Below are 56459 nucleotides of genomic sequence, written 5' to 3' on the forward strand. Positions count from 1 at the left end.
AGCCGTAACCGGAACGCTCGCCTGATATCTGCTCCCGGCGCTTCAGGCTGTATTGCTACAAACAACGTGACAGCGCCTGCGTTCGTGGTCTACGGGAGATCGCAGCACGACGTCGACCAGGCGGCTTCCCGCATCGAAAGCGACCTTCTCGCCATCGAAGACGATTTCTCAAGGCCACGGGCCGGACCGCAAGAGGTTATCGCGAGGGCACTGGAAATCGGCGCGAGAACGGGGCGGCCGGTGATCCTTGCGGACACGCAGGACAATCCCGGCGCCGGCGGCAGCTGCGATACAACCGGAATCCTGCGGGGGCTGATCGAGGCCCGCGCGAAGGCGATTGTCGCCCTGATCTGCGATCCGGCGGCGGCGCGTGCGGCTGCCGACGCAGGAGAAGGCGCCGACCTGGTCGTTGCGGTCGGCGGGAAATCACCATGGTCCGTGGAGGCGCCGGTCTTGGCCAACTGGCGCGTGGAGCGCGTATTTGCCGGCATCTTCGAAAACACCGGCCCCGTGTTCCACGGGATCGTCAATGACATCGGCCCTGTCGCCGTCCTGCGGACCGGCCAGGTACACGTCATCGTCGCCAGCCGGAGGTTCCAGACGATGGACAGGTCCCTGCTTCTGCATCTCGGCTTCGACCTCGACGCCGACTGGATCATTGCATTGAAGAGCTCGGTGCATTTCCGGGCCGATTTCTCCGATCTGACCGGCGATGTCGTGGTCTGCGTCTCGGCGGGCCACAATCCCGCCGATTTGCGAAAAGCCGGCTACCGAAACGTCCGGCCGGGCGTGCGCCTTTGACGCGTGGCGGGCGATACGCCCTCATCGTATTGCATTCCGGCGGGTTAGATGCATCCTGTCGTAATTCGGGAAAGCCCCATTTGCCGTTTGACGTCACCGGCATGGAAAACGTGGCAGGGCGCGTTGATGATCATCCGTCAGCTCCAGGCGTTTAGCGCGCTCATGAACGGCCACACCGTCACTCAGGCCGGTGAGCGGCTGGGCATTTCGCAACCGGCGATCAGCAAGCTGATCGCGGCCATGGAGCGGGAGTGCGGGTTTCCACTATTCTTGAGGAAGAGAGGGCGGCTGTCGCCGAGCCCCGAAGCAAAAATGCTGCACGCCGAAATTGAGCGGGTGTTTGTCGGAATCGATCGCATCGAACAGGCTGCGGCCGACATTCGGTTGCTGAAACGAGGCCAGCTCAGCATCTCCGCCCTGCCCGCCATGGCGCTGAGATTCCTGCCCGCGGTGATCGCCGAATTTTCGCACAGCCACCCCGACGTACGCATCGTGCTGCACAGCCACACATCGAGATCGGTGGTTGACCATGTCGCAAACCAGCAGGTCGACCTTGGCTTCGGGGCGCTCTCGGTCGACAATCCGGGGGTACGGTTCGAATATTTGTGCCGCACGCAGGCTGTCTGCGTCTTGCCGATCAAACACAGGCTAGCTGCCAGAAGTGTGGTTAGAGCGACAGATCTACGCAACGAGCCGTTCATTTCGTTGGCCAGCGAAGACCATCTAAGGAATACGATCGATCGTCTCTTCGACCAGTTGAACATCGCTCGGCAAATAGAGATCGAAACGCATATCGGCGCAACCGCTTGCGCCTTTGTCGCGAACGGAGCCGGCGTTACCATTGTCGACCCGTTCAGCGCCTCGCAATTTCGCCAGGACGAGGTAGCCGTACGGCCACTCGAACCCATCATACCGTTTGATACGTGGATTCTATATCCCGCCATGCGCGAACTGTCGCAAGTAGCGATCGCATTCGTCACGGCGCTTAGAAGGGCTGTCGAGTGCCTCGACTTGCCGTCCTGATTTTTTCGAAGCATCGAGATTGAACGGTTCTGTCGCAAACTTGGAAATGGGGTAGTGAACGGCCATTTCGGCCTGTCCGTCAGGCAGCGAGGATATCGAACTGCTCGGCGATCGACGGACTGGGATTGTAGGCATACCTCGCCTGTCGCTTGCGCATCATGTGGATCATCTCGATGCCGGACAGGATGGTGGCGGCGCTCGCCTGCGACTTGAAGCCGAGCATGGAGCGGATGCGGCGCTTGATGCGCCGGTGATCCTGCTCGATCCGGTTGTTGAGATACTGGCTCTTTCGGATGCGGATCGGCTTGAGCCGCCGCCGCGAGCGATCCCGCAGCCGACATTCCGCGTCACAGCAAACGATCGCCTCGCGATTGGTCTGGCTGCCGTCAATGACGATGCGCTCGGGGTGGCCATGATGCTGCAACGCCTTGCGCAGGAAGCGTTTGGCCGCCACCAGGTCACGGTGTTCGCTGAAGAAGAACTCGACCGTGTCGCCGACGCTGTCGATGGCACGGTAGAGATACATCCATTGCCCGCGAACCTTGATATAGGTCTCGTCCATATGCCACTTGCCGGCGACGGTCCGCTTGCGCCGGTTGAAGCGCTCCAGCAGTTGCGGCGAGAAGCGGACAACCCAGCGATGCACAGTGGAGTGATCGACGCACAGGCCGCGTTCGCCCATCATCTCCTCAAGATCACGCAGGCTGAGATTGTAGGCCAGGTACCAGCGTACGCACAGCAGGATCACCGACTGGTCGAAATGACGACCCTTGAACATAACAAGCTCCCGAGAAACTGAAGAGCCTTCATGCCCTCGATTCCATTACCGAAGAGTTTGCGACAGATCCTCGCCGAACGATGTCTGGCCGGATTACCCAGTAAAGTCAGCCGCCGATTTCAGCAAAAGCCATTTTCTTATCTGTACTCCTTGCGCACAATATTAGCTGCATTTTCAACGAATTCCTCGATGAGGAGCTCGCCGATGTCGCGCGTCGAATTGCGAGGTGATGACAAACAGCCGGATGCCGGAACCCAGTTCGGCCGCACCGGAAACACATCATAAGGCGGGAAGTCGGCTGGCGGCTCGTCGACAACCTTAGATTCGTCAACCAGTTCAGGGTGGCAGTACAGCATCATTGAGGTTTCGAGCAGCGCTGCATGCTCGAGGTCCAGGCCAGGAAACTCCTTGCCTCGATAGACGATGTTGATCGTCTCCGGCTTGATGCGCTCAGGGTAAAGGATCTTGACGATCGTGAAATCCTTCACCCCCCTAAGTTCAAGATCCTGCTGAGCCCGGTAGCAGGCCTCATCGAGAAGGAATCTGTTCTCGAAGTGAGCATCAATGACAGCGATCTTCCTCGCTCCATGCCGTGCGAGTTCCATCAGCACGTCATACACCATGTCGATCAGCGTCTCGGGGCGGAGATTGACGCCCCCCATCCTTTGGGGCCCGCCGCCGGTCCTGATTTGCGATCTCGCCGCATACATGATCGGGGGGGCCACGATGCCCTTCACCTGCTCGGCAACACGCCTTGCAATGTAGTTGCCCAGCATCCAATCGGTGCCAAGCGGTAGATGATATCCGTGCTGCTCGACCGCGCCCACGGCGAGCAGAACTACCGCGTCCTCCTCCCGCATGCGACGCTCGTACTCGCTCCAAGAGAGCTCCGACATCATAACAGAAACTGTCATTTCAAAGCCCTTGCTAAAACCGCTAGTGGATATCAGGCTGCAACCGATCGCCGGTCAGCCAGTTTGTTGACAGCTGCAGAATGGCTTTTCGCATCTTGAGCGAATGATCGGTGGACATCAAGGGCAATGGTTCTCATTCCCGGCTCCTTTCCAGGGTCAGCAACCATGGGAGCCGGCGGGCTACACGACAACTACGGATCCGCGCTCGCAGCGCAACCGGCAAGTCGAAAGGGGCGGCCAGATAACAACTCGAGCTCGCAGCTCGTCAGATACCTCGGCCTGCCCGCCATGCGTGCTCCCCGCACCCCAATCCCGGTAGGTGAGGTAGTTGATCCGTCCGTGCAGTGGAATGCGGATTGGCGCGTCGCGCCTATTCATGCCTGATAACAATCGTATCGAGCAGGACCATCGGCGGATCAAGCGACGCATACGACCAGTGCTCGGCTTCAAGTCGCCGGTTGCCGCTAAAGCCACGCTGTCCGGCATCGAAATGGTTCACATGATGCGCAAACGACAGGCGAGATTTGCCTTCAATCCCAATCCCTCCCTGGCCGAGCAGTTCGAAGCCCTCGCTGCCGCATGATCCCCAACCATCATCGCCGCTCTCTTCGTACCCCATGTAAGATTGCAACAGAACCGGCAGTTGCTTCCCGCTTCGCGGAATGATCTCAGCCACGTCCCGGCAGAGCCGGCTCGGTGCGTCCTGGAAGAACGCTATCGATGCTAGTCTGGTCGGTGATGTTCTCTGGGGTTGTCTGCATAAGGGCCACCGAAATGGGCAAGTTCCTGCAGCGACGGCCCGCAGCGCTGAAGAAAGCGTTGCCAATGGCGGCAGCCACTCCAGGTAGACCAATTTCACCCAATCCGCGCGCACCGATTTCATTGATCGCGTTATCGGGCTCGTCGATGAAGAGGACGTCTATCGGTGGGACATCTGCGTGGACCGGGACAGAGTAGTCGGCAAGATTATCGTTCAGAAGGTAGAGATCCTTTTCGCGCCTGCCGGCGTCCTCCATCAGTGCCATGCCGATGCCAAATATGACTCCTCCACGTATCTGGCTTTCTGCCAACTTGTGGTTGACGATACGACCACAATCCAGAGCGCTGACAATCCTTTTAACGCGAACGCGTCCGATCAGCTCATCAAGTTCGATTTCTACGAAATGCGCGCCAAAGGAATAGAAGCTGAGGGGGGTGGCCTTTGGCAGACCGGTACAACTGGCTTGAGCGACAATTTCATACAGTCCGCTCCGGCCGAGGCGCTCGAACGGGTCGGCAATGTTAGCGCCTTCACGGTTAATCGGATCGATGCGGTCGAGTTCGTGCAAAGCCAGTCTGCAGGCTTCAATTGCGGCCGGAAGGACACTTGCCGTCGACTTTGATCGACCTGCGGTCGGCGCGTTGGGCAATGATGAATCTCCCAAACTGACTACGATCCGGTCAGGGTCTATGCCGAGGCCACCGGCGACCGTCTGGACGAGGATAGTTCGCATTCCTGTCCCGATATCTGTTGCTGAGGTCTCGATGCGAAGTGGCGAGCTTGTGCGCAGCACGAGGCGCACGCTGGCCGGAAGCGCCGGTGCCGGATAGGCAGTGGCAGCCATGCCATAGCCCACTCTGAGACTGCCACGCGTCATCGAGCGCGGTTCGACGTAAGCGGAGGGCCAGCCAAATCGCTCGGCTCCCTGCCTGTAGCATTGCATAAGATTGTTCGCCGACCACGGGCGGCGGTGATAGTAGTCCAAATCGGCATAATTGCGGATGCGCAGTTCGATAGGGTCGAGCCGAAGGGCGTGGGCAAGTTCGTCGAGGGCAGTTTCAACCGCGAACGAACCGGGGGTCTCGCCAGGCGCCCGAAAAGGTGTCGGCGTGGCGATTGCCCGCCTTTGGACGCGGTGAGATACCGCGACCTTCCGAGCCTTGTAGAGCATGAGTGAGTTGAGCCCGCAGGGTTCGAAAAAGCCGCCACGTAACGAGGTTGGGACGGTGCTGAGATGGCTAAGCAGGGTGAGATGGCCCTGCGCATCGCTGGCGAGTTCGACCTCCTGGCGTGTTTCGCTACGATATCCGGACGCGACACCCATGTCGGGGCGCGTCAGCTGCATTCGGACCGGTCTCCCGAGAGCACGAGCAATGTGCGCCGACAGGGCCTGGTGGGGCCAGATCTGGTTCTTGGAGCCGAAGCCGCCGCCGACGAAGGGCGACAGGACCCGCACCTTGTCCGGCGTGATGCCCAGGCTTTTGGCGACATAGTCGCGGGTTGCCTGAACGCCTTGCGTCGAATCATACAAAGTAACGCAGTCGCCATCCCAGACCGCCGTCGTGGACGAGGGCTCCATCGGCTGATGCAATTGCGCGGGCGTCGAATAGACAGCCTTTATCCGCACAGTTTCGGGACCGGTTTCGACATCGTTGTGCCGGACATGCTGCATGTCCCCGGCAAAGAAGGGGCCGGGCAGAATATCTCGCGGCCGCTCAGGTTCGGCCGTGTCGATATCGACATTGATTGCTCTGAGGGCCGCACGGGCCTGTTCCAATTCCTCCGCGACAACAATCGCAATCCATTGCCCGCTGAAGAAAATTTCGTTGTCGATCAGCGGACGGTAAGCAGGTAGCGAAGAGGCTGGATCTCCCAATGCAGCGCGCCCCAAAGCCTCGGCTCCCAAAGCATCGACCTCCGGGCTGCTGTGCCAGTTGAGCATTGCCTTGTCTTCGTGTGTGAATATCGCCCGGACACCGGGCAATACGCGGGCTGTCGTAAGGCCGAAGCGCTTGATCCGGCCGCGCGCGACCGGACTGCGCAGTGCCAGAGCGAAGAGCATGCCAGCCGGTTTCCGATCGGCGGCGTACAGCGCCCTTCCGCTGACCTTGTCGATCGCATCGACCCGGGCAAGCGTGGAATGAATCGATTTCATGATCCTGCCAAAGTCCGAAGTACCCGGTGAATAGCTCCTCTGGACAGGGCAAGTTTGTGGGCCGTTTCCGCCCTGATCTCGGCACCGTCCAGCAGGGCGTCGCAGAAGCGGTCGACTGACCTATTGTCGAGCCTCTTACCAACAAGCAGGCTCTCTGCGCTTTTGCGTCGCCACGGCCTGTTGGCCACACCGCCCAGCGCCAGAGACAGTTTCTCAATCACACCTGATCGGCAAAGGACTGCCGCAGCCACGGAGACCGTCGCGAATTCGTAGGATGCACGCCCGCGCAGCTTAAGATAGCTGGAATGACGGGCGGCATCAGAGCGCGAAACCTCGACAGCTGTGATCAGCCCATCGGGCGGCAGCACCGTTACCTTTCCTGCAAGGCCACCGGCTTCTTGGTAGAAGTCGGCTATCGGAATTGTCGAAACCGTTTCGTGAGTCCGAGTATGGATGGTTGCGTCGAGCGCCGTGAGCGCGACAACCATGTCCGAAGGATGAACCGCGATACAATGCGTGTCGGTACCCAGTATGGCGTGAGCATGTGTCGGGGCACTCAAAGCCTCGCAGCCAGATCCGGGAGAGCGCTGGTTGCACGGCCAGTCGATCGCTCTGAAATAGGGGCAACGCGTGGCCTGGAGGATGTTGCCGCCGACGGATGCAGCGTTGCGGATCTGTTGCGACGCGCCTGAGAGAATCGCCTCGGAAATTACTGGAAAGGCCAGACGTATGCTCGGGGCGTTGGCCACGTTCGTGTTAGAGGCCAAGGCGCCGATCAACAAGGAGTGACGCGTCTCCACGATGTGGTCAAGCGGCAGGCGGCTGATATCGACAAATCGCTCGGGAAGCGGATGGCCGAGTTTCAGGAGATCGAGCACTGTGGTTCCGCCAGCGACTGCTCGGCTGCCACGCCTGGCCAGGGCCTCGAGCGCTTCCTCGACGGTCTTTGGCTGTAGCCAATCAACGGAGGTCATTTGCAACCTCTTGCACGGCCTTGACGATGTTCTCATAAGCGCCGCAACGACAGATGTTTCCACTCAGCAGTTCGCGCAATTGGCCGGCATGGCGCGGGCAGCCCTCCCGCAGCAAAGCCAACGCTGACATGATCTGGCCGGGTGTGCAGAAGCCGCATTGCATAGCGTCATGGCGGACGAATGCTTTTTGAAGAGGATGAAGTTCGCCTCCCGGGTCCGATATGCCCTCGATGGTGACAATCGAGCGTCCCTGCAGTTGTGCTGCGAACTGAAGGCATGACAGACGCCGTTCTCCTTCGATATGAACGGTACAAGCGCCACACTGGCCGTGGTCGCAGCCCTTCTTTGTCCCGGTGAGCCCGAGGTTCTCCCGCAACATGTCGAGCAAACTCCGACGCGGATCGACGGCGACAGTCACGTCGGCACCATTGACGGTCAGTCTGACGATCAACGAGGGGGTGGAATCATTCAGCAAGGTCAGAGCCCGTCATTCGATCAACAGATTCCTTAAGCTTAGCTGCTCCTTGACGGTCTTCAGATCACCTTCGTAATCCCATACCTGCACCGTGTTGTGAGGACAGGCGACAAAGAGGTGATCGTCGGTGAAGGACAGGATGCGGTCGAGCTTGATTACTTTTTCGACGAATTCGCTCTTCTTGAGATCCCTGGTGATGAGGTCTCCATTCTGGTCGTAACCGATATGGACGGTACGGGCTCGAATTCGGGCGGTGAAATACGTCATGTCTTCCTCGCTATGTTGGCAGTTGAAGAGAGTTCTCCGGCGCCTGTGTGGCTTTCGAATGAAAGGAAGATGTCGGCGATTTTTTTATCTGGACGTCCAATCTTACAGGAGCTCGAAGGCGACATCGCGGATACGACCGTCCGCGGCATTAACCGGTGCGATGTCGCAGGGGCAGCAGGACAGCGCGACCACCGCATCCATCAGCAACTCCACCACCACACGATCCCCCGGCCTGGCCACGCAGGGGTTTATGTTCATGCGCAGCGTCTCGTCGACTGTAACATTCGCGAACAGGTTTAGCGGGCCGGGCGTGTAAGGGAAGGTGACGCCGACGTCGGCCAGCGCTTCATGCAGATTCGCGGTACAATTGCGGTGACCATGAAAGCCGCTCTTTTCATACAAGCTGGCGTCGCAGGCCATGAGGAGAGTGTCATGGCCGCCGATAGAGCTGTCCTCGACGATGCGGAAGATTGGCTCACGACGGTTCGTGTAAAGCGTGTCGCCCAAACTCGGACGGAGTTTGCCGAGAATGACGCGGGAGCGCTCCATCGACAGGTTGTGGAAGAGGTCGTTGCTGTCGAAGGCCCATATGTCGACGCATTGCTCGCCTTCGGTATTTACAATCGTCAGCCTGCTGCCCTTAGCGGCTTTAAGGGCAGTGCCGTGTCCCGCTTTCAGCATTGTCATTCTGAATTCCTTCTTGATTACTCAGGCCGGCGTCCGGCATGGCATCAACCGGGTGGCCCATCAGCGCGGGCGAATACGTTCCTGGCATAGCTCGCGACAGTTTGTGCCAACCGGCTGAGATCAGCTGCCAGATTGGCGAAATTGGTGGATGGCTTGTTGGTCTTCTCATCAAGGAAGAGGCCCCGCCCGATTTCCATCTGGAGACTGTGCACGGACTGCGTTGGCCTGCCGTGCCGCCGGATAATCTCGACACCTTTGAATGGATCGTTTATCGCGACCGAATAGCCCATTTCGCGCAGCAGCCCGACGACGCAATCCAGGAACTCTGGGGCACTCGTTGTCCCGTCCCGATCGCCGATGCAGAAATCCGCTCTCTTGCGGCCAGGGTCAGGTGACATCGGTGAGCCGTAGGTGCCCATGCAATGGCAGTCCAGATGCAAGGCACCGCCATGGATGGCCTTGAAAGACGACAGGATGCGCTCGATCTCGCGGTGATAGGGCTCGTGATAGGTTTCGATCCTGTGACGGATCTCGGCGATTCTCAGCGGGTGGTCATAGATCTCCACGCCCGGCCGGGCCCATTTCTGGATCAGTCCGATGCCTATGGCGACCTTCGGTGATGGTTCAGCACCGGGCCATGTTTCGGCGAACATGCTCTGGTCGATGTCCGATGCGCTGCGGTTGGCGTTGATGTAGGTCATCGGAAACAGGGCCTGCAGAAGTGTGCAGCCTTGATTTATCACTCCGGCCAGCAGTTCCTCGACATAGGGCGAAATCAGGAAGTGCAGATCGCGGAACGAGGCCGGGGATGCAAACTCGTTCGGATAGATCGTACCGCTCTGCGGCAGTTCGAATAAAACCGGCGCCCCACCGTTTTCGGGCTCATGGCGGAAGAATATTCCGCCCTCGATCGCCAACTTTCCAGAACGATGAGACTCAATTGGCAAGGTGCGCGTCATGGTTAAACAATCTCCGCGTCGATATCACTGATCCGGCAATCGGCGCTATTGGTGGGCACCAGATCCATCGGACAGCAGGAAAGGACGATGATGGTATCCATTAGGGCTTGCAGCACGACATGGTCGCCTGGCCTGGCCAAGGAGGGCGCTAGCGTCATGTCGAGATTATTGGTCACCGGAACATTCATGAACAAGTTAAGCGGTCCCGGCGTGTAGGAAAGACTTTCACCAATCTCGGACAGGCTCTCATGCAGGTTGCCGGCGCAACTGCGATGGCCTTTTGCTCCGAGCTTCTCATAAGTGGCCGCGTCACAGGCTGCGATCAGCGTATCGTGGACGCCGTTGGAAGTGTCCTCGACCAGCTTTATGATTGGCACCCGATAGTTGGTATGCAGGACATCGCCGGTCGAAGGACGCAGCTTGTAGAGATAGCGGCGGGATATCTCCATCGACATGCGATGATGCAGATCCTTCGGGTCGAAGGCCCAAGTATCCACGACCTGGGCGCCACCCAGATTGACGACCTTCAGCTTTTGACCCTGCTCCAAGCGGAAAGCCTTACCATGCCCGGCGGGTATTCTCGCCATCGATTCCTCCGTCCTGTTCGAATTCAGCCAGCCGACCCGACTTTGCCGCGTACATAATCCGCGACGATGGCCACGAATTTGCCGAGGTCTGTTCTGACCCGATCGAAATTGGCCGACCGGGTGAAGTTGTCCTCCTCGAGATAGAGACCGCGTATCATCTCAATCTGGAGACTGTTCACGCCTTCGGCTGGACGACCGTGCATACGGATGGATTCGGCGCCCTTGAACGGATCGTTGACGGAGACGCCATAGCCAAGCGAGCGGAATGCGTTCACCACAACATCGAGAAACTCCGTGTCCGACGTCGTTCCGTCGCGGTCGCTGATGCAGAATTCAGCTCGGCGCTTGCCCTTGTCATGCGAATAGTCCGGACCGATCGTCGCCATGCAATGGCAGCTCAAATGCCAAGCCGAACCGTGAACTGCCACCCCTCGCGCGATGATGGACGAAAGTTCGCTGTGGTAGGGCTTGTAGTAGTTATCGATGCGGTGCTGGACTTCGGCCACCGTCAGCTTACGGTCGTAGAGCGGGATGTCACCCGCCGCGATGCGGTGGATGAGCCCGATGCCGAGCCGGTTGGACTTATCTCCCGGCCGTAGAGGTTCGGGCCATTCCCCGTCGATCAGATCCGCGTCTATGTCGAGCAGATTGCGGTTGGCATCGATATAAGCGTTCGCGAAAACGGCCGACAACAGTGTGGCGCCCCCTATGGGCGCATCGCCATAGAGTTCGTCGACGTGCTTGGAAACCCATTCGTGAATTGCCCGGAAGGGCGCGACAGGATCGAAGTCGTTCGGATAATGACACCCACTTCTTGGCACGTCGAAGACCAGAGGAACGGGACTGCCTTGCGGATCGCGACGGATAAGGACGCCAGGAATAATGTGCATGTCGGACATTCGTTCTTTCGGTTTTTCTGCTGTGAACTTGCGATGACTACGGTCGGCGAGCGGACTGTTCGATGCGTCGGCCGTTAGCATTGAGCAGGATGCAATCCTCGGGAAGGATGGAAAGCCAAACCTGGCAGCCCTCCTCGATCAGTTGTCCTCGCGCAGTATTGACCGTCTGTAGGCGTCGTTGATCGACCTCGACGAAATAGGACGCGTCATTGCCAAGAAAGCTGGCATCCTTGACGGTTGCGTCGATCCGGTTGATGCCGGAGTGCGAGGAGGACTCTTCCGTCTCTATCGCGATGCGATGCGCGCGGATGACTACATCGACCTGGCTGGCCTGTAACGGTTGACTAGGAGGGCTGACCTTCAGGTTTAATGTCTCGGAAATCTCGACGATTCCATAGCCGTCATGATTGCCTACGTAGCGGCCTGGGACGACATTCGCCTGACCGAGGAACTGGGCAACGAAGCGGGTGCTCGGATAGCGGTAGACCTGCTGGGGCGTGCCCACTTGCTGAATGGAGCCTTGATCGAGCACCACGATATCGTCGGACATCGATAGCGCTTCTTCCTGGTCGTGTGTCACGAAGATTGCCGTGATCCCGAGGTCACGCTGCAAGCGTCTGATCTCGGTCCGCATATTGGCGCGCAGTGAGGCGTCGAGCGCGGATAGAGGCTCGTCTAGCAGCAGCACGTCCGGCTCGATGACGATCGCTCTCGCTAGCGCGATGCGCTGCTGTTGTCCGCCGGAAAGTTGCGACGGCAAACGCTGCCCAACGTTTGGCAACCTGACGAGTTCGCAGGCCTGTTCGACCTTGGCGCGTATCTGGTCACGTGAGAAGTTGCGGTAACGCAAACCAAAAGCAACGTTGTCGAAGATCGTCTTGTGGGGGAACAGCGCATAGTTCTGAAAGACCAGACCGATGTTACGCTTGTGGACTGGCACGTCCGTTACCGTGCGACCCTTGACGAGGATGTCGCCACCGGACGGCGTCTCCAGTCCGGCGATCATCCGCAGGATCGTTGTCTTGCCGCAGCCCGAAGGGCCGAGCAGGCTGACGAACGCGCCGTCGGAGATGCGCAGGTCAACCTCCTTGACAGCCTCGAAGCTGCCGAAGCGTTTGCAAATTTTCTTAAGTTCGACAGCGGTCATCGACAGGGTGCTCAGGAATTGGAAAGTCGAGGGAGGGGCCCGCCGCGGCGGCGAGCCCCGAGGGGATCAGCCCCCACGCTGGATACGGTTCCAGGTTTTCTGCCATTCGGTCTGGTTATCGTTCCAGTATTTGGCGTCGGCGAACGTGATGTTTGTCAGCGTTCCGGTGGGGTCGAAGGTCGGGAACTTGGTCACGGCGTCGGGTAGCTTGAACTTGGTCGCGTCAAGTCCCGGCGGATAGAGCTGACCTTCGGAGACGGCGATTTGCGTGTCCGGCTCAAGCATGAAGTTGATCAGGATTTCGCAGGCCTCAACGGGAGAACCTTTGAGGACGAGGAAATCGATGATCCAGCCGAAAGCCTTCGGCGGGTCCATATAGGCGATCGGATAGCCTTGTTGCTGAAGGGCCGCTACGCGTCCTGAGAACGCGTCGGCTACATAGACTTCTTCTGATGCCAGGAGGTCCATGGATTCGGCGGCTGAATTCCAGTACTTCTTGACGTTATCGCGATGCTCGCGGACCTTGGCCCACACTGCGTCCATGTCTTTGATGTTGTTGGGGTCCTGGTCGCTCTGAAGAGCGCCGTACCAGACGCGTGTCTCCCAGTCGGCCCAGCCGGTGACTCTGCCTTGAAGTTCCTTTTTCAACAGCAGCTTCGCGCCCAGCGATTCCGCCTCTTCCTTGCTGACATACTTAGTGTTGTAGGCGACACCGGTGACACCGTAGTGGTAAGGCACACCCGAAAGAGCGTCCGGCGTGACGGCGCGAAACGGCGCCAAGAGGGCCGGCATCAAGGTGGAGACATTGGGGATGTTCGCCTCATTCAGCTTCTCGCAAAGGCCCGCATCCACCCAACGCTTGTACCATTCGACGCCGGCCGACTCGATGACGTTGTATTCGCCGCTGTTCGATGCCTTCACCTTGGTGAAGATTTCGTCCTCGCCGCCAAACGAGCCGTCGACGACCTTGACGCCCTTGGCTTTCTCGAAGGGCTGGAATGCCAGCTTCCTGAGGGCATCCTGCACCACGCCGCCCCATCCGTCGAAACGGACTTCCTTGACGTCGTCCGCCAGCGAGCGGCTGGTCATGCCGGCCAAAAAGCCGCCACTCAGACCGATCGAGGCCGCAGCGGCACCGACAAGCCCGAGGAACGTGCGCCGGTCAACGTCGCCCGACCGATAGCGGTCAAGAAGCCTGCGGTACCGGAATTCATCTTCCATCTTAGACATGCTCATTCTCCCATTTTGTTTTGGTTTAGGTCGGTATGTGCTCTTCCCCTCAGGATCAGCCCGCCGATCATCGGCAGAAGCAGGGTAAGGGCGATGATCACTGTCCCAAGTGCGTTGATCTCGGGACTGATCGAATTGCGCAACATCGCGAAAATTTCGGTGGGAACGGTCTGGACGCCGCCGGGGCGCCAGAACATGGAGGCGGTGATGTTGTCGAACGACACTGTGAAGGCGAACAGCGCCGCTGCAAAAAGGGCAGGCGCCAGCAGCGGCAAGGTCACTGTGCGCAGCACCTCGACCTGGCTGGCGCCCAGCGTGCGCGCGGCCTCCTCGTAGCTGCGTTTGATTGCGACCAGCCGTGCCTGAATCACCATGACGACGAACGGCAGAGTAAGAACCACATGGCCGATCAGCAGGAGCAGCAGGCTGCGCGGCTGGCTGAGCGCACGCATGAACAGCAACAGGCCGACGCCAAGCACCGTTTCGGGGATCAGCAGCGGCGCAGTGATGAGGACGACGACGAAGCCCTTGCCCAGGAATTCGTGGCGAACCAGCGCCAAGGCCGCCAGCACGCCGATCACCGTGGAAATGAACGCTACGAGTACGCCAAGTATGATGGAAGTCTTGGCAGCATCTAGGATCGCCTGGTTATCCAGCAGTGTCGCATACCAGTGGAAAGTGAAGTCGCGGAACGGGAAGCTGCCGAACTGCGAGGAGTTGAAGGACAGGACGATGACAACCAGAATGGGCGCAAACAGGAACAGGTAGACTGCCCAGGTTATCAGCAGAATGATGCGCGAACTCATCGGGCTACCTGAACGTATTGTAGAGCTGGTTCAGCCCGACGAACCGGTTGAATGTCCAGACGAAGAGTCCGAGGAAGACCAGCAACACGCAAGAGAGCGCGGCGCCAAGCGGCAGATTCAGCTCAGAGATTATAGTGTCGTAGATCAGGTTCCCGAACAGGAAGTCCTGAGGCCCGCCAAGGATAAGCGGCGTTATGAAGGCGCCCGTCACCAGGACAAAGCACAGCAACGTGCCTGTCGACAGACCGGGTAGCGACAAAGGCAAAGTGATCTTCAAGAAGGCGGACCATGGCGAGGCCCCGAGCGAACGCGCCGCCTCGACCAGATGTCGATCGATGCCCTCAAGGCTGACATAGATGTTGAGGACTACGTAGGGCAGGGTGAAATGCACCAGTCCCAAAATCACCGCCGTGGGCCCGTAGAGCATCTCGATCGGGCGGTCGATGATGCCGGCGCTTCGCAAGGCTGAGTTGATTGCGCCGTTCGATCCAAGGACATGGATCCATGACATCGTCCTGATGATGAAACTGATCCAGAACGGAACAACCAGGAGCAGCAAGAAGAGGCCGCGGAATCGGGACTTGGTATTGGCCAGGAAATAGGCTGGTACATAGCCGACGACGACACAGACGATTGTCGCCAGTACAGCGATTTTAACCGTCTTCCACAGGCCGATTAGATAGAATGGATCGGTGAAGACCTCTTTCCAGTTGTCGAGCACGAAGGCCGCCCGCTCCGCGCCGGCGCCCAAGAACTCGAAAAAGGAATAGGCAAGAATGATCGCCACCGGCACCAGGACGAACACAACCAGGGAACCTATGGCAGGTGCCAGCAACAGCCAGGGATAGAGTTTGGAGCTAGTCATTTACATCAGGCGTATCCGTGATATGCCAGACTTGCAAAGACGCTCCGGCGTGTCAAGACTTGCTTGTGCGAATATCAATCGTTAGGTGCGCGGGTCGGGTTTCCTGGAGGAGCCCTTGCCGGCACCGGGAGGATCTCGATATGTACTCAATCCCACTAACCGATACGACGTGACCCTTGCTTGATGCTGTCGACAATTCTGCGTCCTTGTCTGCGGATAGCAATTCCGAAAGAGCCTATGTCGCCATCGAGCGGCAACTGGTCACAGGGATCATCCAGCCGCGCTCACTCATCAATGAGGGTGAGCTCTGCAAGATGCTTGGCCTTGGGCGCACTCTGGTGCGCGTTGCTCTTCAGCGGCTGGCGAACCACGGGCTGGTCGAGATTGTACCCAGGCGTGGCATCTTCGCGACCAGCATGGATTTTCGAGGCCAGTTGCTGATCTTGGAGTTACGTCGTGAGCTTGACCCTCAACTTTTCTTTGCCGCAAGCCGGTTGGCCACTGAAGGGGATAGGCAGGCAATCCGCGATATGGGGGAGGAGGTTCGTCAAGCCAGTCGGGACCGAAATGCAGAAGCGCATATGGAAATCGATCTACGGTTCAAGCGGCTTTTGCTGGACATTGCGGCGAACCCGATTCTAACCAGGGCTATCATTCCTGTGCACGCCCTATCGCGTCGGTTCTATTTTATGAACACGACTGAGGCCGATCCGGGTGTCGATGAAGCGTTAGCCGATTTGATGGCGCAGATCGCAGATAGTCCGGACCGTTCGATCAGACTGGCCTCGGACAGACTGATTAATGAGCTTGACCGCTTTGCCAAAGAGACGATTTTGGCGAGGCTTGGTATCGCCATTGTCTAAATCAGCCTGGGAGATTGGCCTTTACCCTCCATTTCTTGTAGGAAGTGGAAGACCGTTGCGACAAAAATGTCGGCGTGTTGGTCGTAACAAGAAGCCGCGCCTGCGATATCAGACTCGACAACTCGTTCGATTACATTGGCAAAGGCGTCAGCGACCAACTGATCGCCCATCACATTACAGGCGATACGAATTCGCTGAATCAACGCCGACATGGGACTTAGGACGTCGACCAGGTAGGCGTTTCGGGACGCTAGCGAAAGCACTGCATCCGCTTGGGCATAGAGTTCAACCAAAGAAGTTTCGTCTGCAAGAGTTCTTAGGCGAGGGATCAGTCCACTCAATTGAATGCGCTCCTCCTTGGATGCACGCTCGCATGCCAACTTGACTAGAAGCTTTTTCAAAGGCCTGGCCACGTAAAAAATATTTGCCGTGCTCGTGTGATCCAATGGCGCAACAAGTGTGCCGCGGCGAGGCTCGATTTGCACCAGATGATTGTTTGACAGCTTCTGCAGAGCCTCCCGAACCGGGGTGCGGCCGATGCTGAATTGCTCGCTGATTGACCGTTCGGACAGCTCTTGGCCTGGAGCTAGTTCCCCTGTGACGATGCTGCTCTCCAGCATCCTGTAGAAACGAATGGCCTGTGTGTGAGCAGGAAAATCTTTGCTTTCTAACATCTCAAATGAGAGTTCCGCTGATTGATACGGGCATTCCAATTCTCCTTGTTTCGCCCATCTCGCCGCTCAACGCAACGTCGACTTTGCTGACGGTGTTCGATTGGCTGTTGCCGGGATGATTGATCAATCCTCTCGTTGCCAGTTGACGATGCCCCCCAGCGACCGCCTGCTTTGTACTGAACATCGAAGGATATCCCATTTCGCGCTGCGTCATAATAATGCCGGCCGAATTGGCGCGAGGCGAAATCCACTAGCAGGCTTCTCTGTGTCAAACGGCCCTTTAATTGCGGGTAGTTGTCAATCCGGATCTCGCACTGCCATCGCCGGGGTCATGGTCCTTTCCGAGGTCGAGTGCCTCATGATGATGTTCGGGTCGGGCGCCGCAACGTTTCCAACGAGATGCAGATGAACTGCTGTCAGCCGTTTGACCGAGGTCGCCGCAACCACCGTCCCGGCGGGGACATCACGAGCTCCGGAAACTGGCCCGCGATTGGGATCGAGTGCTGATCTGTTATGCCATCTTTTCGCAGCCCCACTCGAAGCTGGTGCCGTCAACCCAAATGCAATGAAGCAGAACCGCGATCTTCCGTGCGACCGCCACCTTTGCCTTCTTCAAGCCGATCCGCCTAGACAGACGCATCCCCCAGGCTTTCAGCGTAGACCATTTCTTCGTCCGGTGCAGGAGCACGCTGGCCGCCTCGTACAGGTAGGTTCGCAGCAGCCGATCGCCCCATCGTGAGACGCGGCCATTGATATCCGTTTCACCGGACTGCTTTCGTCGCGGCGTCAGGCCGAGATAGGCACCCACGTTTGCGGCCGAGCGAAAGCGCGAGGGATCGTCGATCGTGTGTCTGAACGTGAGCGCGGTCACCACGCCGATGCCGGGGACTGTCATCAGCCGGCGTGTGATTTCGTCTTCGCGAGCGAGATGCCGGACCTGCCGATCAAGCTTCTCTTGTTCACAGCAGACCTGCTCATGGACAGACAGAAGCGCCTGAACCAAAGGCCGAAGCGGATGCCCGTCAGCAACCAGGTCCCAAACCCTTCGCCGGAACTGTGACCCAATCGATCGACTGAACTGCAGCCCATATTCCTTCAGCATCGACCGTGTCTGATTTTCGAGATCGCGACGGATCTCGACAAGTCTTGACCGTGCGACGAGCATGGATCGGGTGGCCTGACTCTCTGCGCTCTTGACCTTCACTTCCCGATACCAGCCGACACGAACCAGTTCGGCCAGGCCGCGGGCATCGTTCTCATCGCTCTTGTTCATTCGGACTGAAAGCGCTGCCTTTGCATGCCGAGCATCAATGCAGACAACCGGCAACCCGACCCGTTTAAGCTCGTGCCAGAGCCAGCTGGACATGGCGCCGGTCTCAAATCCGATGCGCTCGACGTGAGGCGCACGTTTACGCAGCAGCTCCGTCAAGGCTCCTGGATCGGACTTCACTTTTCCTTGGAAGACAGACCTTCCAGCATCATCGACGACGCAAACGCTGGTTTCTCGCTGCGACACATCCAATCCGACATATTGCTTCACTGCGACCTCCTTGATCTCAATGGTCGGCGGCTTTTGCCGTCAGCCGAGTCTTCGTTCAAAGGAGCGACGGCAGCAATTACGTCATCGTTTCCAAAACTGACCCTCGATTGGAGTGAACCCCGCGGGCTGGGCCATGAGGACCTGAAAAACTGATACGCTCGATGGGCCTTGAACGGGGAAGGCTCATGAAGTCACGAGGTCCATATCGTCGGCATTCGACGCAATTCAAACTGCAGCTTTGTCAGGACATCCGGGGCGACGTCATCGGGCGCCGCGATGCCCAGCGCACGCACGGGGTCTCGGCAAACCTCATCCAGCTTTGGCTGACACAGTTCGACCGAGGCGAGTTGAATAACGAGGAAGCCGAGGCCGGCGTCATCGCTGAATATGAGGCGCGCATCGCGGCTCTCGAGCGCAAGGTCGGTCAACTCACGATGGAACTGGACCTTGCCAAAAAACACCGCGCCAGCCGACCGCCGGCGACAGCGAGAGATCCTTCATCGTCACCGGCCTGTTCCGTCAGACGGGGGTGTCAAGTGATCGATCTGCCGAGAAGCACTTTCTACTATCGCGCCACGACCAAAATGACCAACCTCTCGGACGCAGAACTCGTCACCCTCATCGAGGACATCCAGGACGAATTGCCCTGCTACGGCTATCGACGGGTAACCCACGAGCTCTGCTGCCGCGGGCATCTGGTCAACCATAAGCGCGTAGCCCGTGTGATGAGAGCGGCAGGCTTGGGAACCAAGCCGCGGAGGCGCTATGTGCGCACGACCGACAGCAGTCACGATTCCCCGATCTATCCGAACCTCTATCGTAATGTGACCCCGGATCGCCCCTACATGGTCTGGGTTAAGGATTTCACATACATCCGAATTGCTACCGGCTTCTGCTATCTGGCCGGCATTCTTGATGCTTACAGCCGCAAGGTCGTCGGCTACGCCTTGTCCCGACGGCTCGACACGCCTTTGGCGATCGCGGCCTTGCGCTCCGCTCTGGCAAGCAGGAGACCGCCGCCAGGCTGCATTCATCACACCGACCGCGGGTACCAATGAGCTACTCCCCGATCTTCGGACAGATTTCTGGGTGGTTTAAGCTACTCTCCGCGCCTGCTGATCGGTTTCGATGCTGTTGAAGTAGACCACGGCGGGCGGCTGTCCGCCATGGGCTGCGTGAGGCCGCTGGTAGTTGTAGAAGGTGATCCAGCGACCGACGCCTGCCTTGGCCTGCGACCCAGTCTCCCAGGCGTGCAGGTAGACGCATTCATACTTCAGCGACCGCCACAGGCGCTCGATGAAGATGTTATCGAGACAGCGTCCCTTGCCGTCCATGGAGATCCGGGTCCCGACCCGCTTCAGCCGGTCGGTCCAGGCGAAGGACGTGAACTGCGAGCCCTGATCGGTATTCATGATCTCGGGCGGGCCGAAGCGGTGGATTGCCTCGTTCAGGGCCTCGACGCAGAAGTCGGCCTCCAGCGTGTTCGAGATGCGCCAGGCCAGTACCTTGCGGGTGAACCAGTCCATGATCGCGACCAGATAGAGGAAGCCTCTGCGCATCGGCAGGTAAGTGATGTCGGCGCACCAGACCTGATTGGGCCGCTCGACCCGCAGCCCGCCCAGCAGATAGGGATAGGTCTTGTGTCCCTTCGCGGGCCTGCTGGTGTCCGGCTTCTGGAAGATCGGCATCAGGCACATAAGCCGCATCAACCGCCGGATGCGCTTGACGTTCACGGCATGGCCCTCATTCCGCAGGTGCTAGGTCATTTGCTGCACGCCGTAGAAGGGCGTCTCCAGGAACTGCTTGTCGATCAGCAGCATGAGGGCGAGGTTCATTTCTGCCTCACCCTGCGGCTCGTAATAGAACGAGGACCGCGAGATCGACAGCAGGCGGCACTGCGCGCCCACCGACAGCACGGGATGGTTCCGTTCGATCATCCCACGTCTCATTTCCCGCCCCAAGGCTTGAGCTTTCGTGACAAAAAATCGTTGGCGACGGCCAGCTCTCCGATCTTCGCATGCAAGGAACGCACAGTGTCCTCGTCGACCTCAGCGGTCTTCTTCGTGCCCCGCTCGAAGATGTCCGCCGCCCCGTCAAGCAGCGCCTTCTTCCACTGGTGGATCATCGTCGGATGCACGCCATAATCCGCGGCCAACTCCGACACGGTGCGCTCGCCCTTCACGGCCTCTAGCGCCACGCGAGCCTTGAAGCCCGCGTCATGATTCCTGCGTTTGCGCATATTCTGATCTCCTCGTCCTTGGAGATCAGCAGACGTCAGTTCGTAGCTTCCGTCACTGTCCGATTTTCGGGGAGGCGCTCACAATATGCATCCGAGACCTATCGGCGAGCGCTTGATGAAGCAGGTCTGCTCGGCTCGATGAGCGCGATCGGCAACCCCTACCACAATGTACAGGCCGAGAGCTTCATGAAGACCTTGAAGGTCGAGGACGTCTACATGGCTGGCTACGACAGCTTTGCCGATGTGGCCGAACGATTGCCGAGGTTCATCGAAGAGGTCACAACTCCAAGCGGCTGCACTCAGCCCTTGGCTATCGAACACCAGAGGAATTTGAAATCCTATTTGCCCAGAAGGCGGCTTAGTTCGGCAGGCTCTGGTGGTCCAGCCCGCGGGGTTCACTCCATTATGGGGTCAATTTTTTTGGCCGATACACACTCTCACGACGGACAGGCCCTCAACCGAGCAGATCCGGGCGCCCGTGCGTGCATCCCAGTTGTGCCAACATATTGGTATCCATTGCTGCCGCCCGTTCACGTCGGCAACACTAGGCCCGCGACAGGCTCGAACGGAGTGACATGCCTATTGCGCGGCTTGATGGCATCATAGGGCTCACGAGCAAGAAAACGGCCGTGGCCGACCTGTCCGACGATTTTGCCGTTGTCGCAGACTATTTTACCGCGAGACAGTGTCATGATTGGCCACCCCGTAACCTGATTCCCCTCATATATGGTGTAGTCGACGCCATGATGGAGGATGTCATTGCGAATGGTAACCTTCCGATCCGGATCCCAAATGGTCAAATCGGCATCCGCCCCGACAGCAATGGTTCCCTTCCGAGGATGCAGGCCGAAAAGCTTGGCGGGATTCGTTGCCGTAAGCGCCACGAACGTGTTGAGGTCGATCCGTCTTTTGTTCACGCCCTCCGAAAATAGGATAGGCAGGCGCGTTGTGAGGCCAGGAACCCCATTTGGGATGGCACTGAAGGGTGCATTTTCTCCGCCGGCTTTCTTGCCGTGGGGGTCATCGAAACGGCTGGGGGCATGATCGGAAGAAACGACGCCCAGAGTACCCGTTCTCAAATGTTCCCATAGCGCATCTTGATCGGCTTCGGTACGCGGCGGTGGACTGCACAGGAACTTTGCACCTTCGAAGTTTGGGCGGTCGAGATCCCGAGCGGTCAGCATGAGATATTGCGGACACGTCTCGCCAAAGACCTTCAGGCCGCGATTTTGGGCTCGCCGCAACTCCTCCGCCGCTTCGGCGCCTGATACATGGAAAATCTGGATGGGCACGTCGAGCAATTCGGCAAAGGCTATGACGCGGTGGCAGGCTTCTCGCTCTACCGCCATGGGTTTTGCCCAGGCATGATGCTTCGGGCTGGTGAGGCCCGCCTGTTCGAGTGCATTGGTGAGAAACATGGCCGCCGAATGGTTTTCGGCATGGACGGTGACCAAGGCTCCCGTCCGACGGGCCAGCGCCAGGACTCGCAAGGTCTGGTCGTCATCGAGGGCGAGATTGGAATACGTCATGAATATCTTGAGAGACCGGTGCCCCTCTTCAATCAAGGCGGGCAATTCCTCAAGAGCTGCCTCGCTAGGATCAGTTACTATGATGTGGAAGGTATAGTCGATAAGGGCCTGCCTTGCCTTGCGATGGTACTCGCGAAGGCTTTCCGTTATGGCGCTTCCTTTCACTTGGCCGGCGAAGGAGATGACCGTCGTTGTTCCCCCGGCGGCTGCGGCCGAAGTTGCAGAAATAAACGTATCGGCATTAATTACATTGCCAACTTGCGGTTCCTCGATATGACAATGGGAATCGACACCACCGGGCAGGACGAGGTGGCCGGCAGCCGATATTTCTCTGGCCCCCTCATCGAGGTTTTCCCCTAAAGCCACTATCCTGCCGCCTGTTACGCCGATGTCAGCCTTGAAGACGTCGCTTGCCGTCGCGACGGTTCCACCCCGGATAACGAGATCGTAATCCTTCATTGAACTCTCTCTTGTTTTGTTTGGGCGATCTGACCTGCGCTGCCCATGCCGTCAGCGAGCATTTCGTTCAGCATGGAGGGCGGCCGATATTCGAAGCCAAGTTGCCTCTGAAGGTGAAGGGCAAAACTGAGGAGTTGAGCGTCGGCGTTCGGCCTGGCGATCAATTGCAATCCCAAAGGTAAACCCGCTTCGGAAAAGCCACACGGAATCGAAATGGCAGGCAGCCCGGTCAGGGTAACCACGGCTGAAAGCATGAACCAGTCGATCATTGTCTCAAGCTTTTGCCCATTGATAGACTCCACCATCGTCTGGCCAATTGGGAACGGCAGAACGGGCGTCGAAACGGTGGCAAGGATGTCGTAGCGCTCGAACTGATCGACCATGTCGAGGTAAATGCTGCTTCGCGCGCGCTCGGCGGCGAAGTACTGCTCGGCGGTGATGCCTTCGCCAAGGGCGATGTTAAAGCGGATTGCCTCCGAGAATTTGTTGCCATGCTGTTCGACCAGTGGAGCGAATTGGTCACGAACCAGGGCTCCCCTAAGAATCTCGAACGGTGTGCGAATATCGCCAAGATGAAGCGAGGTTGCGCTGGTTCGCGCGCAGATGGACGAGACCTTTTCGATAGCCTCGATGAAATGGGCCTCTACCACGGTGTCAACCGGGCAGACCCCGAAGCTGGGGCTGTACCCTATCCTCACGTTCGGACCGCTGACATGGGACAATGAATTGTCCCATGTCGTCGTTTCCAGCGAAGTCGGATCCCTGTCGTCACGGCCTGCCGTCGCCGATAACAGCAAGCCGATGTCCTCGACGCAGCGAGCGAAATAGCCATGGGCGACGAAGGTTTGCCAAAGCGGCGTCTTGGGGAACACTGGGATGCGCCCGATCGAAGGACGGAAACCAACTACGCCGCAAAAGCTCGCAGGGTGCCTGACGGAGCCGGCGAAGTCGGTTCCGTGGGCCGCCGGCACCATGCCCAAGGCTACCGCCACGGCCGAGCCCCCGCTCGAGCCGGCACAGGTCAGAGAATGGTCGTAGGGGTTGGCCGTCGCTCCGACGAGTGAATTCTGTGTCACGCCCCCGAAACCAAACTCAGGCGTGCTCGCCTTGCCCAGGATGATCCCGCCGGCATTCCGAAGACGCGCAACCACCAGATCGTCCTTTTCCGGAATATGGTCGGCAAACAGCTTCGAACCATGCGTCGTGCGGATACCCTTGGTATCAATGGTATCCTTAATGACTAACGGAACACCAGAGAGAGCGCCTAGGCCGCTGCCGGCAGCCACGCGAGCGTCGGTGATTGCGGCTTGCGCCAGGGCGTTTTCGGCGGCAACCGTGATGAGAGCATTGTATCGGGGATTGAGCCTTGCAGTCCGTTCGAGACATGAAGATACGATCTCAACGGCCGAGAACTGACGATTTCTGATCCCAGCTGCGAGTTGCGTAATGTTCAGGTCGCAAAGGTCCATGCGGGACTCCTCTATTCATCGCCGCGCGGCGCATGAGTCGCGGACAGGTTGCCGTTAGCGGTCTCAACCTCATGGACAGCCGGTAACGGGGTCATTGCCGCTCGATCAACCGGGCGAGCGACTGCGACAGGCCGAGCGACGGCTTTGGGTCCGGCCGGCGATACGTTCCGCTCGTCGCTTTCTTCGGAGCCAGCGCAAAGAGAGTCTCTGCCTGCCGGATTGCCGCGGAAGTCCCATCGATCGATGGAACCGGAATCTGGTCTGCGATCTTGCGCCCAAGTCCCGCAAGCGGGCCGCCGCCGAAGATGATGACGTCGGCGCCATCCTCTTTGACGGCGGCGAGCGAAATTTCCAACAGGAGGTCCTGGTGCTCATCACGCAGGGAACCGGCATCGCCTAACGGCTTCGACAGCGTACGAACGCTGGCCAGCCGGCTGGCCAGCCCGTAGGAACTGACGGTATCCTGGATGAGCGGGATAAGACCCGTCGAGATGGATATGATCGAAAAGCGGCGGCCCAACATGCAGGCTGTCAGCATTGACGCCTCTGCTATGCCGATTACCGGCACGTCCAGCAGTTCGCGCGCGGCTCCTAAGCCGGGATCGCCGAACGCCGCAATCACCACTGAATCGAACGGGGCAGTGGCCTCGGCAATGGTGGCAAGCGTCGCATGCGCTGCGACCGCTAGTTCGACGCGCGTCTCTATGCAGGCCACGCCGAAGGGCGCCGTCACGACCTCGAATTGTGTCGTGGACGAAGCAACGCGACGCGCTTCCTCCGAGATTAGCTCTGTTACGCTTGTAGAGGTGTTCGGATTGACAATAAGGATTTTCATTTTAGGAATTTCCATTCGAGCCATTTCGCGCTTTGCAGCAATCGCGTGTCGCCTCCCGGGGGGCCAATCAATTGTGCACCGAGCGGCAAGCCGGACGACCCCTTCAGCATAGGCAGGCTGATTGCCGGAGCGCCGCACAAAGTCCATATCGTGCAGAAGATCGGATTTCCTGTCGGGTTGTAGCCGATCGGGGCCTCATCAAGCGCTGCCGGGGTGAGCACGCCACCGTAACCGCGAAGCAGATCGGACAAGGCTGCACTCATGGCTTGCGCCTTGACAACGGCCTCGCGGTAGCGAAGCTCAGTTACTTGCCTCCCTCGTTTGATGATCTCCAGCAGCGGCCCGCTCATGCAGGCGGCATGTATTTCGCAGTCCTTTGCCAAGCTCGCAGCGACATCCCGCGCCATGATGGTGGAATGGACAGCAATGGCGTCGTCGAACAGGGCGGGCAGCACCAGTTCTTCCGCGCCGGCGCGCGCCGCCAAATCCTGGATTGCTTGCTTGGCAGCCTCCGAGCCGCTATCCCAGACCGGCGTGCGCATGAAACCTATGCGCGATTCTTTCCGCTCAGACATGCATGTACTTCCGTACGGATCGGTCATCGCGATGTCCTGGCTCACGACAAGCACCGACGCTGCCAGGGCGGCATCATTGACCGTTCGCGCAAAAACGCCGGCTTGGTCTAACAGTTCGGACTGCTTAAGGGCACCGTCATTCGAGATCAGACCCAAAGACGGCTTGTAGCCGACAACGCCGCAAAAGGACGCCGGCCTAATGATCGACCCGTTTGACTGACTGCCGATTGCGAGGGGCACCATTCCCACTGCGACGGCTGCGGCCGACCCGCTCGAGGAACCGCCCGGAGTGCGTTTAAAATCGTGAGGGTTGACGGTCTTGCCGGCGCGGGCGATGGCAAGTTCAGTCGTTACGGTCTTGCCCATTATGATCGCACCGGCCGCACGCAGGGCCATGACAGCAGCCGCATCTTTGTGCGGCCGACGGCCTGCATGGATTGCCGTACCGTATTCGGTAGGAAAGTCGGCCGTGTCGAAGACGTCCTTGATGCCAATCGGCACTCCGTGGAGACGGCCAGGAGGCTCACCGGCCGCCAGCAATGCATCGGCGGCCGCGGCCTGCACCAGCGCATAGTCCGGGTCAAAGTGCGCCCACGCGCCGATCTTGGATTCAACTTCCAAGATGCGCTCCACGTGATCCCGCACCACCACCTCTGCGGTAGTGTCGCCCGATCGGATCGCCTGTGCGATCTCCGATGCAGACCGCCAGCACCAGGGCGACATCATCCCTGATCCCGGGAGACCATGACGCCAGGCGGATATTGAAAGCCGTTGCTCTTCATGTTCGGGAACTCGGATTGTAGAAGGGCACGAATTTTTGCTGATCCAGATAGCCGTCGTAGAACTTTCTGACGGTCGGCATGATCTTGTAGCCGAGATCGTGACGAGCCCTTTCCTGCGCAGTGAGGGATTTCTCGAGCGAAGCGGCCAACTGCGCCAGCGCATCGTCCTTGTTAAGGCGAGTGAACCGGCGATCCTGATAGATCGGTTCGCCCGCCACAAGCACCGTTTCGACGCCGGATGTCTTGGCTCGATAGAGCACGGCGTCCACTATGGACATGCCCGAGTCGAGATAGGGATAGGATATCTGGCGCCAATCCATCATGACCAAGTCGCAAGCTTTGCCAACCTCGAGCGTGCCTATCTGGTCGGCGAAAGAGGTCGTTTTGGCTCCGTCCTCGGTTGCCATGCGCAGCACCTGGTGCGAGGTGGGAACGTCGAGATCATCCATGCCGGGTACACGGTGTTGGCGGAGCACCATCCGCATCTCCTGGAGCATGTCCCGGTCGTCGTTGATGCCCGCCTCGTCCAGCCCGATGCAGACGCAAAGGCCGCGCTTCTCGAAGGCATTGAGCGGTGCCACGCCGCTACGCAGCCGCAGGTTGGAGCTGCAATTGTGGCAGATGCAGGTGCCCGTTTCCGCACACAGATCGATGTCCGCCTGGTTCAGCCAAGTGCCGTGACCAAGCGTCATTTCAGGCCCTAGCAGGTCAAACTCCTTGAGATAGGCAACCGCCGTCATGCCAGTGCGCCGACGCGCGTATTCCTTCTGGTATACAGTCTCCAGAATATGCATGTGCATTGGCGACTTGTAGCGGGTGGAGTAATCGCGCAACATCGTGAGGCATGGGTCAGAGCACCAATGAAGATTGGCTGGCCCCAGCTGGATTTTCACGCGATCCAGAGAATTATACTTACTGTGAAGGTCAGCGAAGATGCCGAAGCTTTCATCCAAGCTGATGGTGTGGTCCTTGAAGAAGTCGGCCATCTCTGCCGCCTGATCGGATGGCAGGCGTTTGAGGAAGTCGCCGTCCTGCTCGTAGATCATGCGCATCTGATCGCGCACGAAATAGGAGTAGGATACCCGCATACCCAGATCCTGATAGGCGCGGATGATCTCCCCGGACGCAAGCATCACGTTTTCCGGCTTGCCGGGTATGAAGCCGCGCAAATGCTGGACGGTCGTGATGCCGGACTCGACCATCTCGAAAGCCGAGTAGAGCGTATCGAGGTAGAAATCGACTGCGCGCGAGCCCATGCGCGAGGCGAACCAGAGCTCCAACGCGTAATCCATCGACCCAAGTTGGAAAGGGGTAAGACCCACATGATGGTGACCGTTAACGAAGCCCGGAGCCACGATGTGCTCTCCCGAGCCGATGACGGTCACGCTGGGATATTTCTTCGAGACCACATCGAATTGTCCAATCTCCTGGATGATGCCATCACGTTGATAGATGGCTCCGTTATCGACGATCTCCGTCTCCGTGCGGCTCTTGACCTTGCAAAGTACATGCTTTGCCCGAATTATTGACGATGACATCTTGGCTCCTTGCTGGTCTTGAACGATGAACAATAGGAATTCGCGGGCCTATTGCTTTGCATCATTAGAGTTCCCGACGGAATGCCGCCAACGGTTGAGCAATTGAGGGAAACCTTGTTGCGGTGGCATTTCTGCTCGCTTAACCAGCCGGTCGATAAATCGAGCGCAAGCCTCGATCTGTTCGAGGTCGATGAATTCGTTCGGTTTGTGCGCCTGCTCGATATTGCCTGGGCCGACTACCACAGTCGGAATGCCCGCCTCGGCGAACAGCCCTGCTTCTGTGCCGAAGCTGATGGTGGTCAACCGCTCGGTTTTGCCCAATGCCTTCGCAAGACCCACGATCGGATCGGATGGGTCTACGCTCAGCCCAGGGAAATTGGACATGCTGTGCCATGCGAGCGTCGGCGCGCGACCGTCCGCCAACGCATAGGGGACGCGTCTTTCTTCGGCGAATTTGCCGATCTCCGCTATTAAGGGAAGTGCACTTTCGCCCGGCAGCGTGCGGACCTCGAATTCGAATTGGCACAAAGCCGGTATGATGTTCGTTGCGACCCCCCCAGCAATGGTACCGACTTGGATGGTCGTGGTGGAAGGATCGAATCTGTTGTCGTGCGGGCCGTTCTCCCGGCAGCGCTGCCCCATTTGATGGAGCCGCACGATTAGTTCCGATGCCAGTTCAATTGCATTTATTCCCATATGTACGAGGCTCGAGTGCGCCTCAATGCCCCCAACGGTGCAGTTGGTTTCAGCCTTACCCTTATGCGCGATGGCAACGTTCATACTTGTGGGTTCGCCAACGATGCAGCCCATGGCACGGACGCCCTGCTGCGGCAGAGCGGCGATGAGATGCGGCACGCCGAGACAGCCGACCTCCTCGTCAAAGGAGAAGGCAAAGTGCAACGGCGTTTCGAGCCGCCGCCGCGCCATGTCCTTGCCGGCGGTCAACAGTACCGCCAGAAACGCCTTCATATCGCAGGCGCCCCGGCCGAACGCCCGTCCATCGGCAATGTGCAAAGAGAACGGGTCCGTAGCCCAATTCTGCCCGTCTACAGGAACAACGTCGGTATGACCGGAAAGCAACACCCCGGGATTGTCGGGATTGCCGATTGTCGCCAGCAGATTGGCTTTTCGGTTCGCCTCGTCAAAGGTCAGTGTGCTGGAAATGCCGGCGCTTTTCAGAACGTCTGCAATGAAGCCGACGATGTCGAGATTGGACGCGCTGCTGACGGTGCGGAACGCAACCAGACGCGCCAGAACATCCAATATTTCATCGAGCATTATCGACATCGAAGAAAGTTCCCCTGCACATGCGAGCCGACCAGGATCCGCTCTATCGCCCCGCGCTTTCTTGCTGCCGGAACGCCCGATCCACCTCATCCTTCAAAAGATCGGTCAGATGATCGCGCAGGGCGTGCGCGGCAGGGTCGCGCATATCGCGCGGGCGGGGCAGATCGACCGGAACGATGCTCTTGATCCGGCCCGGTTGTGCAGTAAACACCACGACGCGATCGCCTAGCGCGATGGCCTCGTCGATGGAGTGGGTGACGAAAAGCACCGACGCCTTGCTGTCGTTCCAGACCTCGATCAGGAAGTCCTGCAGTTTCGCACGGGTCTGCACGTCGAGGGCGGCGAACGGCTCGTCCATCATCAGCACGCTCGGCTCCATAGCCAACGCACGGACGACCGCCACTCGCTGGCGCATACCGCCCGACAGTTCGTCGGGGCGCTTGTCCATAAAGCCCCCAAGCCCGACCTTGCGCAGAATACGATCGGCAACCGCCCGGCGCGTCGCCTTGTCCACCCCTTTGAGCTTGAGGCCGAAGGTGACGTTGTCGGTGACGGACAACCATGGAAACAGGGAAGCCTCCTGGAAAATGAGGCTGCGATCGCTACTCGGTGCAGTTACCTTCTCGCCGTCGCACCAAATGGTGCCGGAGGTCGTCGCCTCCAGGGCTGCGATCATGTAGAGCAACGTGCTCTTGCCGCATCCGCTTGGACCGAGCAGGATGATGAATTCTCCTGGATGCACGTCGAGGTTTATGTTCTCCAGGGCGCGCACTGCCCTTTCGGTTCCCGCTCCCCACACCTTGTTGGCATCGACGCATTTGACAGCGCCGGAAGGTTGCCGCGAATTTCGTGCTGCTGCGCTCACTTCCATTGTTATTGTCCTTCCACTAAGGGCGCATTTTCAGCGCGGTAGCCAGTACAGGGCCTTGTTCTGCACCTCTCGCAGGAGCAGATCGAACACGTAACCAACTAGTCCGATAACAACCATTACGAAGAAGGTCAGACTGGCGTTGAAGGTGTTTCTCGCAAACATTACGACCTGGCCTAGGCCGTTTCCAACACCGATCGCCTCACCGATAAGCACGATCATCCAAGCGGCAAAGAGATTAAGCCGAAGGACTAAGAAAAGGCCCGGTAGGATGGCTGGAATGACGACGTATATAAGTTCCTGCCAGCGACTGGCGCCCATGACCTTGGCGACGTTGTGGTAGGCAGGCTTAACGCCGTCGATCTCGGTAATCGTAGCCAATGTCATGACGAAAAACACTGCTATAAACACCAGGAAGATGGCGGCGGGATTGCCAATACCGAAACCAAAAATCGCAACTGGCAGCCAAGCTACCGGTGAAATTGGAGCCAGCATTGTGATCAGCGGCAACATCAGGCGCCCGAAGACATAAAAGTACCGAATTGCCACGCCGACAGCCAGGCTGAACACAAAAGCCAATGCCAGTCCGGAAATAACACGTACAGTGGTTAAGCCAATATTCGAAATCATGGCGACAAATATGTCTTCATAAGACGCAGAACCAAATCTCGTATTATTGCTAAAATACTTACCTTGCTCCAAGAAATGATTAAGGAAAATATGCGGCGGAGGTAAAAGTAATGGGTTCGCCCATTTCGCATACCACGCGAACTCCCAGATGGTGCCGAACACCAAGAGCGAGAGGATCAGCCGACCAGCACTCTTGCCCCTCTGCGAGAGGAAGTTGAGCACACGGTATGGCCGTTCTATCTGGACTTCCATCGTCATGTCCTGCTCCAGGTATGAATCGTCGTCACCCAAGTTTTCGGATAGTATCGGGAACCCAGTACAGAACCCTGGACTGAACTTTGCGTAAGATAAAATCAGACAGAAACCCCAGCGCGCCGATCAGCGTCATGGTGAACATGACCAGCGTGAAATTGTATGTGTTGCGGGCGAGATTGATGATCTGACCAAGTCCGCTGCCGACACCGGCTGACTCCGCCACCAGAACTACCATCCAGGCGCCAAACAGGTTGAGCCTTAGTATTACGAACAATGCCGGCAGGATGGCTGGCAATATGACATGCCAGTATAACTGTCGCTTCGTCGCACCCATGATTTTAGCGGCGTTCTTCATGTTGATGTCGACCCGATCGATCTGGGACAGGGTCGACAGGGCGATCATGAAAAATATGGCAACGAACACCATGAAAATCGCAGGCGCGTTGCCAACGCCAAAGATAAAAATGGAAACCGGCAGCCAGGCGATCGGCGAGATGGGTGCCAGCAACGTAACCGCGGGCAGTACAATCGTGCCAAATAGTGAAAAGTAGCTTATGCCCACCCCGATCAGGATGCCTGCAACGAAGCCCAGCGTGAGACCGGCGATCACTCGTAGCACGGTGGCTACCATGACGCTCAGCACGTCGAACCACGGTCCGAGCGAGTTCGCCCCGATGGCTATTGCGGCTTCAAAGTTTTTCGCCTGATTTGGAAAGTCAGAAAGAAAGATGTGAGGTGGCGGAAGCGCGGTCTGATCCGCCATCCCAAAATACCAGGCAAGTTCCCACAATCCAGCAAAGAGGGAGACCGACGCTAGGCCCCAAAGACCATTAGCAATATGCTCATACGCACCAGACGATCTGCGATAGGCATAAATCACTCCCTTACCCTTCGATATCTCTACCATCGGGTCACTCCTCCGGCTGTCATCTTGAGTGGGGGTTACGATTTCCACTTGAGGGAGTCGTACAGTCCCTTGTTCTCGGCGACGACCTCGTCCAATAGCTGCCAATGGAACGCCTCTTTTCCGGGCGGTGCGCTAATGTATCCGAGCTCGATCAGCGATTGGGCTCCATGGATCATGAAGTCCTGCTGGTTGCGTTGGTCGACAACGACCGGCTGCTTTGAGGCGGCGTCCATTATGTCCTTGAATTCGGCCTTGTAGTACTTGCCGACCGTATCCTTGACCGCCGAAGCAAGATCCTGCTCGGCCTGCTTCTGCGCGATGAACATGGCCTTGATCAACGCCTTCAACGCCGCAGGGTTTTCGTCGATCAGCGGCGTGCGCACCGCAAGCACACAGTCAGTGTAACCAGGGTGATAGATGTCAGTTCCATCGGAAATGACATGCGCACCGGCCGGTGCATTCCGGACCCCTTGGGTTGCATAGGGTTCACTGTGGCACATCATGTCCACGCTGCCGGCGATGAAAGCCTGGGCCAGTTCAGGAGAGGTGCCGAAATAGCGGACATCCATGTCCTTGAAAGACATGCCCGCCTTCTTGAGCCAGTCATAGGGCAGCACTTCCAGCGTATCGGCCTGGAACGTACCGAGTATTTTCCCTTTCGCGTCGGCCTGCGTTTTGATGTGAGACTGCCCGCACAGGATGCAACCCTGCGCACCACCTCCAGCAATGATCTTCACCTGCACGCCTTTATCGTACAGCGTGAGAAAATTCGTGTAGGGAATTAGCGACACGTCCACCAAGCCGGCACCGAAAACCGTGGTGATGTCGGCGTTGCTTGGCGTACTCACGAAATCGAGTTGCACTCCATCCTCCAGGCCAAGATTTCGCTCTTTGACCAGGAAAATGCCGAGGTTGCACAGGCCCGTCCCGTGCGTGGCTTTCAGCGTTGTAACGCCTTCGGCCCTTGCGGCGCCGGACCATAGCCACGATGGCGTGGCCGCGATACCGCCTGCCAACATGCTGCGGCAGAGGAATTCGCGACGGCCCATTTCCGCGGACCGCGAGCGTTCATTGTTATCGATCGTCATTTCGGCCTCTCCCATTTTGTCTTCCCGACTTTATTGATGGAAGCTAAGCATTCTGGCTACACCATGTCAACAAGGTGTCGTCAATTTGTGCAAAAAATTGTCTACAATATTGATTTGTCGACATCGTCGAATTCGTGTAGAAGCAGCTCCACAACCCAACCTGCAAGGACGAGAACGTGCCAAATAAACCGAAGGAGCGAGTAGTTCCGGGAGACAATGATATCTATCACAATCTCTACAATGCCATCGTGCATCAACACCTCCCTCCGGGAACCAAGCTGAACGAAGGAACCCTTGCGGATGCATTCGCCGTGAGTAGGGCTATCGTTCGCCCAATTCTGGCAAGACTGGCGCATGACGGGGTGGTCGAGCTGCATCCAAATCGAGGCGCTTTCGTCGCCAAGCCGACGCCAAAAGTCACGCGAGATCTGTTCGAGGTCCGCCGATTTCTCGAATGCTCCCTTGTGGCCAAATTGGCACCGACGCTTGAGTCGTCGCGCATCAAGTCCCTGCAGCGCCTTGTAGATTCCGAGCAGGAAGCTAGAGCGCTGAATGACACGGAAACGCGACTGCGACTTTCCGGCGAATTTCACATGAAATTGGCTGAATTCTCGGGCAATGATGTCTACCAAGGAACCCTCAAGGAACTGGTTTCACGCACCTCATTGGCGATTGCACTCTATCAGACTGTCAGCCGTTCGGGATGTCACTGCGAAGACCACGACAGGATCGTCAAATGTCTGGCCGTCGGAGATGGTCAAGGTGCCTCCGCTGTGATGCATGAGCACCTGGAGAGACTGCAGGACGAACTCCAACTCCAGATAGGCGGAAACCACCCGCTCGACGTAAAGTCCATCCTGCGCCAGGTTCGCAGTTCCCAAAAAATCTGACCTCACGGCTTCAACTGCTGATCCGCTCGTATAGCTCTATTCAAGCCGCACGCATGGTCGCGGTCGAGTAGATCAGCCATTCGGCTTTCGCCCTCACAGATCCGGGCGAGCGGATTCCCGCACCCAGCTGTTCCCAAGGGGAAAGCGCATCATATCCGTCCGTACGCCCAAGTTCGAGTGGTAGGGGGAGATGGCACGGGAAGCACACCATCAGGGTCTCGAACTGTCAAAGGGCCTCCGTATATTAGTTGTCGTCTATGCTTGACAAAATTGTAGACATTAATTAAGAAGCATTGCGTACACTATCATTCTTCGCATGCTGTCACGTTGGCAAATCAGCTAATTCGTTTGAGGAATAAATGAGCGACATTCGCATCCGTGCAGGCACCTACGAATTTGAGGCAAGGCTGGAAGAGGCTGCGGCCCCGAAAACGTGCGGTATATTCTCTAGCCTGCTGCCCTATCGAGAGCGGGTAATTCACGTCCGCTGGAGTGGTGAAGGTTGTTGGATCCCACTGGGCGAGCGCGACTTCGGCTTGCCCTTTGAAAACGCAACGAGCTATCCGGCACCCGGACAATTGATTTTCTATCCGGGTGGATACAGCGAAACCGAGATTCTCCTTGCCTATGGGGGCGTGAGCTTCGCGAGCAAGATGGGCAGCCTAGCGGGCAATCACTTCTTGACCATTACCAAGGGGCAGGAGAATTTGCTCGCACTGGGCAAGGATACGCTTTGGAAAGGCGCGCAGGAAATTCTGTTCGAGCGTATCTAACTTCGCATTTTTGCGGGCCTCGTACCAGGCCGCGCCATGCTCTGAGCCCGAGTGGCGCTACTAGTCCTCAGCCCAATACGAATGAAACCCGGTTACACCTTTTATCGAGGGCACATCAACTTGAATGGACGCAGCATCGAAGATTGGACGCGGCTTGGGATGCTGGTTCCTTCTTCAAATACCACGGTCGAGCGGGTCAGCAGCACCATGGTAGCAGGGCTTCGTCAGGTCGGTATCCACTATTCCCGTTTCCGGGTGACGCGGATCAGCCTGTCCGAGGCGGACAACATCCAGTTTACACATGCGGAGATGCTGCGAGCGGCATCTCTGCTAGCCGACGCAAATGTGGATGCCATCGCCTGGAATGGCACCTCTGCCAGTTGGTTGGGATTCGAAAATGACGAAACACTGTGCACAGCAATCGAGTCCACCTGCGGAATCTCTGCCTGTACGTCCGTTCTGGCCCTTCGCGAAATATTGACCCTGACCGGTGCGACGCGAATTGGTATTGTGACCCCGTACACAAGCGACGTGCAGCAGCGCATCGTAGACAACATGGAAAAGGTGGGGTTCACCTGCGCCAGTGAACGTCACCTGGGGCTCAGCGACAATTTTTCGTTCGCCCAAACACGCCCAGAGACGATAGCAGAGATGGTGGAGGAGGTGGCTCAACATCCCTGCGATGCGGTGGCGATCATCTGCACAAATCTTGATGGCGCCGGGGTCGCCAACGCGATGGAACGAAGGATCAACCTGCCTATTTATGATTCCATTGCCGTGACCGTATGGAAGAGCCTCCGCCTAGCCGGGCTTGATACGCGCCCCTTGGCACAATGGGGGGAGTTATTCCGTAATCCCATGCTCAATCCTGCCCCTTCTCCTGAGATCCCCTAGTTTGGTGGCCCAGATACTGCTCAGCAAAGCCCCTTACCAGGCACCCCGATTGGAACTATCATCGTTCGAATTGAGGGAATGGAAGTCCGGTGGACTGCTAATTGGCCGTCGACTTCCAAAAGCGAAAGGCTTGCAGGTTGCGTATTCTACTTCTTAATCCGAATACTTCTACCGGCGTGACGCAGTTAATCGATCGGACCGCCAGAACCGTCGCCAACAAGGATACAAGAATTACTTCGGTGACCGCCGAGCGAGGAGTTCCCTATATTTCTACCCGAGCCGAAGCGCAGATCGGCGGCGCGGTTGCGTTGGAAATACTGGCTGAAATCCACCATGAGTACGATGTGGCTATAATCGCCGCCTTCGGCGATCCTGGATTGGGCGGCGCACGCGAATTGTTTCCGCTACCGATCGTCGGTTTGGCCGAAGCCGGTATGCTGACTGCCTGCATGCTGGGGCGGCATTTCTCTATCGTAACCTTTGCGCAGGCATTGACCCCCTGGTTCGAAGAATGTGTCGCCTGGCACGGCATGATGGAGCGCTGTGGCGGCATCCACTCATTGGATGGTTCATTCTCGAATGTGGACAACGTCCAGGAGGAAAAAGAGGATCTCTTGGTCGAGCTTTGCAAGCAGGCCATATGCGAGGATAATTCTGATGTGGTCGTGCTGGCTGGGGCACCGCTTGCCGGCCTGGCCGAACGTATCGCCGATAGACTTCCTGTGCCAGTGGTGGATTGTGTGTGGGCGGCAGTCAAACTTGCCGAAGCGCTGGCCGCCCTGAAACCAAGGAAAGCGACTGCCGGAACTTTCCGACGCCCATCAGCCAAGCCTGCAACCGGCCTTTCGCCGAGTCTCGGAGCGTGGATTTCGCATTTGGACAAGCCGGCGAACGGTTCGGTTTCCGATTCCTAGATTGGATGACAGTGACAACATGCGGCGAACAGTATTTTGGAATCAAATAAAACGGCAACGGTGCTAGCCTCGTAATCTCAGTAGCGTCGATGGCATACTGTGTCATCGGGGCGCCAGCCCACAAGGCCACCTACCCGGAGAACGTATCGCCCTATTGCATCGCGATCCGTCTCAACAACGTTACGCGGCTGGGGGAGGGCTCGGCCAGATAGAGATTGCCTTGTCTGTCCCCAGAGATGCCATGTGCGGCATTCAAGACTGGCCGGCAACGGCCCAGCCGCGAGCCATCCGATGCCAGCAACGAGAGGGCCGGAACAAGATCAGTCACATAAATCTGTCCTGCGACGTCTCCCCAGATAGCCAATGGCTTCACGAAGCCAGTCCAGATGTCGAGCAATTGTCCATCTGGCGTGAAAACCTGGAGCCTGTCGTTCTCGCGGTCGACAACGATGACACGCCCGTCGGGCTGAACCCAGATTGAATGCGGGTTCATGAACTGCCCAGGACCTCTGCCCAGTTCACCCCACGAGGTGAGAAATTGTCCCTCTGGAGTAAACCTATGAATCTTATGATTGGCATAACCATCAGACACATAGATCGAGCCTTTTGGACAGAAAGCTACTCCTGTAGGATGATTGAAAGGCTGGAGGGGTTTATGGCGTTGCCCTATGGTGCCCACTTTTCTTTGACCAGCGCAAATGACGATCTGGTGGGCGTCACGATCGACGATAAAAATACGTCCGTCCGCTCCTGCGGACAGCATATGTGAATCTGCAATAATATCGCCTCCCCACTCACCCTGTCGGACGCCATCGGCACTGAGCGTTACCACTGCCGGATGACCACTCGAAGTAAGTGAGTCATGACGAATTAGCACGTGAACAAAGTCAGATGCATCGACGGCAACATCCGTTACACTCCCAGGCTGCGGATGCGAAAAAAATGGGCGCTCAACTAGGTAATGCGTGTCACCCAATGCAACCGTCAAGTTCGATTCAACCACGGGATAGCCTTTTGTTTGCTACGTAAATGCGTCACAACCTTCGAACGTGCTATTTTGAACAATCATCGGTGGAAAAAAGCTCTAGGTCGAGCACCTGGTTGCTCACATAGGTGTGATCACCGCAACGCCTAAAGACCCCCGACCATGCGCATCGGTCGCGCCAGCGGTGATCGCAGCCAGCCCGGTAATTTGTCCCTGTAAACGCGCGCTCGCTTTGCGAGTTCGGGGCCAAGTGCAAGGCTTCGACGCTTGGCATAACGGCCAGCTCGACTCACTGGCGCAGGCATAAACTTGCATCCGGGCCTCCAACGGCAACAGTGTTGCGATCGTTCGCAGAATCGAGGTCGGGTCGCGGCTTTACGATGCCACAGTTAGGATCCAATGTCTGTCCAGTATAGACGTCACCCCCTGGAGAGGCGAGAAAAAGAGCTGTTCGCGCTATGTCCTTGGGCATTCCCATCTGCGCAGCGGTACCTTCTCCAAATTCTCCGAGGAAACCTCGGGAGTGTCCCGCACGCGCTTTGTCGCTGTCGGTCCCGGGCAAATGGTATTGACCGTCACGCCAGGGGCGAATTCAAGCGCCAACGACTTTGTGAGTGACCGCAACCCAGCCTTCGCTGCGGCATAAGAGGCGAGCTCGGCGTCTCCAAGATAAGCCATCTCCGACGATATGTTGATTATGCGGGCGCCTTCATTGGCCCGAAGGTGGGGAGCAGCTGCCTGGGCACCGTAAAGTTATAGGGCACACACCCGACGCTCGGAAGAGGGCGGCGTACTCCAGCAGTTTACTGACCAGACTGCGATCCCAAACCGCCTCGCCATGCATGCTCCACAACCTCCGAACCCGCATCAATCCTTTGCAAAGTCTACGGCCGGGCATCGTCGGGCCGCGCGGACGTGTACCAGTTATAGATCTGCTCGCCTGTCCAGAATACGACGTCGCCACGCGATGTAATCCAGCAATTCCTCCAGATACCCGATCCGATGCGGAACACCGCTGAGATAGGGATGCACGCTGATGGACATGAGACGCGGCGAGCAAGCCCGGAACGGCTATCTGGGATCTACAAGTCTTGCGAGGTCTTCAATTAGCCGTACCGGCAAATCCATGCGATCATGCAGGATGCTCATCACACCAAGTTTGCCGCTGGGCAGTTCCCGGAAAAACACATAGTGCCGCTCATAGCGGCTGCAATAGACCTGCATTTTGAGATCGGTCGGCACCACTAGACTGTGCGGCAGCCGGCGCCATAGCGCCTGGGTTTCAGCAAGCCGCTGCAAATGAGCGTGCAGGCCGCTGATGTAGGCAATGGCCTGCTTTTCACCCCATTTTTCGACTGTATCTTTCCAGATATCATCCTGTTGGAGATCCGCACTCGGATAAAAGACATATCCTGCCATGCTACCGGCTTTGATTCCGGTGGATTACATCGTCGGCCGACACCATGACATACTCGCTTTCCTCAGCCCGCATGGCCGGCTCAAGACTTCTCCGAAGCCAATCCCATGCCTCGCTCCGAGTTTGCAGGTCACGGCGGATCAGATCGCGGATGTATTCACTGGCATTTTCATACAGGCCGTGTTGGCCTATCTGCTGCTGGACGTGCGCCTGGAGGGTGCCCGTGACCCGCACGTGAAGGCTATCTGAAGCCATGGCTTGTTCCTTTCATATCTCCTTCAAGTGTGGCGCCTGTAGCATATATTGTCAATAAACATCACGCCCACCAGCCATAGGACGGTTCGGATGACGTCCGCTCCACCGGAGACTGTGCTACATAACCCATTGGGGTATATATTTTTTGCAAGTTCCATAAGATAGATTATGCGACTTTCATCAGTAAAAGCGACTATTTGGTTAATATAGAAACGTATGATTGTCGCCTCTTCAAGTCTTATTTTGGTCGTCTAGATTAATAGATCTGTTTTCCGCAGTAAATCCTGCTCTCATTGTCGGTTTTACAGATCGATGTTACCTAACCGCACCGCACTGTTCGATAAACTGGACGGGAGACTCTGAACTCTTCTGAACCGCCGGGGCCGGCGCCCCAGGGTCAGGCCTTATCGGCCTTCGCTCGCCTGCGCTCTCGGCGCACTCACTTGTGCGGCATGCAGTAGACACCCTCGGATTCCATCAGTACCGCGCCACCCTTCAACTCGCTCAGTGCGCCGACCCACGCTTCCGAATACGTGCGGCTGGCGTCCACGGCCGTCAGCCAAAGAACGCGATTGTCGGCCAGTTCGACTTTAACTTCCTGCTGCAAAGGGCTTGCCTGCACGGTCTGTTGATAGTGGCGTTTGATCCTGACATTGCTGGCCGGGAACTCAGCTTCGTTGCTGCCGTAGTTCAGCACAAATCCAGTGTGGTCCTCAGCCACGGAGCAACTGCCATCACGCTCACACACGATTTTGGCAGCGGTCTTGCAGTCCCATTTCAGTGAAGCGGGCCACATAGGATTGTCCACGCTTGATCGCGGCTTGTCGCTCTGACCAGCCGCCGTCAACACCGCGCCTGTGTTCATAATCACAGTGCACAGGAGAAGCGCCTTGAACATTACAAACCTCCCAGAATTGTGGCCCTCATAGTGCCTCGTCCTGCGTGATCGCCTGGCTTATGGCGTGTTGAGATTGAACCAGCTTTTCTGGCGCACGCCGTTCGCGTCGTCATACTCGATAAACCAGGGCTTTCCGCGCATCGGCCGAGCGATGGTGTAGTAGGTGGGGCCATTACCCAGGGAATGCCCTAGATCGTTGCCCGCGGTCTGGATTTTTGCCGTCACCACCTTACCCTCGATTTCGATTTGGACCTGACGTGATCCGTCTGCATGATGCCCACCGAGGCCGCTGTTTTTGAGAACGACGGGCAAGGAGAGCCTATCGACCGCGATGCGGCAGATGTTCCGTTCTTGGCGTAAGTCCGGCCGATCGGATTCGGAGCTCCCAACTGCTTGCCAGCCAGACGGACAATCCTCATACTTCTCAAATCTCGCCGCGCTAGAGTTGGCTTGCGGACAGGTCGGCCAATTAAAACCCGGGGCTTCCATCGCCGCAATCAACTTGTAAATTGGTGGATGGCACGAGGGGGTGCCTTGCCAGTCGCCGGAAAGACATAGGAGGACCTGACAGCCCCATTCCGACGCTTTTGATTGGGATGGAAGGGCCGCAGTGCCCGCGATGGCGACGGCACCCCCCAGTAGGAATTTGAGTAAAGTCATAGCCTTTCCTCGCTGCAGATTTGACAGTTTACTATGGACGATCCGCGCGAAAAAAGACAGGTCGAAAAGGCAGGTTTGTGCGACTACATCGATTTATGAAACGAGACGACGGAGGCGTAGTCAACAACCCGTTGCGCGCCAACATTGCTCTGACGCTTGAGCGAGAGAGAGCCAGACGCGGCCTATCCCATATGCACATGGCCGAACTGTTTCGGACCCCCGAGGGCGAAAAACTGGCCTATCGAACCTACATTCAGACTGTGCGTCAGAAAAATAATGTCACATTGACGACGCTACAGATCATGGCAAACGGCTTGCAAGTGTCTTTCGCAGGACTGCTCGCCGGCAGTAAGAAAGTTCCGGATTGGGCGCATCGGTTGGACGACAATGCGATCCGCAAGCGGCTGGCGCACATCATCGATTTTGAGCGACAACGACGTAATTTGCACCGCTATGAGATGGCCGAGCTCATCGGCGTGGCGGAGGCGACATACATGAAACTCGAACGCGCGAGTGGCAATATCAGCGTGGACACGATTGCGGCGATCGCCAAGGCGTTGAAACTTGATCCGGCGACCTTCCTCTTTTCCGAAAAGAACCCGCCTGGCAGAGCCGACACCTCGCCCCCCCACGAGTGTTCCTAAAGGGCTATAATTCGCCCAGCGCCGGCGTCGCTCCTTTGCCCTGCCGGTCAGGCCGGCGGCCGACTAGCGCCCCCCGCCGCGGCTGTCGGGCCGCTGCTGTCAGCGTCGGCTGTTAGCGGCGGGAATGATAACAGGACTTTGACATGGATGACGACCGGCCAAAGCCAAACTCATGCTCGCCGGGCCGACTTGTCAGCACGCGACAAGAAACCGTTTCAAGCTCAAACCGGCCAATAAAATGTAAGGCGGCATGGCGAGCGAATAGTGACCACAGTTTAATTTCAAAATATTTGGCCTAGCTCCGGCGTCCTTCAGCCTCTGCATGAACCTCTCCGATAGCTCTGGCAACACCACTTTGTCTCTCTTAGCCAACACGACATGAAGATCGAGATCAGGCCGCGCCAAACTATGTGCGTAATTCTCCAAGTTAAGTGGACCCCAGGCCCTTCTGAGATCGGTCAGCTCAATCTCAGGCTCAAGGCTATCACGTATCAATCGTGTCGCGCGACCCGTCCAAACCATATCCGCTAGACTCCCGGCCGTCAGAAACAACGAGGCTTTTGACACAGCCGAGTCGTGCGCCGCGACCATCCCCGCAACCCAGGAGCCTAAGCTCATACCGAGAACCGAAATCTCTCGATAGCCTTCGATCTTCAACCAACGTATGAGTTTTCGCCCATCCAACACTGCCTGCCTTACAGATTGGATCGTTCGACCGAGATTAGGGCTAAGCATATAGTCGGCGTGCGCGGAGCCGGGACGGCTGCGTTCGAAGTGATAAGGCATAGCAATCTCGACGACCGTGATGCCACGCTGCGAGAAAAAATTGGCAATCTGACGATTCCGGGAGCTTGCATTCCAATGGTGAAAAATCACCAACGCCTGATCGAACGACCGGCTTTCTGTGATTTTCGCCGAGACGACATTGTTCTGTTCGATATCAGTAGAAATGTCCGATGGAAATTTGAGCCACCTATCTAGCCTTTCAAACCCCTGATCACTCACATTCGGGTCATCGAAAAAGGCTGGATCAGCTACGGCCTGGTCCGCAAGGGCACAGAATTCCTCGATACTTTTTATCTTCTTCGCACCTGGAAAGGCGCGTTCCGCGTCAAGGGCGAAATCCGTTGGTTTCTTCCCTTCCTCACCGCGTCGCGCCCGCCGCTCATCCCAACGATCAAGCCAACTATGATACACTCTGATTGTTTCCTAACTTACTCGCTTGCCCTCGCCCCAACCCTGGATCAAACAGGCCGTATATTGCGAACAGCACTCCAACGCCCAGAAGGATCGAAAAGCCAGAAAATGCATCGATCAGCAAATAGCTAGCCACGAGTAACGCTACGATCACTGACATCCACCACAAAGACATACAAAACCGACGCTCGACACCTAAACGGATGGAGCCGTACAGAAATACAACACAGGTCGAAATAGCGATAAGAAGGCTACTGTAATGGGTCGGCCTACGGTAGATGATCCCGGCGCTCACATCATTGCGCTCATAAAAGGCGGAAGACATATCGCCGACCAACCAAGACACAATATTCTCTCCACGCGATGTCAGGTAAGCACTCTGGAGCTTCATGACTATGGCGATCAGAAGCCCCAAAACAGTACACCGAAAAATCGCACGCATAACCCTGAGGCTGGCTTCATGGAGCTCGTGTTGATAATCCACCTCCGGCCGATTACTCGCTGCTTCTCCAATTCTCCAAAGATCATGGATCACCGTATAAAGCAAAATGAGGCCTACGAAGAACAGATAAAAACAGAGGCACATATACAGGTAAGCGAGCCCCGTGAAAACGATTGCTTCCGGCACCGATATAACCTCAGGGCGCACAATCGCTAACGAGCCCCAATCCGTCGCATAGTTGCCACCACCTTTGAGCAACGGGATTAAAGACACGCCGATCCACTGAAAAAGACCGGCGAACACCACACAAATCAAAAAAACCGCCCAATATGAATACGAAGAAGCTTGTACGGTGCGAGCCCAGGCATCATCGCTTTTCATCTTGTCGCCCTGCGCTACAAGCTTTGGGCGGCCTTCGTCTTTCCAAAAGGTCACCAGCTCGGTCACGAAGGCAAAAAACAGTGGCAAAAATACCATGAAGACGAATGTCCAATTCGCCGTCCAAAGAAACCCAACCTGCTTGACGACGCCATCCGCCCGGTCATACGTCACGCTGTGAATCCCCGTAAGATACGACAAAAACCCAAGAGCGGTGACGCCCGCAAACACCGACGTCGGTAAATTCAGGGGAGATCCGCGACTAAAAAACGCCTCCGATTTCCTCGCCAAACTAAAACGCCGGCTCGGCCCCTTGGGGTCAGTATCCAGTGTCAGCTCTACCGGGGAGTCTGTCTCGTCATCGAAGGGCGCAGTCGGTGCCGTATCTGGAATCTCCTGTGCAACGCTGCTTCCGGCCCTCCTCCATTCTCGTCTCTTGGCCGATAACCGCGATTGCGCCTCACTAAGCTCAATCTGCCATTCGCTAGTTGCGACCGGATCATCGCATCCAAAAATCCTGGCCAGCCAACGAATGTTGGCAATGCTAATTCCCTTCTCGTTCTCTTGAAACCAAAGCTGCACCGTTCGCAGATCGACCCCAACCCGGTTGGAATCAATCAGTGAAATCGCCTCTGCAAGGAGCTCGGGCGTCCATGGGCCAGCAGGAAACCCGTCTTTGGCCAACAGTCGACCCGCACCCGCCGCCGCCAGTCGTTTGAATAATTCTTTGAAATCACTCCCGTCTCTCGGCGGAGGGAGAAATAACTTTCCGTTCCTAAACAACAACTTATAGGCTCTAGTTTCGTTCCGTTTCGCTAGGCTTCGTATCCTATCGTGCCTTCGTCCTCAATCAACGTTTTTATCAACTCGGTTTTGGCCGGCACGGGAGAAGATCGTATGACGGGTGACCCGCTGGAGAGGCTGAACACGGTTGCTGCGTGGGAGATGTTTCGCAAACCGCCGGCCAAGGGCAATTTCGACTACAATCTGAAACGTTTGTCTGGCGGCAGGGTAGTGTGACCGCATGAGCGAAAAGTAGCGGAAGCCAGGGCTTCGGGAGCCCGAGAAGCAGAGGATGAACCCATCCCTATTTTTCTCGCCTCCCCAGGTATCATTTACGAATTGTCATGCGCGTGGTGCCGGTCGATGCCCATTCAAGTGGTCTGTAACAACGGAGTGATGGAAGAGCCCGATGGGGTCGCGAATCTGCTCGCGGCGCATCGTCATGCAGTCGCCATGGTTGAACGTCTCGGCAAGCGATGGCTGAGGGCCGAAGGGCCGGACGCGACTCTGATCGGCCGGCGATTGGATTCGGTCATGGCGGAGGAGGCTATCGCGCGTCGGCGCGCGGCCGCTGCGCCGGTGGCCGATGTCGTTGAGATGAAAATGAAGGCAGCTTATTTCCGGCGGTTGTTGGGGAACGACTGGTGCGAGGTTGATGTCGACGATTTTCGCGCGTTGCTCGGTTCTTTTGCGAAACTGCAGTCCTAGGAGAAGAGCGCTGAAATCCATGAGGCCACGGTATTCCAGGCCGCATAGATTCCTGCCGGCACCAAGATGATCGCGATGAGAGCGACAGCATCGCCGATGGCGCCGTCAGTGCGTCCTTCCACGGGATAGTAATATCTGTGCGCATCATCGTCGTGCTTCATTGTTGTCTCTCCGAACGCTTGTTTAGCAGCAGCTGCACAGGATGCTGAAACGTCGTGCCCCACAAACCCGCACGTTTCATCTTAGCGTTGATTTCCGCGACGAGGTAGTTCTCATTGACGGCTTTGCCCTTTGCTGTCGTTGCGGCAAACGCATATCCGGTCGCTATGAGCGCGGTGCCAACGTCAATTGTTTCGCCATTGAGCTGCGCACCGCACACGACAAAAACCGCCTTGTCCAGGGCGTGGCCGATTGGCTGGCACGTAACCGCCGCGCTGTCGAACAGCGCTGCCAGATGCGCCAGCGAGGTGTTCCCGCAATCGATTTTGTTCCCATTTGGCTCTTCGGCTGATGTGCCTCGAAGACATGACTGGACGCCATAGAGGCGGAAAAGGTGATCTCCGTCACGCCATGTATCTCCAGTCAGCAGTTGAGCTGATTTCGATACCGCGAGGGGCACGGAAGACTCCGATGCATCCTGGGCCTGTGCCGATGCACACAACCGAAATGCGGCCAGCACTGCGAGGCTCGCCCGCTTCATTCCTGGAACTGTCCACCGAGTTCGGCGGAATGCTCGAGATCCGGGCGCAGCGACTTGCCGTCCTTGTTGCGTCCGATCGCCGCCATGTCGAAAAAAACCATTTCGTCGTCGTCGTAGGCGACGTTGTACGGGTCGTTTGCGTTACCCGCACCCACGAGCGAGAAGCACGAGACAGCGTCGGGTTCACCCTTCCTGCTTTGCAGCACGAGTGTTTTGCAAAGCACGACGGATGCACGATCGTTGTAGATCGCCTCTTCGTAGTCCTGCGCGGCTTTCGTGCAGTCCCACTGCTGCGTCTTGTACGCAATCTTCGGTTTTGGGCAGGCGGCAAGGCCGCGCAGCCGGTACGTCACGCCGTTGACGACGCGCTCGGTCGCCGACGGCACTTTAACTGGCCCGATGAGAGCGGCCGCGTCGCGCTGAAAGAGCGCGCCTTTCCCATCGTAGCGTTCATAGACGAACACCTTTTCGCCCGGCTTCGCAAACTGGAGCAGATAGTGCTCCGACGGCTGCGCGAAGGCGCTCGGGGCGTCGGCGCCAGCAGCATAAGCCAGGGTGCCCTGGAGCAGCAAGACCGTGCAAAGGGCCGTCTGTTTCATCGAAATCCGTCCTTGTGATCGATATCGTGTTGACACTTTACTAGGGCTGCGTGTAGCCATAGTAAAGTGTTAAATTTTGGCGACAATATGAACACTCGATCCGCTCTTCTGCTCACGCTCTTTGGTGCCACGTTGCCGTTGCAAGCGCACGGCCGGGACCTGGCATCAGACCGCGTGGCAATCGCCTTTGCAACGCCGGCGCAAGCTCTTGCCGCGGCCGGGGCGCAAAGGCCGGGGGAGTGTAAGACCGTAAATCGGACCGAGGTCTCCCGACTTGTGCGTTCAATCGCGCAAGAGGAAGGCTTCGACGCCGATCTGGCCGAGACAATTGCATGGGCCGAAAGCGATCTCGGCGCCAGTCAGGGTCCCTCAAAAGCCGGAGCCCTGGGAATCATGCAGCTGATGCCGGGCACGGCGGCCGATCTAGGGGTCAGCGACCGTTGCGATACAGAGGCAAATGTCCGGGCTGGCCTTCGCTACCTGAAGTCACTCTATGACGAATTCGGGGATCCGCTGCTGATGCTGGCGGCATACAACTCCGGGCCCAACAGCGTCTACAAGGCGCAGGGCATTCCGGTGAATCCGGAGACGGCGGAATACATCGTGAAAATACTGAACCGCTGGAAGTTCGGCGGTGTGGTGAAGAAGTCCGCCCTGACCAAATCCGAGACGCTCGCGGCCGCTCCGCCAGCAAGCGAGGACGCTTGGCAGGATGGTCATGTCATGGATCTCGGCAACTGAAAGGAGCCAAGGGTGGAATACAGGAAAGCGGGCAAATTTGCCCTGAAACTGGCCTTGGCCTCGGCGGTCGGAATAGCTCTCGCGCCAGCCACTGCGTATGCCCAGTCGGCGGCGCCAGTCGAAAACGTGCTGGAGTGGTTCGTCGGAGTTCTGCAGGGCAACATCGCGCGCTCATTCGCCATCATCGCGGTCTGTTTTCTCGGCTTCCTCGCCATGACGGGCCGGCTGGCGTGGATGATGGCTTTTTCCATCATCATTGGCATCGCTCTCATCTTCGGCGCTGCCCAACTGGTGGATGCGGTTCGCGCGACCGCTGGAGGCAGCTGAGACATGGACGACGAGGAAGTCTATGTCGAGCCGGTCAGCCTGCCACTGACACGCCCCCCGATGAAATGGGGGGTGCGATATGAGGTTTTTGCCCTGAACGGCATCCTGGCGGTGATCGGTTTTATCGCCACGAGCAGCTTCATGCTCGGCCTTGGCGTGTTCGGCGTAGTGCATCTGGTCAGCGCATATCTGTGCCAGCGCGACCCCTACATGTTTCATATTTTCGAGCGGCGCGTCTCCAAACGCGGAGCGGTGGCGAACCTTACTTTCTGGGGGGCGAGGAGCTATTCGCCATGAGCCTCGATGCCGACCTGAAATTTGGCCGTGAGCGCCGCCGCGAAAAGCCCGCGGCGATGCACATCCCTTACCTTCGCCATGCCGATGACAATCTGATCGTGACGAAGAGCGGCTTTCTTGTCGGCGTCATCCAGCTTAGTGGCCTGCCGTTCCAGACGATGGACCAGGCCGAGCTGAACAGCCGAATGTTCAACCGCAACACGACGTTCCGCAATCTCTCGACGTCTCGCTTTGCGGTCTACACGACGATCATCCGCCGCCACGTGACGCCTGAGATCGAAGGCGACTTTGACAATCCTTTCGTGGCCGAGCTCGACGCCCGCTACATGGATGAGCTTGGGGCGAAAAACCTTTTCGTCAACGAGGCGTATCTGACTGTCATACGCCGACCGATGGTCGGCCGCGTCGGCTGGGTGGACAAGGCGCTCAATGCGTTTCGCATAAGTACCGCGGGCGAGGAAACCCGCGAAGAGGCGATGGCCGAATTGCGTGACGTTCTCGACGGCGTCGTCAAGGATTTCACGGCTTATGGTGCGCGTCTTCTCGGCGTCGTAAAACGCCGCGAAAGCTTCTTTTCCGAGCCGGCGGAATTCTTGGCGAAGATCCTCGCCGGCGGCGTCGACGTGGAAATGCCTTTGCCGCGAATGAGCCTTGGCGATGTGCTGGCGACACGACAGCTGTTTTTCGGCAAATCCGCGCTGGAACTTCGCGGGCCGGACGCAGGCAAGCTCGGCGCCATGGTGTCGATCAAGGAATACCCACCGTTCACAGCTCCGGGCTCATTGGACGGTCTCTTGCGCCTGCCACATGAGTTTGTCCTGACGCAGAGTTTCGCGATCGAAGACCGTGTAACGGCGATGCGCAGGATCAACACAATCGCCAACCAGGTCGAGGGTTCAGACGAGGCGGGCACGACGGTCGAGGAGTCCGTCCACGACGGCGCCGACAAGCTGGCCGGCGGCGAAGTGGTCTTCGGGCAACATCACATGAGCGTCATGGCCTTGGCGCCGGACATGACCGGGCTCAACCGTGCGCTATCCGACATCACGGCCGAGCTTTCGCGCATGTCGATCGTGCCGGTTCGCGAGACACTGAACACGGAACTGGCCTTCTGGGCGCAATTGCCGGGAAATTTCAGCTACATCGCGCGACGTGCGTTGATCTCGTCCCTCAATTTCGCCGGCCTTTTCTCCGGACACAATTTCCCCTCCGGCCAACGTGAGCGGCTGCACTGGAAACGGCCCATCGCTTTGCTCGAAACGACCAGCCAGACGGCCTACTACTTCAATTTCCACGTTCACGATGTCGGGCACTTCACGGTGTTCGGCCCGACCGGATCGGGCAAGACCGTGGTGCTGTCGTTCCTGATGGCGCAGGCCATGCGCATCATGCCGCGGCCGCGATGTGTTTATTTTGACTATATGCGCGGTGCTGAAATTTTCGTTCGGGCGCTCGGCGGTCGCTACGAGGTGATGGAACCTTCCCAGCCGACCGGGTTCGCGCCATTGCAGCTTGATGACACGGCAGAAAACCGTTCTTTCCTGGAAGATTTGCTCCTCTACATTCTGACCCCGGAAGGCGGCACGCTTGATGTGGCGGAGATGCGCGTCATCAACGCCGCCGTCGACATGATCTACAAGATCCCGCGCGAACAGCGCACCTTCGACCTGCTACCCGAAGTGCTGCGCGGCTCGCTCATGCCCGGCATGAACGATCTGGCCGCACGGATACAGCCCTGGCTCGACCCGAAGGACAAAGGCTGGCTTTTCAACAATCCCGTCGATCTCATCGATTTTTCGAAGCCGGTTGCCGGGTTCGATATGACCAAGATCCTGAGTGACCGAAAGCTGCGTTCGGCGGCGTTGCTCTACATCTTCCACCGTCTTGAAGAAGTCATTGATGGCTCGCCGATCATGCTCTTCCTCGATGAAGGCTGGAAGCTGCTGGACGACGAGGTTTTCGCCGCTTTCATCAACGAGACACTGAAGACCATTCGTCGCCGCAACGGCGTGGTGGGCTTCGGCACGCAGACAGCGGAAGACGTCGTCAATTCCTCCATCTCGTCGTCACTGATCGAGCAAACGAAGACCAACATTTTCTTCCCCAACCCGAAGGCGAGCAAAGAATCCTACGTGGAGCGCTTGTCGCTGACAGCGAAGGAATTCGAGTTCGTGCGCCGAACCGCGAAGGAGACGCGCACCTTCCTCGTCAAGCACGACAGCGACTCGATCGTGGCCAAGCTCGATTTGTCGGCGATGCCCGATCTCATCAAGGTCCTGTCCTCGAACGAAGCCAACAGCAAGGAATGCGCACGGCTCCGGGAGACCTTCGGCGACGAGCCAGAGATGTGGCTGCCATACTTCTGCGGATGGGAGAACGAGCATGACGAAGCGGCTTAGCAGCGCTTGTCTGGTCATGGCTCTCGCTACGGCGGAAAGCATGAGCGTGGCGGTCGCTCAGATCGCGGTGATCGACGGGCCGAACCTCGACAAGCGGCAAGAGGACGAGCAGCACAGCACGAAGTCGGATGAGGCCAAGAAGGACGAAACCGACAAGAAGAAAAGCGTCGTCTGCACCTATTCGAACAAATACCGCTCACAGATGTTTCGCCGGTCGCCTGCCGAAGCGTTGCAGCGCGACGCGGGCAACGTGAAGATGATCCGCTATTATTCGCAAAAATACGGCGTGCCCGAAGGCCTAGCACTGTCCGTCGCCTATCAGGAATCGCGCTTCGACACATGCGCCGGGAGCCACACCGGCGTCAAAGGCGTCATGCAGCTGACCAAGGGCACCGGCAAGTCCATGGGACTGGACCGCGACGTGAACGAGCAAAATGTCGAAGGCGGCGTCAAATACCTCGGAATGGGCGTGAAGCAATGCGGGGCGACGAACTACAGCTGTCTCGCCTCCTTCTACAACGGATCGAACGCAGGCGAGCAGAACCAATGGGCCGGCGGCGTCGGCCGCTGGAACAGCTACTTCAACGACTATGTGTCGAGCGGCAAGGCTCCGGCCGCCGCGCCGCCGCCATTCTCGATCGTAACGGCCGACGGCGCAGGCGGCACGGCTCAGGACGCGGCCATGGGCACGGTGAGGAAGGCGGCTGGCGGCCTTGATGCAAGCTCATCGCAGATCGGCGCCAACGGCGCGGCAATCGACGCGCTGGCGGGCAACGTTGGCCAGGTGACCGAATACAAGGACGCCTGGGAGCTGAACTCGTCGGCTCGTGGGATCAACGCCGATGTCACCAACCAGTACCTCGCCCAGGCGGGGGATTTTACGACGTTGCTGGCCCAACTTCTATCGTTGCAGAATGTTCAGGCATCGCAGTCGTCCAAGCTGGTGCAACAGCCGAAGAGCGGCTCTCCAAACCCGTTCTCTTGTGATCCCGCGGAATTGGAGCGGTTGAGGATCGATCGCGGCCGGTGGCTACCATGCGCACTTGAGAACGCGGGGGCAAGCTCGGCCGACAGCCGCTCGATGATCATCACCAGTGATCCTGCCGGCGCTGCCAGCGTGATCAATTCTCTACAGCAATAGGAGGCTGACATGAAAAAATTCGCGATTGCTGCCAGTCTGGCGCTTTGGGCAAGCACGGCCCACGCACAGATTGCCGTCATTGATGGCGCCAATCTCGATGTCGCCCGCAAGAATGCGGACAACACCAACTCCATCATGGATTCGAACAAGGATATCCTGAAAAAGAGCGAGGAGATCCTGCAGGCTCTCAGCGGCAGTCGTGACGGTTCGCTCGGGATCGGGCAGATGGGCCTTGGCGGCAATATGTCGATTGCCCAGGCGCCGTCGTTCGGATCGATCCTGAACGGCGGGGCTCTTTCGTTTGGCGGCCTTTCGCCCGAAATCCAGAAAATCGCCGGCGCGGTCATCAATGGGCTCCAACTGGTGAAGCAGCTCCAGCAGATTGCCGGCAAGGAGACGAGCGCCGTCAACACCGCCTATGGCGGCAGCGTCAATGTGGCCTCGCTGCTAAGCGCATTGACCTCGCAGGCTTCGCAGGGCGTTACCCAGCGCCAACAGTCTCTGCAGTCAGCGAGCGGCCAGATCGGGCAGTCGCAGGACGTCAAGGGTTCGGTGGACCAGAACACGCGAATGCAGCTGGAAAACGCGCGTGCGGTCAACGAACTGATCGGCGTCCAGAACGGCGCGGTCGCGGCGCTGAATGAGAAGCTGAAGGGAGATCTTCTTCGCCAGAGCCAGGTGCAGAAGATGATGACACCGCGCACCGTCAATCCGTTCGCGGAATTCGGCAAGAGCGGGGGCTGAACGCTTGTCGGGGCGAGTCCTGCGCATATGCGTTGTGATTGGGCTCGGCGCAGGGCTTTTTGGATGCGCAAATCGCGAACTGAAAGCTCCGTGCGGGCCTTTGGCGTATGCCCACGCCGACGAATGCGGCGCGCTAAAGCCGGTCAATTCAACGCCGTTCGCCAGCATCATTGATGAGGATCCATGAACGGTCTCGCCGCAAGCATCCTCGGTGGCATTGACAACATCGGCGAGGACTTCGTTCGCACCGTCTATATGCAGTTGGGTAATGCGATGGGCAACGTCTTCACCCTCATGCTGACCCTCTATATCTTGTGGTGGGGCTATTCGATCCTGAGCGGGCGTGAGTCGATTTCGCCAATCGAAGCGGCCTATCGCCTCGGCCGCGCCGTCATCATCTATCTGCTGCTGACCGGATGGGGCACATTTTCGTCAACGATCTATCAGCTCGTGCAAAGCATTCCAGACGAGGTCGGTAAGGTGATCGTCGGCGCCGTGTCGCGGGCCACCGGCAATCAGCTTAGCGACCAGGCGGCAATTCCAGCGCTGATCGACAATCTGTACCAAGGGGCCCAGGACGTCGCCAATCAGGTCTACAGCGGATCCTTCTATGACATTTTTGGTGCGCTCTTGTCGCTGCTCGTCCTGCTGTCTGCCATCATCTTCGCAGCGCTTGCCATTGCCGCGATCATCGCCGCCAAAGTGATGTTGTTCATCACGCTGGCCTTGGCGCCGATATGGATCATCCTTTGGCTTTACCGATGGTCCTCACGCATGAGCGAAGGCTTTCTTTCGCTGACCACCTTTCTGATGATCCAGCAAATTCTGATCTACGGCTTTCTCGGTTTCTACTTCTCGCTCGTCAATGCGGCGCTGAACACCGCCACGTCCAGCGGAGCGACCATGGACAGCAAAATGTCGCTGGTGTTGCCCTTGGTGCTGGTGACGATCATCGGCATCTACGTTCTCATGCAGATACCCTCGATTGCTTCGATCCTGAATGGCGGCGGGTATCTCAGCACCATGGGCGCTCGCTACTCATATGGGACGTTCGGCAGGAATGCCGTGCGCTACTCCGGCGCGCGATGGGCCGCAGGCCGCGCCGCTCGGGGCGCCCGGCAGCTCGCGACAAACAGCTTTCGATCTTCGCGAGCAGCCAGGGCGGATGCCGCAACCCGGACCGCTATCCAGCAAGGTGCGCGCGATAACTCCAGGCCTCTGGCCTAGACCACACAATGATCACCGATCGCGGTGCTGGATCAGATGCGTCGCGAAAACGAGGCAATAGTAAAGTGGCAATTCCAATGGAAACAGCTGCTAACAGCAGCAGCGAACTCGTCGACAAGCGCTATTACAGGGCGGGCGCGACCTGGGAAGACGACACGCACAGGTCAATGCGTCGATCGCGTACATTGGCCTGGATCGTCAGCGGCGTTTCCGGACTGGTGGCGGTGCTGTCGCTGCTGGCGCTCGTGCTGATCCTGCCGCTCCGGCAGTTCGAACCGTATGTTGTCGAGGTCGACAAATCGACGGGCTACCTCGAGATCATGCGCGCGCTGAAGCCTGGAGATTTATCCCAGAACGAGGCCGTCACGGCGGCCAATCTGGTGCGCTACATTCGGGCCCGCGAAACCTACGATTCGCGTGAACTGAAACAGAATTACGACCTGGCACAGCTCTACTCGACCGACGCCGCGTCCAAGGATTTGACATGGCTTTATACGCCAGCAAACCCACAATCGCTGGACAAGATTTTTGGCCGCAATGTCACTGTCTCGGTCGAGATCAAGTCGGTTTCCCTGCTCAATCGCAACACAGCCTCGGTGCGCTTTGCCACGACGACGCGGCGGGACAATTCGTCCACAGCCGACAATTGGGTGGCGGTGATAAAATTCCGCTACACCTCAACGCCGCTCAAGAACGAATGGCGTTTCGACAACCCGTTGGGATTTCAGGTTACGGATTACCGCCGCGACCAGGAATCGGCCCCGGCCGCGGGGAGCCTGCAATGAGACGGCGCGCGGGCCTCGTCCTATCGGCCGCCCTTCTGCTCGGCGCGATGCACAGCGCGGCCGCACGCGACGGCCGCATCCGATATGTCACCTTCAACAATGACGACGTGACGTCGGTGCGCGCCGCTCTTGGCATTTCCACGATGGTCGAACTCAGTCCGACCGAAGTCATCGAAACCGTGTCGGCTGGCGACACGAAAGGCTGGTCGATCATCCCCAAACGCGGATCGCGATTCCTCTTCGTGAAGCCGCTGGAGCGCGATGCGTGGACCAACGTCAACGTGGTCACCAACCGGCGCGTCTATTCCTTGCTGCTGCAGGCGACCGACAATAGCCGTGACCGGGCATCCTTCCAGGTCCGGTTCAAATACCCGGACGAGGATATCAACGCGCGCCTGCTCTCGCAGGCCAAGGAGAGCGCCGCCGATCCGGATTTAAAGGATCTGAATTATGCCGATCTCAATTACGACTACGCCTACAAGGGCGACGACAGCCTGAAGCCGCGCACCGTATTTGACGACGGCACCAAGCTGTATCTGGAGTTCAAGGGCGACATTCCGGCGGTTTTCGTTGTCGACGACAAGCGCCATGAGTCGCTGGTCAACGTTCGTACTCAGGGCAAATACACAGTCATCGACAAGGTCGCACGGCAATTCACCTTGCGGGCCGATGGCAAGACGCTCTGCCTCTACAACCGGGCGCGACCCAACGCGATCGATCCAGTCGAGCAGGTCTACGGTCCAACGAAACTGACGGGTGGTTCCACCCTGTTCGGATCCAGCGGAGGGCGGTGATGACCCAGATCGATTATAACCAACTGGACGGCAGCCCGACGGTCGCGCGCCGTGGTGCGGGCGTGGGTACCAGGATCGCCCTGGTCGGCCTCGGCGTAGTGCTGGTAGGCGCGCTGATATGGCTGAACTGGCCCAGGGAGCCTGTATCGCGCGATGTTCGCAGCGATGGCGAGGAAAACTTCAACCCGCCAGAGTTTCGCCCGCCGGCGCTGACCGAGCCGCCGCAGCCTGCCGACGGCACGATCGACCAGATCGTGGTGCCGCCACCGGCCGACGACCAGAAGGGCACGCAACAAGCCGATAATGTCGATCAGACCGTGCAGGAGGGTGCGGATCTCGATGCGCAGCGGCGCGCACTGGAGGCGCAAATGGCGGCCGAGGAAGCTCGCCGCAAGGCCGAGGCGGAAGAAGCCCGCCACAAGGCCGCGGCTGAGGACGAAGCTCGTCGCAAGGCTGAGGCCGCCGAGCACGAAAAGGCGGTGTGGGAACGCCTGCGGTCGAACCAGATGGTGACGAATGATGAAACCGGATCGACGAATGCCGGCGCCCAGGCGGCACAGGTCGAAATCGCGCCCGACGGTCAGATCGTCCCGGTCCCCGGCGCCGACAGCGATCCCAACAAGGCCTTCCTGGCACAGTCAGAGGCAAGTTCTTCCGGCATCGTCAAGGCCAGGGTCTTCCGGCGTACCGACGCGTTGATCCCTGAAGGAACGATCCTTCGCGGCTATTTGGAAACCGCTGTTAACACCGACCTTCCTGGTGCCGTACGCGCTGTCGTGCGTGAGGATGTCTTCTCGCTCGACGGCAGGCGGATCCTCATTCCGAAGGGCTCGCGGCTGACCGGGGAATACCGCTCGGGACTTGCGCGCGGTCAGAAGCGTGTTTTCATCGTCTGGAACAGGGTCATCCGCTCAGACGGCATTTCCGTCGATATCAAGTCACCCGGTGCAGACGCGCTCGGTCGCGGTGGCATGGGCGGTCGTGTCGATACGCACTGGGTTGAACGGTACGGCAACGCCATCATGCTTTCCGTCGTTGGCGGCGTCTCTGAATATCTGTCCTCGCTTGGCGACAGCAGCCAGGATGGACAACAGCGTCAGGTGTCGACGACCGATCCCGTGACCGGTGAGACCACAACCGTAACGTATGGTGGCAATGGCTCGCAGCGCGACGCCCGCGGTATCGCGTTCGACAAGTCATCGACCGCCTTGCAGCAACTCGCGCAAGAGGCGTTTCGCGACACGCAGAACATTAGCCCGACAGTCTACGTAGACCAGGGCACGTCCATTGTCGTGCTGGTGCGGCGAGATCTCGATTTCTCGGATTTGTACGCCGATCCGGTTCAGGAAGAAGTTGCACGAATGAAGGCAGGTGGGCGGCCGAAGACCGCGATCGATCCGACGCCTCTCTACGCGACGCCAAAGGATCATTTCTATCCCGGCTATGGGAGCCCGGTGAAATGAACGCCGTGCATCCCCTCCCCGACCCTTGGGCAAGAGCCCCGGTCCTGCGCGCTCATCTGGAACCGATATGGCCCTACTTGAGCGAAGATACCGTGTCCGAGATTGCAATCAACAGGCCAGGTGAATTGTTCATCGAACGCCTCGGGGCGAAGGAAATGGAGCACGTCGTCAAGCGCGAGGTCACGCCCGGCTGGATCCGCAACATCTCGACGGGCGTCGCCTCGGCGACAAATCAGGTCATCAACGAGGAAAAGCCGGTCCTGTCGGCCGCCCTACCCTCGGGTGAGCGCATCCAATGCATCTTGCCGCCGGCCGCCCCCGAAGGCGGGGCGATCTCGATCCGCAAGCAGGTCATCATGGATATGAGCCTTGATGCCTACAAGGATCTCGGCGCATTCGAAAACACGGCGATGGGCAGCGGCTTGGCGCTTTCAACCGAAGAAAAGCGACTTGTCGAGATGTTGCAGGACACGTCGCCGATGGAGTTCCTGCAGTATGCGGTGCGCAACCGCGTCTCGATCGTCGTTTCAGGCGGCACG

General features: G+C 58.0%; 59 protein-coding genes and 3 pseudogenes (1 of these 62 running past the window's edge). 23 read left to right on the plus strand and 39 right to left on the minus strand.

Annotated features, from left to right (window positions below; genetic code table 11):
* Positions 1-66 precede the first annotated feature (66 nt).
* Positions 67-801: an MlrC C-terminal domain-containing protein gene (locus tag AC07SZ_RS33430; protein ID WP_494917632.1), complete on the plus strand. Its 735-nt coding sequence runs from the start codon at positions 67-69 to the stop codon at positions 799-801.
* A gap of 126 nt (positions 802-927) precedes the next feature.
* Positions 928-1824 (plus strand): LysR substrate-binding domain-containing protein, encoded by an 897-nt coding sequence (locus tag AC07SZ_RS33435; protein ID WP_494917633.1) that lies wholly within the window; start codon positions 928-930, stop codon positions 1822-1824.
* 79 nt (positions 1825-1903) lie between these two features.
* On the opposite strand, the gene AC07SZ_RS33440 is transcribed toward AC07SZ_RS33435, so the two are convergent.
* Positions 1904-2602, minus strand: a complete 699-nt coding sequence (locus tag AC07SZ_RS33440) for an IS6 family transposase (protein ID WP_494917634.1) — start codon at positions 2600-2602, stop codon at positions 1904-1906.
* Positions 2603-2739: 137 nt separating this feature from the next.
* Positions 2740-3516, minus strand: coding sequence for a creatininase (locus AC07SZ_RS33445; protein WP_494917635.1), 777 nt, complete (start codon positions 3514-3516; stop codon positions 2740-2742).
* A gap of 385 nt (positions 3517-3901) precedes the next feature.
* On the opposite strand from AC07SZ_RS33445, the pseudogene AC07SZ_RS33450 reads away from it, so the two are divergent.
* A pseudogene (locus AC07SZ_RS33450) lies at positions 3902-4099 on the plus strand (DDE-type integrase/transposase/recombinase); the annotation flags it as partial.
* Positions 4100-4184: 85 nt separating this feature from the next.
* On the opposite strand, the gene AC07SZ_RS33455 reads toward AC07SZ_RS33450, so the two are convergent.
* The 12 genes from AC07SZ_RS33455 to AC07SZ_RS33510 all read right to left on the minus strand — a co-directional run bounded on the left by AC07SZ_RS33455 (position 4185) and on the right by AC07SZ_RS33510 (position 15327).
* The gene (locus AC07SZ_RS33455; RefSeq protein WP_494917636.1) at positions 4185-6431 is read right to left on the minus strand and encodes a xanthine dehydrogenase family protein molybdopterin-binding subunit; all 2247 of its coding nucleotides are present in this window, start codon (positions 6429-6431) and stop codon (positions 4185-4187) included.
* Positions 6428-7405 (minus strand): FAD binding domain-containing protein, encoded by a 978-nt coding sequence (locus AC07SZ_RS33460; RefSeq protein ID WP_494917637.1) that lies wholly within the window; start codon positions 7403-7405, stop codon positions 6428-6430. The genes AC07SZ_RS33455 and AC07SZ_RS33460 overlap by 4 nt, the downstream gene beginning before the upstream one ends.
* Positions 7392-7880 carry a (2Fe-2S)-binding protein gene (locus AC07SZ_RS33465; RefSeq protein ID WP_494917638.1) on the minus strand — a complete coding sequence of 163 codons (489 nt, stop codon included), beginning with the start codon at positions 7878-7880 and terminating at the stop codon, positions 7392-7394. The genes AC07SZ_RS33460 and AC07SZ_RS33465 overlap by 14 nt, the downstream gene beginning before the upstream one ends.
* A gap of 12 nt (positions 7881-7892) precedes the next feature.
* Positions 7893-8147, minus strand: coding sequence for a hypothetical protein (locus AC07SZ_RS33470; RefSeq protein ID WP_494917639.1), 255 nt, complete (start codon positions 8145-8147; stop codon positions 7893-7895).
* Between the two features lie 102 nt (positions 8148-8249).
* On the minus strand, positions 8250-8834 hold the full coding sequence (locus tag AC07SZ_RS33475) for a DUF1989 domain-containing protein (protein WP_494917640.1): 585 nt from the start codon (positions 8832-8834) through the stop codon (positions 8250-8252).
* Between the two features lie 44 nt (positions 8835-8878).
* Entirely contained in the window at positions 8879-9793 is a 915-nt protein-coding gene (locus tag AC07SZ_RS33480; RefSeq protein WP_494917641.1) for an N-formylglutamate amidohydrolase, read from the minus strand.
* A 2-nt stretch (positions 9794-9795) separates the two neighbouring features.
* A complete protein-coding gene (locus AC07SZ_RS33485) occupies positions 9796-10380 on the minus strand; it encodes a DUF1989 domain-containing protein (RefSeq protein WP_494917642.1) in 585 nt (194 codons plus the stop codon).
* 23 nt (positions 10381-10403) lie between these two features.
* Positions 10404-11279, minus strand: coding sequence for an N-formylglutamate amidohydrolase (locus AC07SZ_RS33490; protein ID WP_494917643.1), 876 nt, complete (start codon positions 11277-11279; stop codon positions 10404-10406).
* Between the two features lie 37 nt (positions 11280-11316).
* The gene (locus AC07SZ_RS33495) at positions 11317-12426 is read right to left on the minus strand and encodes an ABC transporter ATP-binding protein (RefSeq protein ID WP_494917644.1); all 1110 of its coding nucleotides are present in this window, start codon (positions 12424-12426) and stop codon (positions 11317-11319) included.
* A gap of 66 nt (positions 12427-12492) precedes the next feature.
* Entirely contained in the window at positions 12493-13656 is a 1164-nt protein-coding gene (locus AC07SZ_RS33500; protein WP_494917645.1) for an ABC transporter substrate-binding protein, read from the minus strand.
* A gap of 2 nt (positions 13657-13658) precedes the next feature.
* On the minus strand, positions 13659-14462 hold the full coding sequence (locus AC07SZ_RS33505) for an ABC transporter permease (RefSeq protein WP_494917646.1): 804 nt from the start codon (positions 14460-14462) through the stop codon (positions 13659-13661).
* Positions 14463-14466: 4 nt separating this feature from the next.
* Positions 14467-15327, minus strand: a complete 861-nt coding sequence (locus tag AC07SZ_RS33510; protein WP_494917647.1) for an ABC transporter permease — start codon at positions 15325-15327, stop codon at positions 14467-14469.
* 176 nt (positions 15328-15503) lie between these two features.
* On the opposite strand from AC07SZ_RS33510, the gene AC07SZ_RS33515 reads away from it, so the two are divergent.
* Positions 15504-16190: a GntR family transcriptional regulator gene (locus AC07SZ_RS33515; RefSeq protein WP_494917648.1), complete on the plus strand. Its 687-nt coding sequence runs from the start codon at positions 15504-15506 to the stop codon at positions 16188-16190.
* Here the strand turns inward: AC07SZ_RS33515 and AC07SZ_RS33520 are convergent.
* From AC07SZ_RS33520 to AC07SZ_RS33530, 3 genes are all read right to left on the minus strand, one after another.
* On the minus strand, positions 16187-16864 hold the full coding sequence (locus AC07SZ_RS33520) for a GntR family transcriptional regulator (RefSeq protein WP_494917649.1): 678 nt from the start codon (positions 16862-16864) through the stop codon (positions 16187-16189). The two genes, AC07SZ_RS33515 and AC07SZ_RS33520, sit on opposite strands and share 4 nt — an antisense overlap.
* Before the next feature lies 1 nt (position 16865).
* Positions 16866-17048: a hypothetical protein gene (locus AC07SZ_RS33525; protein WP_494917650.1), complete on the minus strand. Its 183-nt coding sequence runs from the start codon at positions 17046-17048 to the stop codon at positions 16866-16868.
* A 327-nt stretch (positions 17049-17375) separates the two neighbouring features.
* The gene (locus AC07SZ_RS33530; RefSeq protein WP_494917651.1) at positions 17376-18404 is read right to left on the minus strand and encodes an IS110 family RNA-guided transposase; all 1029 of its coding nucleotides are present in this window, start codon (positions 18402-18404) and stop codon (positions 17376-17378) included.
* A 185-nt stretch (positions 18405-18589) separates the two neighbouring features.
* Between AC07SZ_RS33530 and AC07SZ_RS33535 the strand changes: the two genes are divergently transcribed.
* Positions 18590-19462 carry an IS3 family transposase gene (locus AC07SZ_RS33535; protein WP_494917652.1) on the plus strand — a complete coding sequence of 291 codons (873 nt, stop codon included), beginning with the start codon at positions 18590-18592 and terminating at the stop codon, positions 19460-19462.
* A 36-nt stretch (positions 19463-19498) separates the two neighbouring features.
* On the opposite strand, the pseudogene AC07SZ_RS33540 reads toward AC07SZ_RS33535, so the two are convergent.
* The 11 genes and pseudogenes from AC07SZ_RS33540 to AC07SZ_RS33590 form a co-directional block, all read right to left on the minus strand.
* Positions 19499-20643: pseudogene (locus tag AC07SZ_RS33540) on the minus strand (IS3 family transposase).
* A 530-nt stretch (positions 20644-21173) separates the two neighbouring features.
* Entirely contained in the window at positions 21174-22631 is a 1458-nt protein-coding gene (hydA, locus tag AC07SZ_RS33545; protein ID WP_494917653.1) for a dihydropyrimidinase, read from the minus strand.
* Entirely contained in the window at positions 22628-24100 is a 1473-nt protein-coding gene (locus AC07SZ_RS33550) for an amidase (RefSeq protein ID WP_494917654.1), read from the minus strand. Before AC07SZ_RS33550 ends, hydA begins: the two co-directional genes overlap by 4 nt.
* A gap of 91 nt (positions 24101-24191) precedes the next feature.
* On the minus strand, positions 24192-24950 hold the full coding sequence (locus AC07SZ_RS33555; protein ID WP_494917655.1) for an aspartate/glutamate racemase family protein: 759 nt from the start codon (positions 24948-24950) through the stop codon (positions 24192-24194).
* Entirely contained in the window at positions 24932-26236 is a 1305-nt protein-coding gene (locus AC07SZ_RS33560) for an amidase (RefSeq protein ID WP_494917656.1), read from the minus strand. Before AC07SZ_RS33560 ends, AC07SZ_RS33555 begins: the two co-directional genes overlap by 19 nt.
* Before the next feature lie 52 nt (positions 26237-26288).
* Positions 26289-27830, minus strand: a complete 1542-nt coding sequence (locus AC07SZ_RS33565; protein WP_494917657.1) for an amidohydrolase family protein — start codon at positions 27828-27830, stop codon at positions 26289-26291.
* A 48-nt stretch (positions 27831-27878) separates the two neighbouring features.
* Positions 27879-29117, minus strand: coding sequence for an acetylornithine deacetylase (gene argE, locus AC07SZ_RS33570; protein WP_494917658.1), 1239 nt, complete (start codon positions 29115-29117; stop codon positions 27879-27881).
* Positions 29118-29160: 43 nt separating this feature from the next.
* On the minus strand, positions 29161-29988 hold the full coding sequence (locus AC07SZ_RS33575) for an ABC transporter ATP-binding protein (RefSeq protein WP_494917659.1): 828 nt from the start codon (positions 29986-29988) through the stop codon (positions 29161-29163).
* Positions 29989-30018: 30 nt separating this feature from the next.
* Positions 30019-30873 (minus strand): ABC transporter permease, encoded by an 855-nt coding sequence (locus AC07SZ_RS33580; RefSeq protein WP_494917660.1) that lies wholly within the window; start codon positions 30871-30873, stop codon positions 30019-30021.
* Between the two features lie 25 nt (positions 30874-30898).
* Positions 30899-31777 (minus strand): ABC transporter permease, encoded by an 879-nt coding sequence (locus tag AC07SZ_RS33585; RefSeq protein WP_494917661.1) that lies wholly within the window; start codon positions 31775-31777, stop codon positions 30899-30901.
* Between the two features lie 35 nt (positions 31778-31812).
* Positions 31813-32865, minus strand: coding sequence for an ABC transporter substrate-binding protein (locus tag AC07SZ_RS33590; protein ID WP_494917662.1), 1053 nt, complete (start codon positions 32863-32865; stop codon positions 31813-31815).
* 176 nt (positions 32866-33041) lie between these two features.
* On the opposite strand from AC07SZ_RS33590, the gene AC07SZ_RS33595 reads away from it, so the two are divergent.
* From AC07SZ_RS33595 to AC07SZ_RS33610, 4 genes are all read left to right on the plus strand, one after another.
* Positions 33042-33755, plus strand: coding sequence for a GntR family transcriptional regulator (locus tag AC07SZ_RS33595; protein WP_494917663.1), 714 nt, complete (start codon positions 33042-33044; stop codon positions 33753-33755).
* A 359-nt stretch (positions 33756-34114) separates the two neighbouring features.
* Positions 34115-34528, plus strand: coding sequence for a DUF3830 family protein (locus AC07SZ_RS33600; protein ID WP_494917664.1), 414 nt, complete (start codon positions 34115-34117; stop codon positions 34526-34528).
* Between the two features lie 159 nt (positions 34529-34687).
* The gene (locus tag AC07SZ_RS33605) at positions 34688-35422 is read left to right on the plus strand and encodes a maleate cis-trans isomerase family protein (protein ID WP_494917717.1); all 735 of its coding nucleotides are present in this window, start codon (positions 34688-34690) and stop codon (positions 35420-35422) included.
* A gap of 137 nt (positions 35423-35559) precedes the next feature.
* On the plus strand, positions 35560-36336 hold the full coding sequence (locus AC07SZ_RS33610; protein ID WP_494917718.1) for an aspartate/glutamate racemase family protein: 777 nt from the start codon (positions 35560-35562) through the stop codon (positions 36334-36336).
* Between the two features lie 151 nt (positions 36337-36487).
* Here the strand turns inward: AC07SZ_RS33610 and AC07SZ_RS33615 are convergent, their stop codons facing one another.
* From AC07SZ_RS33615 to AC07SZ_RS33640, 6 genes and pseudogenes are all read right to left on the minus strand, one after another.
* Positions 36488-37339, minus strand: a complete 852-nt coding sequence (locus AC07SZ_RS33615) for a 6-bladed beta-propeller (RefSeq protein WP_494917665.1) — start codon at positions 37337-37339, stop codon at positions 36488-36490.
* Positions 37340-37777: 438 nt separating this feature from the next.
* Positions 37778-38059, minus strand: a pseudogene (locus AC07SZ_RS33620) (SDR family NAD(P)-dependent oxidoreductase); the annotation flags it as partial.
* A 333-nt stretch (positions 38060-38392) separates the two neighbouring features.
* Positions 38393-38740 (minus strand): type II toxin-antitoxin system RelE/ParE family toxin, encoded by a 348-nt coding sequence (locus AC07SZ_RS33625; RefSeq protein ID WP_494917666.1) that lies wholly within the window; start codon positions 38738-38740, stop codon positions 38393-38395.
* Position 38741: 1 nt separating this feature from the next.
* The gene (locus tag AC07SZ_RS33630) at positions 38742-38993 is read right to left on the minus strand and encodes a ribbon-helix-helix domain-containing protein (RefSeq protein ID WP_494917667.1); all 252 of its coding nucleotides are present in this window, start codon (positions 38991-38993) and stop codon (positions 38742-38744) included.
* A 439-nt stretch (positions 38994-39432) separates the two neighbouring features.
* Positions 39433-39891: a hypothetical protein gene (locus tag AC07SZ_RS33635; protein ID WP_494917668.1), complete on the minus strand. Its 459-nt coding sequence runs from the start codon at positions 39889-39891 to the stop codon at positions 39433-39435.
* A 57-nt stretch (positions 39892-39948) separates the two neighbouring features.
* Positions 39949-40551, minus strand: a complete 603-nt coding sequence (locus AC07SZ_RS33640) for a hypothetical protein (RefSeq protein WP_494917669.1) — start codon at positions 40549-40551, stop codon at positions 39949-39951.
* Between the two features lie 197 nt (positions 40552-40748).
* Between AC07SZ_RS33640 and AC07SZ_RS33645 the strand changes: the two genes are divergently transcribed.
* Positions 40749-41195, plus strand: coding sequence for a helix-turn-helix domain-containing protein (locus tag AC07SZ_RS33645; RefSeq protein ID WP_494917670.1), 447 nt, complete (start codon positions 40749-40751; stop codon positions 41193-41195).
* 192 nt (positions 41196-41387) lie between these two features.
* On the opposite strand, the gene AC07SZ_RS33650 is transcribed toward AC07SZ_RS33645, so the two are convergent.
* Positions 41388-42392 carry an RcgR family putative quorum lactone hydrolase gene (locus tag AC07SZ_RS33650; protein ID WP_494917671.1) on the minus strand — a complete coding sequence of 335 codons (1005 nt, stop codon included), beginning with the start codon at positions 42390-42392 and terminating at the stop codon, positions 41388-41390.
* Entirely contained in the window at positions 42382-43995 is a 1614-nt protein-coding gene (locus tag AC07SZ_RS33655) for an RcgA family putative transporter (protein WP_494917719.1), read from the minus strand. The genes AC07SZ_RS33650 and AC07SZ_RS33655 overlap by 11 nt, the downstream gene beginning before the upstream one ends.
* A 114-nt stretch (positions 43996-44109) precedes the next feature.
* On the opposite strand from AC07SZ_RS33655, the gene AC07SZ_RS33660 reads away from it, so the two are divergent.
* Positions 44110-44232, plus strand: coding sequence for a hypothetical protein (locus AC07SZ_RS33660; protein ID WP_023774995.1), 123 nt, complete (start codon positions 44110-44112; stop codon positions 44230-44232).
* A gap of 126 nt (positions 44233-44358) precedes the next feature.
* Positions 44359-44703, plus strand: a complete 345-nt coding sequence (locus AC07SZ_RS33665) for a hypothetical protein (protein ID WP_352442700.1) — start codon at positions 44359-44361, stop codon at positions 44701-44703.
* Here AC07SZ_RS33665 and AC07SZ_RS33670 read toward each other — a convergent pair.
* Genes AC07SZ_RS33670 through AC07SZ_RS33680 form a run of 3 tightly spaced genes read right to left on the minus strand, consistent with a single transcriptional unit; the run spans position 44700 to position 46002 of the window.
* Positions 44700-44864, minus strand: a complete 165-nt coding sequence (locus tag AC07SZ_RS33670) for a hypothetical protein (protein WP_023774993.1) — start codon at positions 44862-44864, stop codon at positions 44700-44702. The genes AC07SZ_RS33665 and AC07SZ_RS33670 overlap by 4 nt on opposite strands.
* The gene (locus tag AC07SZ_RS33675) at positions 44861-45403 is read right to left on the minus strand and encodes a thermonuclease family protein (protein WP_494917672.1); all 543 of its coding nucleotides are present in this window, start codon (positions 45401-45403) and stop codon (positions 44861-44863) included. The genes AC07SZ_RS33670 and AC07SZ_RS33675 overlap by 4 nt, the downstream gene beginning before the upstream one ends.
* Complete coding sequence (locus AC07SZ_RS33680; RefSeq protein WP_352656906.1) at positions 45400-46002, minus strand: hypothetical protein; 603 nt, start codon at positions 46000-46002, stop codon at positions 45400-45402. The genes AC07SZ_RS33675 and AC07SZ_RS33680 overlap by 4 nt, the downstream gene beginning before the upstream one ends.
* An 87-nt stretch (positions 46003-46089) precedes the next feature.
* On the opposite strand from AC07SZ_RS33680, the gene AC07SZ_RS33685 reads away from it, so the two are divergent.
* The 11 genes from AC07SZ_RS33685 to virB11 form a co-directional block, all read left to right on the plus strand.
* Complete coding sequence (locus tag AC07SZ_RS33685; protein WP_494917673.1) at positions 46090-46743, plus strand: lytic transglycosylase domain-containing protein; 654 nt, start codon at positions 46090-46092, stop codon at positions 46741-46743.
* 12 nt (positions 46744-46755) lie between these two features.
* Positions 46756-47070, plus strand: a complete 315-nt coding sequence (locus tag AC07SZ_RS33690) for a TrbC/VirB2 family type IV secretion system protein (RefSeq protein ID WP_023720448.1) — start codon at positions 46756-46758, stop codon at positions 47068-47070.
* 3 nt (positions 47071-47073) lie between these two features.
* Positions 47074-47367 carry a VirB3 family type IV secretion system protein gene (locus tag AC07SZ_RS33695; RefSeq protein WP_023720449.1) on the plus strand — a complete coding sequence of 98 codons (294 nt, stop codon included), beginning with the start codon at positions 47074-47076 and terminating at the stop codon, positions 47365-47367.
* Positions 47364-49766, plus strand: a complete 2403-nt coding sequence (locus AC07SZ_RS33700; protein ID WP_494917674.1) for a VirB4 family type IV secretion/conjugal transfer ATPase — start codon at positions 47364-47366, stop codon at positions 49764-49766. Before AC07SZ_RS33695 ends, AC07SZ_RS33700 begins: the two co-directional genes overlap by 4 nt.
* Positions 49767-49833: 67 nt before the next feature.
* Positions 49834-50907 carry a transglycosylase SLT domain-containing protein gene (locus AC07SZ_RS33705; protein ID WP_494917675.1) on the plus strand — a complete coding sequence of 358 codons (1074 nt, stop codon included), beginning with the start codon at positions 49834-49836 and terminating at the stop codon, positions 50905-50907.
* Between the two features lie 9 nt (positions 50908-50916).
* Positions 50917-51651: a type IV secretion system protein gene (locus tag AC07SZ_RS33710; RefSeq protein ID WP_023785080.1), complete on the plus strand. Its 735-nt coding sequence runs from the start codon at positions 50917-50919 to the stop codon at positions 51649-51651.
* 183 nt (positions 51652-51834) lie between these two features.
* Positions 51835-52878: a TrbL/VirB6 family protein gene (locus AC07SZ_RS33715; protein ID WP_352442693.1), complete on the plus strand. Its 1044-nt coding sequence runs from the start codon at positions 51835-51837 to the stop codon at positions 52876-52878.
* A gap of 8 nt (positions 52879-52886) precedes the next feature.
* Positions 52887-53663 carry a VirB8 family type IV secretion system protein gene (locus AC07SZ_RS33720; RefSeq protein ID WP_352619180.1) on the plus strand — a complete coding sequence of 259 codons (777 nt, stop codon included), beginning with the start codon at positions 52887-52889 and terminating at the stop codon, positions 53661-53663.
* Complete coding sequence (locus AC07SZ_RS33725) at positions 53660-54457, plus strand: TrbG/VirB9 family P-type conjugative transfer protein (protein ID WP_494917676.1); 798 nt, start codon at positions 53660-53662, stop codon at positions 54455-54457. The genes AC07SZ_RS33720 and AC07SZ_RS33725 overlap by 4 nt, the downstream gene beginning before the upstream one ends.
* Positions 54457-55920, plus strand: a complete 1464-nt coding sequence (gene virB10 / locus AC07SZ_RS33730) for a type IV secretion system protein VirB10 (RefSeq protein WP_494917677.1) — start codon at positions 54457-54459, stop codon at positions 55918-55920. Before AC07SZ_RS33725 ends, virB10 begins: the two co-directional genes overlap by 1 nt.
* Positions 55917-56459 carry the 5' portion of a P-type DNA transfer ATPase VirB11 gene (virB11, locus tag AC07SZ_RS33735; RefSeq protein WP_494917678.1) on the plus strand. Its footprint extends 483 nt past the window's final position, so 543 of the gene's 1026 nt are visible here — the first part of the coding sequence; the start codon lies at positions 55917-55919; the stop codon falls past the right edge of the window. Before virB10 ends, virB11 begins: the two co-directional genes overlap by 4 nt.

This window comes from Mesorhizobium sp. GW821-FHT07A06, assembly GCF_059419085.1.

Bases quoted from the DNA above. Each gene is read 5' to 3' on its own strand.
- AC07SZ_RS33435 (WP_494917633.1), top strand. From the start codon at position 928: ATGATCATCCGTCAGCTCCAGGCGTTTAGCGCGCTCATGAACGGCCAC.
- AC07SZ_RS33440 (WP_494917634.1), bottom strand. From the start codon at position 2,602: ATGTTCAAGGGTCGTCATTTCGACCAGTCGGTGATCCTGCTGTGCGTA.
- AC07SZ_RS33445 (WP_494917635.1), bottom strand. From the start codon at position 3,516: ATGACAGTTTCTGTTATGATGTCGGAGCTCTCTTGGAGCGAGTACGAG.
- AC07SZ_RS33455 (WP_494917636.1), bottom strand. From the start codon at position 6,431: ATGAAATCGATTCATTCCACGCTTGCCCGGGTCGATGCGATCGACAAG.
- AC07SZ_RS33460 (WP_494917637.1), bottom strand. From the start codon at position 7,405: ATGACCTCCGTTGATTGGCTACAGCCAAAGACCGTCGAGGAAGCGCTC.
- AC07SZ_RS33470 (WP_494917639.1), bottom strand. From the start codon at position 8,147: ATGACGTATTTCACCGCCCGAATTCGAGCCCGTACCGTCCATATCGGT.
- AC07SZ_RS33475 (WP_494917640.1), bottom strand. From the start codon at position 8,834: ATGACAATGCTGAAAGCGGGACACGGCACTGCCCTTAAAGCCGCTAAG.
- AC07SZ_RS33480 (WP_494917641.1), bottom strand. From the start codon at position 9,793: ATGACGCGCACCTTGCCAATTGAGTCTCATCGTTCTGGAAAGTTGGCG.
- AC07SZ_RS33485 (WP_494917642.1), bottom strand. From the start codon at position 10,380: ATGGCGAGAATACCCGCCGGGCATGGTAAGGCTTTCCGCTTGGAGCAG.
- AC07SZ_RS33490 (WP_494917643.1), bottom strand. From the start codon at position 11,279: ATGTCCGACATGCACATTATTCCTGGCGTCCTTATCCGTCGCGATCCG.
- AC07SZ_RS33495 (WP_494917644.1), bottom strand. From the start codon at position 12,426: ATGACCGCTGTCGAACTTAAGAAAATTTGCAAACGCTTCGGCAGCTTC.
- AC07SZ_RS33500 (WP_494917645.1), bottom strand. From the start codon at position 13,656: ATGTCTAAGATGGAAGATGAATTCCGGTACCGCAGGCTTCTTGACCGC.
- AC07SZ_RS33505 (WP_494917646.1), bottom strand. From the start codon at position 14,462: ATGAGTTCGCGCATCATTCTGCTGATAACCTGGGCAGTCTACCTGTTC.
- AC07SZ_RS33510 (WP_494917647.1), bottom strand. From the start codon at position 15,327: ATGACTAGCTCCAAACTCTATCCCTGGCTGTTGCTGGCACCTGCCATA.
- AC07SZ_RS33520 (WP_494917649.1), bottom strand. From the start codon at position 16,864: ATGTTAGAAAGCAAAGATTTTCCTGCTCACACACAGGCCATTCGTTTC.
- AC07SZ_RS33525 (WP_494917650.1), bottom strand. From the start codon at position 17,048: ATGTTCAGTACAAAGCAGGCGGTCGCTGGGGGGCATCGTCAACTGGCA.
- AC07SZ_RS33535 (WP_494917652.1), top strand. From the start codon at position 18,590: ATGAAGTCACGAGGTCCATATCGTCGGCATTCGACGCAATTCAAACTG.
- hydA (WP_494917653.1), bottom strand. From the start codon at position 22,631: ATGAAGGATTACGATCTCGTTATCCGGGGTGGAACCGTCGCGACGGCA.
- AC07SZ_RS33550 (WP_494917654.1), bottom strand. From the start codon at position 24,100: ATGGACCTTTGCGACCTGAACATTACGCAACTCGCAGCTGGGATCAGA.
- AC07SZ_RS33555 (WP_494917655.1), bottom strand. From the start codon at position 24,950: ATGGAAATTCCTAAAATGAAAATCCTTATTGTCAATCCGAACACCTCT.
- AC07SZ_RS33560 (WP_494917656.1), bottom strand. From the start codon at position 26,236: ATGATGTCGCCCTGGTGCTGGCGGTCTGCATCGGAGATCGCACAGGCG.
- AC07SZ_RS33565 (WP_494917657.1), bottom strand. From the start codon at position 27,830: ATGTCATCGTCAATAATTCGGGCAAAGCATGTACTTTGCAAGGTCAAG.
- argE (WP_494917658.1), bottom strand. From the start codon at position 29,117: ATGTCGATAATGCTCGATGAAATATTGGATGTTCTGGCGCGTCTGGTT.
- AC07SZ_RS33575 (WP_494917659.1), bottom strand. From the start codon at position 29,988: ATGGAAGTGAGCGCAGCAGCACGAAATTCGCGGCAACCTTCCGGCGCT.
- AC07SZ_RS33580 (WP_494917660.1), bottom strand. From the start codon at position 30,873: ATGACGATGGAAGTCCAGATAGAACGGCCATACCGTGTGCTCAACTTC.
- AC07SZ_RS33585 (WP_494917661.1), bottom strand. From the start codon at position 31,777: ATGGTAGAGATATCGAAGGGTAAGGGAGTGATTTATGCCTATCGCAGA.
- AC07SZ_RS33590 (WP_494917662.1), bottom strand. From the start codon at position 32,865: ATGACGATCGATAACAATGAACGCTCGCGGTCCGCGGAAATGGGCCGT.
- AC07SZ_RS33600 (WP_494917664.1), top strand. From the start codon at position 34,115: ATGAGCGACATTCGCATCCGTGCAGGCACCTACGAATTTGAGGCAAGG.
- AC07SZ_RS33605 (WP_494917717.1), top strand. From the start codon at position 34,688: ATGCTGGTTCCTTCTTCAAATACCACGGTCGAGCGGGTCAGCAGCACC.
- AC07SZ_RS33625 (WP_494917666.1), bottom strand. From the start codon at position 38,740: ATGGCAGGATATGTCTTTTATCCGAGTGCGGATCTCCAACAGGATGAT.
- AC07SZ_RS33630 (WP_494917667.1), bottom strand. From the start codon at position 38,993: ATGGCTTCAGATAGCCTTCACGTGCGGGTCACGGGCACCCTCCAGGCG.
- AC07SZ_RS33635 (WP_494917668.1), bottom strand. From the start codon at position 39,891: ATGTTCAAGGCGCTTCTCCTGTGCACTGTGATTATGAACACAGGCGCG.
- AC07SZ_RS33640 (WP_494917669.1), bottom strand. From the start codon at position 40,551: ATGACTTTACTCAAATTCCTACTGGGGGGTGCCGTCGCCATCGCGGGC.
- AC07SZ_RS33645 (WP_494917670.1), top strand. From the start codon at position 40,749: ATGGCCGAACTGTTTCGGACCCCCGAGGGCGAAAAACTGGCCTATCGA.
- AC07SZ_RS33660 (WP_023774995.1), top strand. From the start codon at position 44,110: ATGACGGGTGACCCGCTGGAGAGGCTGAACACGGTTGCTGCGTGGGAG.
- AC07SZ_RS33665 (WP_352442700.1), top strand. From the start codon at position 44,359: ATGCCCATTCAAGTGGTCTGTAACAACGGAGTGATGGAAGAGCCCGAT.
- AC07SZ_RS33670 (WP_023774993.1), bottom strand. From the start codon at position 44,864: ATGAAGCACGACGATGATGCGCACAGATATTACTATCCCGTGGAAGGA.
- AC07SZ_RS33675 (WP_494917672.1), bottom strand. From the start codon at position 45,403: ATGAAGCGGGCGAGCCTCGCAGTGCTGGCCGCATTTCGGTTGTGTGCA.
- AC07SZ_RS33680 (WP_352656906.1), bottom strand. From the start codon at position 46,002: ATGAAACAGACGGCCCTTTGCACGGTCTTGCTGCTCCAGGGCACCCTG.
- AC07SZ_RS33685 (WP_494917673.1), top strand. From the start codon at position 46,090: ATGAACACTCGATCCGCTCTTCTGCTCACGCTCTTTGGTGCCACGTTG.
- AC07SZ_RS33695 (WP_023720449.1), top strand. From the start codon at position 47,074: ATGGACGACGAGGAAGTCTATGTCGAGCCGGTCAGCCTGCCACTGACA.
- AC07SZ_RS33700 (WP_494917674.1), top strand. From the start codon at position 47,364: ATGAGCCTCGATGCCGACCTGAAATTTGGCCGTGAGCGCCGCCGCGAA.
- AC07SZ_RS33710 (WP_023785080.1), top strand. From the start codon at position 50,917: ATGAAAAAATTCGCGATTGCTGCCAGTCTGGCGCTTTGGGCAAGCACG.
- AC07SZ_RS33715 (WP_352442693.1), top strand. From the start codon at position 51,835: ATGAACGGTCTCGCCGCAAGCATCCTCGGTGGCATTGACAACATCGGC.
- AC07SZ_RS33720 (WP_352619180.1), top strand. From the start codon at position 52,887: ATGATCACCGATCGCGGTGCTGGATCAGATGCGTCGCGAAAACGAGGC.
- AC07SZ_RS33725 (WP_494917676.1), top strand. From the start codon at position 53,660: ATGAGACGGCGCGCGGGCCTCGTCCTATCGGCCGCCCTTCTGCTCGGC.
- virB10 (WP_494917677.1), top strand. From the start codon at position 54,457: ATGACCCAGATCGATTATAACCAACTGGACGGCAGCCCGACGGTCGCG.